Genomic DNA, 57,671 nt, shown 5'->3' on the forward strand with positions numbered 1-57,671 from the left:
TCCGGCGCAGATTCTGGAGCGTGGACGGACGCGTGTCTGATTTGCTTGCGGGGCCTCGCGAAGAGAGTTCGGGCGAGGCCTGCACCAGATGGAGATTGATCCGCTCGATCGGCCTCAAGGCGCCTGGCGGGCTCGGGCTTTCGCGAAGCGCTTCCTGCAGCTCCGTCAACGCCTTCAGATCTCTCAACAGACAGGCATTGAACCCGATGTCACTGATCCGTGCTACGGTGGCGGAGAGTGAATGGTGGACCTTGTCGACATCGAAGGGCGTGATCTGCAGAATGAGAATATCGGTCGCATCCTCGGCCAGAAGCAGCGGTTCCAGCGCGGGATTGGCAGAGTATCCGCCGTCCCAGAATTCCTCCCCGTCGATGCGCACCGCCGCGAAGACTTCGGGCAGGCACGCAGATGCCATCAGCGCGTCGAGATCAATCTCCTCGTTGCCGAACAGCCGCGCGCTGCCATTGGCCACTCGGGTCGCGGAGATGTGCAGGGGGATCGCTCCCCCGCGCCGCAATCCGCTCAGATCGATCGTTTCCGACACGATGCGGCGCAGGACGGACATGTCGCGGACGCCGGGCATCAGCGGGGACAAAAGAGGGGACAACAATTTGCCCCATTGCAGCGACAAGCGGATCCAGGGCTCCATGAGCGAGCCTGGCAGCCAACCGCCGTCCAGCGTGCGCAACGGCGACAGTCGCGCCACGGTTGTCCAAAGCCGCTCGAGACCTTCGAGCGCGCCCTTCCTGCCATTCGCGGACATTCCCGCGACGACCGCCGCTCCGTTCAGCGCTCCGGCACTCGCGCCGCTGATAGCGACGATTTCGACATCCTCTTGCAGGAAGCGCTCGATCGCGCCCCAACCATAGGCACCGTGCGAACCGCCACCCTGCAGGGCCAGGGCGACCCGCGGTCGCAAACAGTCGACTGCCATCAAGCCTGCCCCCTGCAAATAACTCTACCAGCCAGTGTACAAACCGCCGTTGGCATCTTTGTTGCAGCGCATCAAAAATATTTAGCGAGGGGGGCTCTCGCGTCCGAGCCGATTGTGGACGAGGGGAAGCGGATTTCGCCCGCGACTGGCGCTCTGCGTCGAGCTACCCCGCAGCAAAGATCCAGTGGCCTGTGAGCGGGCAAGGCGCCGCAAGCTTGCGGCACGCGGCTCGGTGATCGAGCTTGATCCCTCCGCGCGAGCCTATGTGGATTGCATGCGCACGCTGCCGCTCATCCAAGAGCTGATTACCGGAACGCTGGAGCTCACCTGCGCGCAGGTGCGTATGATCAGCGACGATCTGGCCAAGGCGCTGGGCGGTGCCGCGGCCGGCATGCTGTGGCGGGGAAGCTGGCGCAAGCGACAGGGCTCCCAACAGGCGAACTCGTCGCAATCGCCGCATACTTCGTGCCGGGCGACAATGCCATTGAACAGCATCGCCACGACCACGTTGCCTTCGTCCATGCCGACTACGCACCAGCGCGTCTGCCGCTGCTGAAAGCCAGTCTGCGGCGGTTCGATCTGTGCGGCACGATTGGTGAGCGGCGCAATCACCAGCAGCGTCGCCGCGGCAGCCGAATTGGCATCGGCAGCACGCTACGGGGCAGCGGCACGGGATCGACGACCCTTCCACGCCAAGACCTTTGCCGCCGATCGCGGACGGCTATTCATCGGCTCCTCCAACCCCGACCCGCGCTCGATGGAACTTGATACGGAACTCGGCTCCGCGATAGAGAGCGCCGATTTGGCGACACAGATGGCCGATCCGTTCACGGAAGCCGTGCCGGCGATGGTGCTTTTGCACAACTGCAGGCCGGATTTAACATAAGACTTATGCCGAACGTGGAGACCGTAGGCGCCAAGTAGAAACAACGCTCCTCCGCCAGATAGACAAGGCACACAGTGCCAGCGGATCGCCGGTGTCATGGCCATCCTCGATGAGCGAAGAGGGTCATGTGTGAGGAGGCGCTCAGGTCCGCACACGGGAGAGCACCCGCGCCGCGACACCACTCTGCGCCTGCAGCCGGCGGCCGTAGCGAAGCGCGGTCGACGGCGACGACCACCGCAGCGTCAGCGCGATCCCCGCGCCGTCCTCGCCGGCGGCGAACAGGTCTTGGGTTAGCCCGACGCGCAGCGAGTGGGTGGAGAGCGCCGCGATCGCCGCCTCCAGTTCGCCGGCCGGCAGCTCGACCAGCCCTGCGCCGAAGGCGGCCAGCGCGATCCGCCGGTAAATGCCGGTCACCCCCTGGCGGGTGAGCGGGGCGTCGCCGATCGTGTACGTCACCAGCATCGCCGCGCCTTCCACGTCCTCGTCGCCCCAGCGCGCATCGGCGAGTTCCTTCGACCGCTGTCGACGCCGATCAACGCCGACGCGTCGAAACAGCACGCCATCGGTGACCGCGGCCTCGCCGCGCCAGGCGGCGACGCGGCGCATGGTGTCGGCGGACAGCCACGCCCAGGCGCCGATCCCTTCCTGATCGGTCTTCGAACGCGGCAGGTGCAGGAGCCCGGTGCCGTCCGGCTGCGGGCGCAAGTCGGCGACCGCGACCGCGGTCAGTTCGCTGACCCGCAGGCCGGCGTCGTAGCCGAGCGACAGCAGCGCGGCGTCGCGCAGACCCTGCACGTCGCCGGTGCAGGCCGACAGCAGCGCCGACAGCGTAAAGCCGCCCGCCTCACCGAGCCCGCCGCCGAAGCGGAGCGGCGCCGCCTGGCGCTGCGCCGCGCCTTGGCGCCGACGATTGCCGCGCAGCGCGTTGCGGACCATCGGTGCCGCCGTCGGCAGCGTGTCACGGTCGAGCCCGAGCAGGCGGTGCACCGTCGCAAGGCTGGCGATCCGGCGGGCCAGCGTCGCGGGCTTCTTGCCGTCGGCTTCGAGCGCGCGCAGGTAGCGCACCAAGTCCTCGGGATCGGCGGGGCACGGGCGACGATGATCGCCGGCGCACCAGTCGAGCCAGCAGTCGAGGTCGGCCGCGACCGCGAGCTTGGAGGCGTCAGCCATCGCCTCGAGCGCGGTCTCGACGCCGAGCGCGCTGACCGGCGGCAGGTCGGCGGGCGCGGCGCGGCCGAGCACGGTCAGCAACCGCGCGTCGGGGGTGACGGCATCGTCGTCGCCGGCGGCGCGCCGCGAGCGGCGCTTGGGCAGTACAGCGTCGGTCCGGACGACCAGCAGCGTGGTCGACGCGGCTTGGCTGCTGACAGCTGACACAATGGCGTCATCTATGTCATCGACAGCCGATTGTGGCACGGCGTCAAGGGCGAGACCGATCGGATCCAGTTTGTCCTGATCCGGCGCGCTCGGCGCCGGTGTATTGCTCTCGTGCTGCACCACCCTACCTTTCGATCCTGTTCTGAACAATAATCGTCCTGTCCTTACCATAATGTCCGATTATGGAAAGTGCCTTCGCGCGGCGCGGCAGAGGGCAGGGGGCGTGCCACTCACCGGCTGCATGTGACACGCTTGCCATGCCGTTGAACCATGCCATCTCATCGGCTACAAGCCGACGATAGGTGCCATGATGGATGCGCTGAGAACGATGACCGTACAAGTGAACATCACGCCAAATGGGCGCATGAGCCTGCCGGCGGACATCCGCAAGCGCCTGGGCCTCAACGGCGGTGGCGCGGTCTACCTTGACGAAACCGATGACGGTGTCGTGCTGCGCACCGCAGCCCAGGCCGTGGCACGGGCGCAGGCGCTGGCCAAGCGCTACACCGGCGACAAGCCCGAGGCCTCGGTGGAGGCGTTCCTGGTCAGGCGCCGTGAGGACAGCGGCGAGTGAGCGAGATTGTTCTCGACGCCTCGGCCCTGCTCGCGATGATCAAGGGGGAACGCGGCGCCGCCAAGGTCGCCGCCGCGATCGCCACCGCGCGCATCAGCGTGGTGAACTATGCCGAGGTGGTCACCCATTTTGTTCATGCCGGGATGCCGGAACGCGAAGTGGACGCGATGCTCGATCCGCTGCCGATGACCATCGTGCCCGTCGACAAGGCGCAGGCGCAATTGGCCGGGCGCCTGCGCGCGGTCACCGCCGAAGCAGGCTTGTCGCTGGGCGATCGCTTCTGCCTGGCGCTGGCACGCCGCGACGGGCTGCCCGCCTGGACAAGTGATCTGGAGTGGAAAAAGGTCGCGGCAGCGGCAGATGTGAAGGTTGTTGCCATCCGCTGATACGGGCAACGTTATTCTGCCAATCGCAGCACCGCTTGCTTCCGTACGTTGCCCGAAAGGCGGCGAGAGGCTACGGCGCTGAAGCCTAGATAACACGGCTTGAGATCACGCCGTCATAGTTAGCTTTAGCCTCTTGCGATCCTACCGCCGTTTGGTTGCAAACAGATCGGATACTTGCTCAAATTATCTGACAGCGGAGAAAGCGCGTTACTCGCGCTAAGTGACAATGCGCTCGCAATCACATTCCCCTGCCTGCAATTTCAAATCGACTGCTCGCATTATTGTCGCTGCGCATGATGACGATCGAGGGGCTGAGACCAGCGCCTGTTTGATCGAGGCGACAGTAGCTGCTTTTCACTTTAGATGAAAAGGCGCAGCAGCTCAACCGTGCCTGCTCCCAGCAGGCCGGAACCAGGTACCAAGAGTGCTAAATTACGTGCTTGCCTGCGACGTGACGAGCTTTCTTGTTCCGCCCACGCGACCTGCTGGGCAGCGGCGGTCTCGCGCGCGAGGCGCACTTCCTCCCGCAAAGCATTCTGCTCGCCTGCCAAGGTGGCCATGCTGTTGAGCACTGCAGCAAACTCGCGTTGCAGCGCCTTCAGGTGCTGTGTGGCCCGGTTCTCGTCGACTGCCACAGCGTCCGCAGCCTGGGCCGAAAGCTGAACGAGCCCTGTCGCGACCCCATCCAGCTTGCTACGCAAGCGCCTTGCTTCGGTCGTGGTAACGTCCTGTACCTCAACAATCTGGGCGGCAAAGCGTTTGCGCTGGCGCTCAAAGCAGTTCTCTACCTCTTCGAAATGGGCAGCCAGTTCATGCTTCACCGGCCTCGCGATGAGTTCCTCCAGCAGGTCAGAAAGATCAGCAGTTTCCGGTTCGATATCAGTCTGGGTCATGCTGTCCCTGTGCAATACCTACGGTGAATGTCGCGGCTCAGCCGCATCTGGCACATCCGCGCGAGGGCGAGCGCCGGCCGCCGGGTACGCACCGCATCGTGCACCATGCCGGTTAGCCGCTTTGTTTCGTGGCCATAAGCGTTTGCCATATGAGTCTCGAACTTCGCGACCCGCTCAAGGTCATGCCTGATGGGGCCCATCCTGCGCAAGTGTAGTGCCCATGACTGCTTCCGCTCTTCACGGATCTGTGCCTGCTGCGCTCTGAGCTTTGCTATATCCGCTTCGCATTGATCACGCTGCTGGACCGCAATCCTGCGGCGTGCGCGCGGTGTGTCCCGTGCATCCTGCAGCCGTTCTAGAAGCTGGTTTGGCAGATGATCCTGCATTGCCTTCCGGTGTGCAGCGGCGGCCTCCGCCAGGGCAGCACTATCGGCTTCGAACTGATCGGTAATCCACGTCCAGTACGCATCCATGCCATATCCGTTCAGCAACTTGCGAATACCTGCCACTTGGGCACAGGGCGGCGGAACCAAAGGTTCGGTTTGCAGGCCCGTCTCTTTGTTGAACCATTCGGTGATGCGGTCGGATGCACCGACGAGCTTCGCTTGGTCCGCCGCCAGCCATTCTTGCATGGCGCTGACCGTCGCCTTGATAGGCTTGCGACCCTCTAGCAACTGCGCCTGCGAGACGCCGGGCGATGGCGAAACAGTCTGTGAGGCGACACCCGCATAAAGCAGCCACCTGCGTACATTGTCTGCAACTAGAGGTTCGACAGCATCTAACCTGCGCAGCCTTCCGTCGTATCGCAAAAACCACTTGTGCCATTTGTCTTTGCGGGCCTCCGCCGCTGTGATTGCCTCCTGGCACTTGCTGGCCTCCATACGCGATGCACCTCGACTAATCCTCCACTGGCACCACAGATCATCCTGTCGCCAGTAGGCCTGTTCACGCACTTCCTTGCTGATCCGTAGCCGCCGTTCTCCTTCACAGGACTGACGAATGTCTACCATCAGCGCCTGCCGCGCAGTCGCTTGCACGTGTGCGGACCAGCGGTGATGGTCGTCGCCCTTTTGACCCATGCCTGTCCAGCTGTCGCCAAGCTCCAGCGGGTAGATCCGATTGGGCAGATCATCAGGCATCTTCAGTTCGAAATGAGCGATTTCCCGGGTAAAAAGGTCGCGCAATGCCGCGAGATCGCATGCACGTCCGGCGTCAGCCTCATCCTTGCGCCAGCGGCGGACCGAATCTTGTGAATAAACCAAGGCCGCCCTGCCGGCCCAAGGCGTCTAGGATTGAAGTACGGACTGCCTCCTCGTACTCCCAATCACCGATACCGGTGCAGACGACTCCGCTCGATGGCACCTGGAAGCGTTCCGCTGCGGTCGCACGCAATTGCTCGAGCCGGTCCGCCAGCATCGTCTCAGTGCCGGTGATCGCAATGACCGGCTGCACCCCGGCAAGCTGGTTCTTTTGCAGGTCCGTCCTGATCGCGTCCTGCTGTTGGGCTAGCAGTCCGCTATTGGTCACCAAGACGCAGGCGGTAGAGGCGACGAGGGCAAGACGCATGAAATCCTGCCAAGGCCGGTTTCTGGCGGTGATCCTCTCGTAACCGGGAAGCAGCAAGAATCCGTGGTTCTTCTGCCCGCCGAAGTACCTGGTGGGTACGCGTAGAACCGGCAGTTCCAGCAAGTCTCCCGTCCAGTTCCGCACCGCTTGCTGGAACCTCTCGGCAGAGACCGCCTCACCGCGCGGCTCTCCTGGGTCGGAGTCATCGTTCCACCGATAGATGCAGCCATGTACCTCGCCGATGCGCGGATCCTCTAATATCAAGACCGGCAGGTACTCACCGCGCCCAGCGTTATCACCCAGCCATGCCGTATCGAGATCATAGAGCAGCCGCATCAGCCGGGTCTTGCCAGCACCTTGGTCACCGGCGATTGCGACCACCGTATAATCGTACAAAAGGCCGGTCATCTGGCAATCGCGTACCGCCCGGCGAAGATCATCTCTGAAGCCGCTGCGTGTATCTTCTTCGAGGTAGGTGGTGGCAGCATCGACTGCCTTGAGACGGCGAACCAAGGTAGCCAAATAGGCCTCAGGCGCTCCAGTTTGCATCGACATACCCCACATCTATCTGGCTGATCTAGCAGCCCACCCCCAACCGGAGGCAAACGTTTCTTCCAGCCCTTGAACCGCCCCGCCTAGTGGCAGCTCCGGACCCTTGTTAATGTGAGCCGGCTCAGAGCTCTAGACATCATGTTGCCTACGAAACCCGGCTGACGAGAGGCTGCTCAAAGCGTCGGCGATCTGTATCCTAGTCACAGCGCCTCTCGCAGCCTTAGATATGTCACTTCGAAGCTTTTCACCTGACGATATGCCTGCAGGCGGTTCGGAAGGCTGAAAGCATTGTTCGTCTCGAACTTCTGAAAAATGTCGAGACCCCGATCGAGGCTGATCTTCCACCCCGTGTCGCTGTTAATATGCCGCGCATGAATGGTGTTGGTCCCGTCGAACTCCCACGAAAAGCTGATGCCGGCTGCTGCGCCAGCGGACTCTACGGCGATCAGATTGGACTGTTGCTTTTCGGGATAGTTGTCGTCGAGGCAGGTAACGAGGTGAACCGCGACCTCGTCCTCGGGCGCCTTGCGCACCGCGATCATTTCAACGAATTCCATCACATTCCTGATCTGATGGAACATGCGAATGTAGGGATCAGTAATGACGATTTTCTTCGCGCCCGCGACCCATGGCCAGAAAAGGTCAGCGAACGTCACCCCCTTCTGGTTCTCGCTGAACACCCGGTGTCCTTCTCGAGGCGCGGCGGGCTCAGCCTTACCGCCGGTCGTGGTTGGCGCGATCGATGTGGCAGGCTCGGGAGTGACCGAGGAAGTGCCCTGTGACGTATTTGACTCCTCATGGCCCGGAGCGCGCTTGTGATAGTGGTCGGGGTACTCCGTCTCCTCCAGCGTGGTGACGATGACCTTGCGGCCGTCGCGCGCGGTGAACGAGAAATCTGTCTCCGGGTAGGTGCTGTCGATCCTCAGGAGCTGGTCTTTGACGCGCTTTCGCCCTTCCATGGCGAGGTGCAGGATCTCTTCGACCTCGGCTTCGGTCCCGTCGTCCGCCGGAAACAGCAGCTTCATCATGCCCGAAAAGGTCTTGTTCACGCCGTCGCGGTCGCGCGTTGAGATATCCGACGAAAGGCTGAACAAGTCTCGGTAGCGGTTGGAGTAATCGTCGCTGCGCATGTGCCGCAGGATCTCGGCCAAGTAATCGACGACGAAGCCGTAGCCGGTCGAGAACATTTCGCCGCGGATGACATCGATCTCCCAGCCGGGCACGTAGCTATGGAGACGATCGATGAACGCTGAATCGTAATACTTCTCCGGCAGCTCCTCGAACAGGTCGCTATGCTTCAGCATGTAGGGAACGGTGTGCTTAGTGTTCCCTACAAAAACCATTGACGCCTCGGCTCCGAGCGTCTCAACGCCCCGGGAGAAGCTCTTGTTGGCCATGTAGTTCTTCATGATGTCGACAAGCGCCTTGTCGACCCGCTTCTGGCGTCCCGCAAACTCATCGAAGGCGACGACATCCCAGTAGCCGACTAGGCCGATCTTGCCCGAGCTGTTGTTGACGAACAGCTTGGGCACCGTCACCTCGCCGCCGGAAATCAGGATGCCGTGCGGAGAGAATTCCGAGAAGATGTGCGACTTGCCCGTCCCCTTGGGGCCAAGTTCGATCAGGTTGTAGTTGCGCTCGACGAAGGGCACGAGGCGCATCAGCTGCAGCAGCTTGCTACGGCGCCCGAACATTTCGGGATCGAATCCCACCGTCTGAAAGAGCAGGTCGATCCATTCGTCCGTCGTGAACCCAGCCCGCGCCTGGAGATAGGCATCGTAATCGAACTTGGAGAGTTGGATCGGCTTGATGCTGCCGAGAACCCAAGGCGCGACGTTCTTATCCTCGCTGTGCTCGTACTCGATGTCGGCGATGCACCAGACGCCGCTGACAAGAAGCTTGGGATGAGTCTTCACCGTGCCGGAATCGATGATCACCTTCTTGATGCCGAGGTTGGAGAAGGTGGCCTCGTACACATCCCTATCGGTGTTCAGATCGACGCTGATCTTGTCGATCACCTTCCACCGGCCCTTTTCCCGGATGTTCGACCGGATCAGGCCCGCCTCGTTGCGATGAACGTAGTGCTTGCGCAGGATTTCCTTGACGGTCTCGATCCCAGACTGAATCGAGGCCTCGTCATTGGTGGCGCAATATTGGCCGAGCAGGAATTCCAGCACATAGGAAGGGACGATGGCGTTGCCCTTCACGGCCTTGACCAGGTCCTTGCGCACCACAAGGCCGGGGAAGCGTTCGTTGATTTTGTCGTCCAGCGCAGTCATCGCTCCCCCCTTCAGAAGTCAAAATCGTTCGAGAAGCTACGCTTCAGCCGATAGCGAGCCGTGCGGTACTCCCGGAAGTGGGACGTCTCGCCATGTCGCTCTTCGAGTTTCAGGATCACCTCCTGATCATTGAACGCGTCGGCCTGCCGCGACAGCAGGAACCGGACCGGAATTTCGCGCTCGCGGGGATTGTCGGAGCGGAAGTCGAAGACCAGGTCATGGCAGTCGGAAATCAGCTCGCCCGATTGGGCGTAGATGCCGGCCCGCAACTGGCGTGACTGGGCTTTCTCGGTCACCGCGGTAGCCTGATAGAAGCGCACCGAGATCTGGCTCGATGTGATCATCTGGTTCGAGCTGCCGATGATTTCGACCTCTACCGCCGAAGTGTCGCTCTGACGCTTCTTGTTGATTTTGACGACGGGGACGACGATCTCCTGCAGCGTCGCCCCACCATGGACGAACCGGCTCCCCGAGCCCTGCCTGCGCAACCGGTTGATCGATTTCGGGATCAGCACTTCCACCGAGCCCTGAAGATTGGCCTGCGCAGGCGTGAAGCGCCGTAGGCCATGGTTGGCCTTCAAACCATGCCCGAGGATGAACCGGCGATCCCGGTAGAGGATCGTGTCGCCCTCCACCTGGGCGGAGGAGAAGTCGCTCTCCTCGATCGGGCGGTGCTGATAGATAAAGCCATGGTCGGCGGTGACGATCATGTTGGCGGCATTGGCGCCGTTGAGCTTTTTCACCAGCCGCACGATCTCCTCGATCGTGTCCTCCGCGGCCTCGAAAACCCGCTCCTCGGAAACCTGCTTGTCGCCGATCGCGTCGATCAGGTTGTGATAGACATAGATGACGTCGTGGTCCCGGACGAGTGCTCGCGCCTGATCCTTGTCCAAGCCCATGAGCTCCTCGGCTTTCAAGGCCGTGGTCCTGTCGCCTGGGCGACCTTTCGCCAGGATCTTCTTGCGGTTCTCCAGCCCCTGTGAACTCTGGCCGTCTACCAGGACGGTGGCCGTGTCGTTATCGGCGATCTGCAGGTCGCCGTTGGGCAGGAGCGAAGCCATGCCGAGCTGGGTGTAGCTCGGCAGGCTGCCAAACACTGGTTCGATAGCCGCTTCGTAGCGGTCAAGGCTCCGGATTCGCCCGAGGAGCTCCTCGGCAATTTCGTAGCGGAGTGCGTCGGAGATGATGACGCAAATCTTCTGATCACGACGCCGGAACTCACCGACATGCTCGCGATAGAAGCCCCGCTGCGCCAATACGGGCGCAGCCGACCAAGATTCGGCCCCGTCCACATGGACCTGCCACGCCTCGTTGAGGCGCAGCAGATAGCTGTTCACGTAATGGTTCTCGACCTGCTCCGAGAGCTCGCGCATCAATGTCGCTTGCCCGGACTTTTGCATGTGCCAGATGAATTTCCGGTAGAGCTGGTCGATCCTGAACCAGCTCTTCGCATAGCGCTGCACGCCCTCGGCCAGGCTGTTCATGCCAAGCGCTACCTGCGCCATCGCCTGCTGGAATTCGGCGGCGAAACCGATCGCCTCATAGAGATCGCGATAGTCGCCGTACCAGTGGCTTTGCCGTCGCTGACGAACCCAGCTCAGCACGTCAGCCTGGGCGACCGTCTGGGCGCTGACCTCATGAACCAGCGCACGGATAATCGCCCGATCGACCTCCTCGAAATAGTCGATCTCAATCAACGTGCGGAAATCGCGTTTGGCCAGATCCTCGGCGATGCCCAGGGCCTCGGCATGGTCGGCCGCCAGCTTGGCAAAGACCTCCCCAGCATTCCGGTTGTTTTTCCACCGCCGGAAGAACACCAGGGCGTCGGACGTTAGGATCGGATCCCCACCAACGGCGCTCTGGTAACAGGATTTGAACAGCGTGATCGCGAAGTCACCGATACTGGGCCGCTCGGCGCGATAGCCGAAGATCCGCGCCATCTGTTCCCAGAGGAAGACGTCCAGTCCGATCCGGCCGATCACCCTGAGGCTGTCCTCGCGCCCCTCCGCAAGCTCCGTCAGCAGTGCTTCGACGACGGTGTCGAAGCCGCCGTCGGCGCCCGCGCAGATGGCTAGCATCTTCAAATGCAGGGCGAGTTTGGTGTCATCCCCGCGGATCGCCCTTTTCAATTTTTCCATACGGCGGCTGGAACGGAAAAACTCCTGATGCTCGCGCACCAGATCCTCGAAGCCGATCGGCAAGCCAAGATCGCTCAACCAGAGCGCCACCTGGTCGGTCTTGAACACCACGTTCGCCAGCTCGACGTCGAGCAGCCAATTGTCGATGTCCGTTGGCCGCGGCCCCTCCCAGTAGAGCAGGAATTGATCTTTCGGGAATTCCCGAAGGATCCGGTGCTTCACAGCGAACTCGGTGTTGACCACCTCGATCTTCGTCACGCGGCTCAGCGTTAGCCCATCGAATGCGGGGCGGAACTCGCGCGCGGGGTCGTACCAGAAGACGATGCGGTGCTTGTCGAAATGGCCTTCAAGGCCCTTGGTGATGCGGTCGAGCATGGTCAGTCGACGGCGTCGTTCAGGCCCTTGATGGGCTTCAGGGCTGTACCGAACTTGGGGTAGTTGGCCTTCACACCCTCATCGAGATCGATCTCGATCTTCTGCGTGGCCAGTGGGAACAGGACGTCGCGTTCCCACACATCAATTTCCTCGATCTGCTTGCCAGTCGCCTCGATCTCCTTCAGCGCCTTCGTCTTCTGTGCAGGGGAGGCCTCGCCACTGATGCTCAACGCCTCCTGCGCGCGGCGGTGCCCCTCTAGCTTGTTACGAAACTCACGCAGATAGTCGTTCAGCACCACACTCACGGTGTCGGGGCGATAGCGGTGCATGTAGATCAGCGCGTTGAAGGTTCCCCTCGGGCTAGAGAAAAGCCAATAAATTGGCCGTTTTTTGAATCGCTGGACGTGATCGGCATAAAAGTCGCGGGTGAAATAGGCTCGCAGTTTCTTTCCCAGAGCCTCCTCGATGAACGTGAGGTTTTCTTGGAAGTTGACATCGCCGAAGAGAACGCGAAGGAACTTGCGAAAGCGTTCGGTGATGTCGTCGGCGAACCAGTCGCCATCAAGGATGGGAATCACGTTGTCGGCGTCGGGCGCGAAAGTCGGTTCGGGCACCTTGACCAGATACTCCGCAACGCCAGCGCCTTGGTTGGCGAGGATTAGGCCGGGCGCGTCCAGGCTGTAGCGGCCGAACATGCAGCCCACGGCATAGCTGAGGAACTCGGCCATGGTATCGGCGAGGAGGCGCTTCTCGCGATCTTCTTCGGAACCCTTCACCCCATAGCGATAGGCGGGGTTGCAGGTAAGCGTGATCTCCTCCAGCGGCACCTCGGGCACAATTTCATCCTGCAGGCCATAGGCGTCGATGAAGGCGCGGTTGTTCTTCTCCTCCAGCTGTTGCATCTCTGCCGTCATGTCCGCCCAGTGAGCACGCAGGCGCGCGTATGTAGCCCCCACCGTATCGGCACGGTGGTCAGGCGAGAGCAGCGGAAGAGACTTGAAATTCCAAGAGGTTTCGTAGGCATCCCAGTCAGCCTTGGCCAATGCTACAGCGGAAGTATGTGTAGTTTCGGTGTGGGCGCTTGAAACTCGGACCAATGGGGCATCCATAAAGTTCGCTGAATGGAAATGCACCGTCGGGTTGATTACGGTTGCGATCACCTCGAAAGCCCGTGAATTTCCAAAGCAAAGTGCCCCTGATAGATCACTGGCATTTTCGGAAAACGCCGAATGGGCGCTGGTATCGAAAACGAATCCAGGACCATAAGATCGGAAAGAGTTTCGAGATACCGTATAACTTAGCCAGCTTACGCTTTCTCGAAAATAGTGCGTCTGGCTTCGCATGACCGACTTTGGCTTAAGATCGGAAAGCGTTTTCCCATCATTTTTCCACCAGAGGACGTGTTCGATGTTGCCGTACCAACGGCGAAATTCCCCGCCTTTGTTGTAAGGCGCCCAATGAAGCGACCCATCTTTGTAGTCATCAGGCTCCAGGCCTTCATCGCCGCGCTTTGAATTCTCGACCTCCCACCATTGACGGATAAATCTCGGGTTATCCGATGTAGATAGACCCTGCCGAGCATCAATTATCGTTCCCAACTTCGGACATGTCTTGAAGACATTCCTCAGGCTAGAAGAAATCCAGTATGCAATTGGAATGCCTGGAATCGAAAGAAAATCATTCTGGTCGGCTACGTACCAGTTATAGTCTCGGTCGAGGAAAAGTGACTCGATCACTTCTGGTGCTCGCACGTCAACCTGCTTCTCAAATAGCCGCCGGTAAACCGCCTTGAGTGATGACGAGGGCTTTGATTTTCTTACTACGAATGCAACGGCACCGAAGTCGGGGCCGAACAACCCGCGACCTGCATGTACTAGGCTCGCAATGCACTGGTCTGACAGGATGCCGTGACGAAGATTTTCGAATGTTGAAAGAAACATCCAAGTTGGGATGTTTATCATCGCCCACAGGCCGTTCTGCAGCGTGAGCTTTTCAGATCTCTCCATAAAGCAGGTCATCAGATCTGCTTTGCTATTCGGAAAGCGGACTTTCACATAATCAGACAGCTGCCCATTCATCCCGGTCCCGCCCATGTAGGGCGGGTTAGCTACCAGCACATGGTATTTGGGAGAGAGGGCCTCGGCCATACGCAACACGGCCACTACGCGGTCCCGCAGCTCCTTCAGCAACAGATCGCTACTGAAATCTCGCGCCTCCAGCACCCTTAGCGTTTCGGCCGGGTCGCTCAGCGTTGGCACGATCAATGAGCCGAAATTCTTCGCCTGCTCGAACTGCAACAGCGTTTCGCGCAACTCGGCCGTGAACAGGTCGCGCCCCATGACGGCAGCTACGTCCGTCATCTCGGCTGCGGTGAAGGCAACATTCTGCAGAACGACGATGTTGGGCGTCGCCTCCATACGCAGGAAGCGCCGCCGCCCCAGCTTTGCCGCCGCCTTCATCGCCAGAGCAAAGGCCGCCAGCGCGCCAGCGCGGTCGTCGATCTCCACGCCTGTCAGATTGTGCTTCAGAATAAGGCCCGGAATCTCGGTCGCCTCGTAACCCTCTTCCTCGTAGATCGCGTATAGCAGGTCGAAGGCGTAGGTTAGCATATGCCCCGACCCGCAGGCCGGATCGCAGATGCGAATCTCTTCGGGACGGGAGATCCGGAGGAAGTCCGTCTCTGGCTCTTCGGGCGCGATATAGTAGTCCATCCGCTCGGCGAGGCAGCTCGTCGGCCGATTAAGCAGCCAGAGCCGCCCGAGCGAGTTCTCGACTAGATAGCGAACGATCCAGTGTGGGGTGAAAAGCTGCGTCGCGGCTGGAATATTATCAGCCGTGATCTTCTGGTTCTTCTTCAGACCTGCAAAGACCTGATCCTTCTTCTCCGAAATATAAAACTGATAGAGCCAGCCAATGATCTCAACATCTTGGCAGGCATCATCAGTCATCACTTCGCGGAGGCGGGCGAGGACGGAGGACTGACTGAGCAAATCCTTTGGCATCAACAGTTCGGAATAGTCGTCGATCTTCTCAAACAGGAACGGCATCGCCGTGTGCCAATGATTGCAGGTGGCCACCAGCAACCGGCGATAGGCCTCACTCTGTGGATCGGGTGACGGCGTCCGGTTGTCGAGCAACGCTCGGATCTGCGCAGCAGCAGCTTCCGGAACTTCATTACCGATGACACCGGCCATCGCCTCAGACAGAATCTCGGGTCGCGTCTGTCCATCAGCCGGAGTCACCACCCGAACGGCCGTATAGGCATTGGCGTCCATGAAGCGCAGCGCGGTGAAGCGGTTGAACCAGGTGTAGGCTACGCGTTCGATGACCTGATCGCGCGACGTGCGCCCGATCTCGCTCTCGAGCTGCTGCACGGCCTTCCGCGCTTCGCGCCGCGCAGCGCTGTTCTCTGCCAGAACCAGGACGAGCTTCGCCGACACCTGGTCGCGCAGCGTTCGGCGGGCTTCCTGCGCGAATTTCTTAAGCGCACCTGTATCCATCGTTTTGCGCTGCGGGACACTCATCGGGGTAATCGCATCCATCAGATCGTGATCCTTTTGCCCGCGCGGATTTCCGCGATCAGTGTCTCGCGCAGGGTATCGAGGTAGGCATCCACGTCCTGCTCGTCGGCAAGGAAGGGCTTGGCGTAGGCGACGCGCAGCCCAGTAGCTGCCACGTATTGGGTAGGCGGCAGAGGTGGTGGCGCGACGGGCCTTTCATCACCGGGCGCGCCCTGCTGCTCAGAGCTGGCGCCGACCTCCTCGTCGGCAGGCTGGGGGGGCGGCGTGGTGACTCGGCCAAGCAGCGCCGGAAATACGGTCGACTTGAAGCCCGTCACCCGCTCGCGGATCACAGCGATCAAGCTGCTGCTCCCGATTGTCTCAAGGACGCCCGCAAACCCCGCCTCGATTTCCCGGCGCACAGGTTCGGCCAGGGTGGAATATTCCGGAAGCACCCGGAGCTTTTCTCTCAACTCTTCAACTTCAAACAGCGCCGCCTTGCGCTCCGCGACGATCCGCGCATCGACCTCGGCCTTGAGCGCATCAAGGGAGCCCTTCATCTGCTGAATGGCATTGCCCTTGAAGCAGGTTGGATTGTCCAGAACGGCTCGGATGGCGCCGGCTCGATCGTCACCGCCATAGCCGAAGTTGGCGCCCTGATCGGCAAGGTAGGTGCGCGCTTCGTCGTAGATCGCCTTCTGCGACCCGCCCATGAAGCGGCGAACCGGATCGAGGACGCTCTCCTTAAGATCGAGCAGGTGCTCCTCGTGGCGACCGAGGTCCTGCACGTACCATGCATAAGGTTTGCCGGTAACCTCACGCACCGCCTCCTGCACCTCGGTGAGGGCGGCGAGGAACGGATAGCGCGACGACTGGGCCTCCAGCACCGCAAGCTCATTCTTCAGCGCGCCGAACGCCTCGGCTGTCTCGATCCCCAGCGCCTTGGCTTCCGATCCGGCCGGCTGCGAGTCGAAGAACTCGCCGTAGAATTCCTTGAGCTTGCGCGTCTGCGCAGCCGTGAATTCCACCTGCAGCTCCACCACGATGTTGCCGTGCGCGTGCGAGTTCTGAAGCCCGCGTTGCAGGGGCTCGCCTTCCAGCGGGCTGCCGTCCTGACGCGCCTCGATCTTGCCGCGCCCGATCAGGCTCGCGGTCGTGGACAGGATCGCGGCGTAGGACCACCCGTAGGGCTTGCGCTCGAACCGTTCGAGAATGGCCTTGATCGTGGTGCGAATGCCGGTTCGAGCATTAGCCTGGGCGTAGTTCAGGATCTCTTGCTCGGCCTCGGTCAGGTTGGCCCCATCGCCGCCGAACATGCCGTCGTTGCCATGCGTCAGGGACTTGCCGATATCGCTCTCGAAATAGGCCACGCCGCGCAACATGCCCAGATTGACATGGACCTTGTCGACGAGCGTCTGGAATGCGCGCTCGATCCTGGCTTGCGGGTCCTCCGACCGAACCTCGATCTCCTCGCCGCGCACGAACAGCCGCGCGTCCGCCAACAGTCGTTGAGCCCGCAGCGTCAAATCGCGCTGGCGGCTGCTGTTCTGCTCGCCTTTCTCGCGGACGATCCGCTCGATGGCCGGCTGCTGAGCCACCGCACGGGCTTGGCGCACATATTTGTCCGTTCGCTTGAACATCATCAGGTCGCTGACGAAGCGGACATCAGCGTTCAGGACGACGGCCAGCTCGTCGCGCGACATGGTGCGCATGGCGATCGCCTCCGCGTTCCCGCTCTGCTCGTGGAACGGCGTGACGATGTTGACGGCCAGCTCATAATCTCGGCCCAGCAGCCGATCATCCAGATAGCGGGCGAAGCTATATTCCTGTGACGACGCTTCGTGCCGAAGCTTCCGGCTCTTGATGACCCCATCAAAAATCAGGACTTCGAGTTCCTTGGCGATCTCGGCGGTATCGACTTCGATCGCCTTGATCTCCTGTTCGACATCCTTTTCCTCGTCGGTCAGGAATTCGAACAGGTCGCCGTTGCGCTGGATGTAGGTGTTCTGTTCGAGAAGGCTGAGCGCCTCCTCCACATGCCGCTTGTGCTTGGCGAGATCGGCGTCGAACCGATCGAGCATCAAGATCGAAATGTTGCGCGCGGTCGGTTTGAAGCCCTTCACGTATTTGACGAGGAACAGCGCCTTCAGAACCCGCGTGGCGAACTCGTCGCCAAGATTCTTCTCGGCGATCAGGATCGATTGCTGGACGTTGGATTTGAGCGCGGTCCGGATGCCTTCGAACATCTGATCGAAGGTTGCGACGCCGCCGACCGGAATGTCCGCGAGTCTGACCGCGACCTCCTGGAAGACGCCGAGCATGGACCGCTCACCGACCGAGCTGTGCTTACCCTCGAAGGCATTGTGCTGCGACAGGTTCTGGATCGCCTGCTGGAAGAGCGGATACTGATAAGGGACGAAGGGGTAGCTGTGGATGAAGTGGTCGCGGTCCCGGAAATTCTCCAGGCGCATCGAGCCGTCCGAGAAGTCGAACAGCGTCTTCAGATTGTTGGCTTCGCGGTGGTAGAGGTCCGTGAGGGACAGGATCCCGGGTTCGGTCTTCTTCAGCAGCCGTTTTTGAATCACCTCCGCCACGTCCGCGCTGTTAAGCGGCATCCGGTTCGCAAAGCGCGCCTGGATCTTGGAGAAATCGTTCTCTTGCCGCTGCGTCATGTCCCCAATGACCGAGCCCATGTCCTGCTGGGCGGTCACAATGATCCACGCTCGCCCGCGGCACTTGGTGTTCAGGCTCTCCGCAATGGTCTGCAGGTTGGTCATGAGCTTGACGTTATCGGCGATGTACTGGCCGACCTCGTCGACGAAGAAGTTGAGCCTGAACCCCGGCTCCTGGGCATCGACGTAGGCCTTCACCTTGTCGGCGAAGTCCTCGATCGATGACCGGAAATCCTGCCGGTACTGGGTCAGGATTCCCTGGGCCGCTGACGGATCGGCTCCTGTCGCCTCCGCATAGGCCTTGGCGACGTTCGCACTTTCCAGCAGGGCCTGTTCGCGCCCCCGCTCCCAGGGCTTGCCTGCGACGGCTTGGTAGGCCGTTTGGAATTTTTCGAAGACGCCGCGGCTGTCGAGATCGCGCTCGAACTGGGCGATATGCGGCTGCTTTCCATAATAGCCGCACATCTCGTCGAAGACTTTCTGGAACACTGAAAGCAGGGCGTCGATCTGTTCCTTCGAGATTACATCGGCCTTCTGGTCGATGTTGAACAGGATGCTCCGCGAAGGAATCGAGACCGCCTTGCGCAGATCGGCTGCCAGGATCTCGTTATCGGCGCACTTCTGCTTGAAAAGCTCATATGCGGGCGTTCCGCCGACGTTCCGGTTCTCCAGGAGGAGCGCCAGCATCTTCAGCAGGTGCGATTTGCCCGATCCGAAGAAGCCTGAGATCCAGACCCCGTTTGCCTTCTCGTAGTTGTTGTAGGCGTCGAGAAATTTCTCGAGCTGGCGCTCGATCTCGTTGGTGATCACATATTCTTCGAGCTCGACCCGGAGGCTAGCCTCATCGTCGGCCTTGATGACCCCTTCGATCGCGCGATCGACAGGTTTCTCGAAAATGTCGCGAAGTTTGGTCATGTCCCCCCTCAAATCTCGTAGTGCATTATATTGAATGCACGGTAGTATTTGTCGTCGTGCAGAGTGCCGAACAGGTCGAGCGACGCGCCCGTGGCCAAGCCATGCGTGTAGGTCCCCGGGAAGAACATCACCGTCGGCTTTTCCTTGGCGGTGCTCTGGAGGTTGTTCAGCACATTGTGCGACCGGATGTAGGGGTAGACCTCTCCTACCCCGGACAGGAACAGGACATCGAATTCCTGCCGCGAAAGGCGCGCCCCAATTTCCGGAACCAAGTGCGTTTCGGGATCGAGAACCCCTTGGAGTAGCTCCTTGAGCTCGGCCTTGCTGATGTCGGGCTCGGCCGCGAGCACCTCATCCCAGATGCCCCGCTCGCGCAAAAGTGCGACGCTTAGGTCATATAGGTTGATCTCGAAGGCGCGAACCCCTCGGCTTTCGAGCTGGTTGATCAGGCTTGCCCGCATCGCCTCCATGGCGACGGCTTCATCGGCCGGATAGGGGCAGATGAAGAACGGCACCTCATTGCCCAGCCCCTGCTTTTTCAGGAAGCGCTCGCTGGCAATCACCTTCAGGAGATGATCGAACCGCTCCCTCGGGGGCATGGCTCTTCCCGTTCGCGGCATCATCGATCTCCCCCCATCTGCCGTTCGGCCCCCGGGAAGAACCGAAGCTCGTCGGGATCGCCGGCATGAATCAAAGCTAAGACCCGGCGCGACAATATCGACCCGAGAATCCGGTCGTCCGGGGATAGGATCTCCGCCTCCCGCATGAGGCGGAAGAGAACCGCGCGGAGCTTGGCGTGGGTCGTACTCGATAGGGTCGCCAACTTCGGAGACCATTCCGCCTTCGCCGCCAGGAATGTGTCGAAGTCGTCATAGGTGAGGTCGGTGCGGAGCGAGAGGAAGCGCTCGTTCAGCACCTCCACCGCGAACTCGCGGATGAATCGATATGCACGGCAAGCCGCGAGCCACAGCAGCGCCGCCTGCTCGCTCCGCTCGCCCTCGACAAACATCTCGAGTTCGTCGTCAGTCAGCCATCTCAGTCGGTTGACGATCTCGCGAATCGAACGCTGCGCCGAACTCGCCTTCCGCACTGGGAACGCGCCGACCTCCCTGGCCAGGGCGGCCGTGGCGTCCCAGTCGGCTCCGGGACGGTGAAGCCGCGCGACCGCCACGCTCTCGTTCACGTACAGCCCGCCCGTTCCGAAAGACATGAGGTAGGAGTCGTCTTTACGCTTACTCATCGGTTAGGCCGTCCGCGCGAAAAGCCGCGCCTTTGATTTCGATACCCAGCTGACAGGTAAAAAAGCCCCATCCAAGCCATTGCGGCCTGTGCCGCTTTCCCCTTGCCACACATCAGGCCGCAAATTCAGCCTTCTCCAGGGCCGCCTCGGTCTCATTCCGGTTGACGACCACGATGTGCTGGCTGCGCGCGGGCTGCTTCGCCGCATCGCCCAGCAGGCCCAGGCGCTTCAATACATAAAACAGCATGGCATAGCGCACGGTGAGGACGGCGGAGCCGCCCTCCATCCCGAAATCCTTGGCGACGACCGCCTTCTGGCTTGCGGTCAGGTCAGGATGCGGGCCGATCTCGACCCCGAACCGCTCCTGCCACAGCGCGTCCTGCAGCGAGTCCGCGCCTCCGTCACCCATCTCACCGACGCCGAGGATGCGCGGCAGGAGGAAGTCCTTGAACTTGTCGGTGACGTGGCAATAGGCGCGCACGTGCCAGCGAAAGCCGTCATAGCCGAAGGCATGGGGCGTGATCCGCCGCCAGATCGGGTCCGGGCGGTCCTTGCTCATCGACTGATACTGAACATCGATCGATCGGTGATCGCGCACCGCGCTCAGCACGGTCCGCAGCACCCTCGAATCGATATCTCTACGCGGCGTCAGCGCGATATCGGTGTCGGGAACCTCGGTGATCCACGAGTCCGACAGGTCGATCAGGCCCTCGGCCACCGAACGCAGGCGGGATAGATAGCCATAAGGGTCGGGCTTCAGAAAATGGGGTTCAAACTGCGCGCTGGCGACGTAGCGCTTGGCGCTCTTGTCGTAGAGCGCGTTGTGGGGCGCACGCTCTTGATAGAGCGTCAAATCCTTCGAGGCCTGCGGCACCGACACGTCGAACATGTCGATGATGTCAGAGCGATTGACCCCGCCTTCCCAGAACAAGCGAAACTCGATGAACTCGAGTCGACGCTCCACGCCCCACTTCAATGTGGTCAGGCCATCCATCCGAAATTGTCCTCCAGCGGATGCAGATAAAAACTATATGGACATATCTGCAAGACGCATTTAGTTTCTATTCTCATTGCGGAGTCGCGTCAAGCGGAACCGTGCCGGGCAACAGGCGGAGATACGGGAACGATGACCAGCATGACCGACCGGCGGACCATCGTCGCCCACGGGCGCATGGCGATGCGGGAGCTTCGCCTCGATGCCGCGCGCCACCGCCGTCACTGCCTGCAGATCATGTCGTTCGAACAGCTCGCGGTCCGCCTTGCCGGTGGCTTTGCGAGGCCGATCGACGACGAAAGCCTGCGCACCGCGATCCAGGCCATCCTGCCGGACACCCCGCTCGGCGAGCTCGAAAGCATCAAGCTCCTGCCGGGCATGGTCGACGCCTCGGCCGATACCCTGCACAAGGCCTGGCGCGCCGGCATTGACCTGGCCTCCCGCGCCCACGAGCATCCGCGTCTCGATTCCATTGCGCGTCTCGAGGCGGCCGTGCTGGCGCAGCTGCCGCCGGGCATGATGCGGCCCTGCGACCTGGTCGCGGCCGCCTGTCAGCGCCTCGATCACGCCAAGGCCGTTCTCGGACCGGTCGAGATTGTCGGCATCACCGAGCTGTCGCCGTGCTGGCGCCCGCTGCTTGCGGCGCTGACCGGCTACACTCCGGTGACCTGGACGGCGGGCCCTCGACCGACGCCGCCTTGGCTCGAGGCGACCGGCGTCACCATCGCGCGCGAAGCGCCGCAGGCCCCGGCCGTTAGGTCGGAAAGCGCCGCCACGGCGTATCATGAGACCATCGAGGCGATCCGATGGGCGCGGGCGCTGTTGGCGTCGGGCGAGGCCGAGCCGGCGGACATCGCCATCGCCGCCGCCTCGACCGCGGACTATGACGACCATTTCCTGTCGCTTCGCGCCGACGCGAACCTCGACCTCCACTTCATCCACGGGATCAAGGTCACCACCACCCGCGAGGGTCAGGCAGCCGCAGCCCTCGCCGACATCCTCGTTCGCGGCTTGTCGCAGACCCGGATGCGCCGTCTCACGGCGCTGTGCGGGTCCGAGGCCGGTCCATTCCAGACGCTGCCAGCGGGCTGGCTGCGCATTTTGCCGACCGACGCGCCGCTCGCCTCGGTCTCGGCCTGGACGCGCCTGCTCGGACGGCTGACCGCGGCGGACTGGCCCGACGAGCAAGACCACACTCCGACCTTGCGCGGCATCGTCGAGCTGCTGGGCAAGGGCCACGGCGCCGCCGAGGAAATCGGCGCGGCGCTGCTCAGCGGCCGCGCCCTGGCAATCTGGCGCAAGGCGCTGCTGGCGGGACCGACCGGCTCGCTCGACACGACGCTGGAGAATCTCAAGCAGGACGACGGCCTCGAGGCCTGCGTCTCGGTCGCCTGGATGCCCGCCAGCGCCTTGGCGGCCTCGCCGCGCCGGTTCGTCCGCTTGATCGGGCTGAACTCGTCGCGCTGGCCGCGGAGCATCTCCGAAGACCGCCTGATCTCCGATCACGTCATTCCCACCGCCGAACTCGATCCCCTGCCGGTCGCGGCGGCCGATCGCCGGGACTTCGAGACGATCCTCGCCACGACCGAACGCCAGGTGGTGCTGTCGCGCGCGCGCCGCGACAGTGAAGGGCGGCTCCTCGGCCGCAGCTCGCTGCTCGGCGCCTATGGCGAGGAGACCTACGTCCGCCGCAACGCGGTCCCGGCTCATGCCTTCAGCGAGACCGATCGGTTGATGGCGCGCCCGCAGGAGTTTGCCGGCGAGCCCCAGGCGGTCGCCGCCACGGCCTGCTGGCGCAACTGGCACCGCAAGGAGATCACGCCGCACGATGGCCTGGTGCGCGCCGACCACCCGCTCTTGCTGGCCATCCTCGACCGCACCCAGTCGGCAAGCTCGCTTCGCCTCCTCCTGCGCAGCCCGCTCGGCTTCGTCTGGCGCTACGCGATGCGGCTGCGGATGCCAGAGAGCGGCGCCGATCCGCTGGTTCTCGACGCCCTGGGCATGGGCGACCTCGTCCACATGACGCTCGATCTTGCGCTCCAGAAGTTGGAGGCCGCCGGCGGTCTGGCCAAGGCCGACGAGGCGCAGATCGCAGCCACCGTGCAGGAGGCCGCGCGCGAGGTCGCCGGGGTCTGGGAGAGCGAACGCGCTGTGCCGCCGGAGGTGATCTGGCGCCGGACGCTCGACGACGCCCGCATCCTGACGAGCCGCGCGCTCACCTATGGCGATGAGCGGCTGCCGGACGCCCGTTCCTATGGGGAAGTGGCCTTTGGCGGCTTGGAGCCCAAGTCGGACGCCGACAGCCCCTGGGATTCCAAGATCCCGGTCGAAATCCCCGGCGCGGGCTTCCGCATCAACGGCTACATCGACCGTCTCGACCTGTCGGGCGACGGCAAGCGCGCCCTGGTCCGGGACTACAAGACCGGCCGCCCGCCTAGGGAGGACATCAGCCTCGACGGCGGCCGCGAGTTGCAGCGCTGCCTCTACGCCTTCGCCGTCAAGGCGCTGCTCGGATCCGAGGTCTCGATCAGCGCCTCTTTGCTCTTCCCGCGCGAGCAGGTCGATCTCCGGCTCGCCGATCCGGAAGCCACCCTGGTCGAGATCACCGGCTATCTGCAGGCGGCGCGCGCCAACCTGACAGCCGGGCACGCCCTCATCGGGCCCGACACCGGCGGAACCTATGACGACCTCGCCTTCGCCCTGCCGGCGAACGCAGCCGCCACCTACTGCAAACGCAAACTGCCCGCCGCGACCGAGATGTTCGGCGACGCCGCGCAGGTCTGGGAGGCCCAGTGATGACCGCCGCAAGCAAAGCCCTGCGCGACGACAATGCCCGCCGCGCTGCGATCAGCGTCCATGACCGGTCCATCCTGGTGGAGGCCGGCGCGGGTTCGGGCAAGACCGCCGTTATGGCCGGCCGCATCGCCGCCATGCTGGCCGAAGGGGTCTCGCCCAAATCGATCGCGGCCGTCACCTTCACCGAACTGGCCGCGAGCGAACTTTTGATCCGCGTCCGCGACTTCGTCGCCGACCTAGTAGCGGGCACTATCCCGGCCGAACTGCGGATCGCCTTTCCGGACGGTCTGTCGGAAATCCACAAGGCCAACCTCGCGGCGGCTTCGGCAGCGATCGACGAGATCACCTGCTCGACGATCCACGGCTTCTGCCAGCGCCTGATCAAGCCCTATCCGGTCGAAGCCGACATCGACCCGGGCGCCGGCGTGATGGACCGCAACCAGGCCGACCTCGCCTTCATCGAGATCGTCGACGCCTGGCTGCGCGAGCAGCTTTCCGGCGGCCAGGGCGGCATCATCGCCGAAATGGTGCTGCAAAGCCCCGGCGAGACCGTCGGGCTGATCCACAAAATCGTCGCCAATCTGCGCAAGCGGCGCACGGTGTCGGCGCCGCCCGTGACGCCGCTCGCGCCGCATCTGCGCGCCTTCCATGACGCAACCGAGGCCTTCTCGGACTTCATCCAGACCGCGCCCGCGGTCGAGGAAGAAACCGCGATGTTCGCCGAGCGCCTCACCGGGATGGCCCAGGCGATGGAGGATGCGGCGACCGCCGAAACGCCGGCCGGGCTCATCCGGCTGCTGGTGACGCCGCCGCACCCCGAACTTTGCACCAAGAGCGGCTCGTTTCTGGCCTTCAAGAAGAAAGGCAAATGGGCGGAGGCCGCCAAGCGCGAGGGCCTGGCCAAGGCCGATGGCGAGCGCCTCAACGCGGCGGCCGAGGACCACTACGCGGCGTGCTGCCAGGCGTGGCAGGTCCTGCTCCAGAATGTCGCCAGCCGCGTCCTGGCCGATCTGATCGCGCAGGTGCAGCCGGTGTTGGAGCGGTTCCGGGACTACAAGCGTTCGGCCGCCTTGCTCGATTTCGACGACCTGATCTTCGCCGCGCGCGATCTGCTGCGCGATCACGACGAGGTCCGCCGCGCGCTGGGCGCGCGCTTCACGCGGGTTCTCGTCGACGAGTTCCAGGACACCGACCCGCTGCAGACCGAAATCTTCTGGCGGCTGTGTGGGGAGCCGCCCGCCGAGGGCGCGACCGCCGATTGGACGGAGTTCCAGATCCGTCCCGGCGCGCTGTTCCTGGTCGGCGACCCGAAGCAGGCGATCTACCGCTTCCGCGGCGCCGACGTCAGCGCCTATGTCCGGGCGCGCGACGCCTTCATCGCCCAGGACGCCGAGAGCGTCCTGTCCATCTCCACCAATTTCCGCTCCTGCGCGCCGATCCTCACCTATGTGAACGACCGCTTCGAGACGCTGCTGTCGAGCGACGGTCAGCCGGGCTTCACCGCGCTCGATCCGTTCCATGCCGACCGGGGCGAGGCCCCCTGCGTCGCCGCGCTGGACGTCGCCGTCGCCGACGAGAACGGCAAGGCGAGCGCCGAGCAGCAGCGCGACGCAGAAGCCGAAGCCGTCGCCGAGCTGTGCGCCCGCCTGATCGGCAGCGAAATGATCCTCGATCGTCGCTCCGGCGCCAGCCGGGTCTGCCGGCCCGGCGACATCGCCCTGCTCGCGCCGACCGGAAGCGACCTGTGGCGCTACGAAGAGGCCCTTGAGCGGCACGGCATCCCGGTCGCGACCCAAGCCGGCAAGGGCCTGTTCCGGCGGCAGGAGATCCAGGATCTCATCGCGCTGACCCGCGTCCTCGCCGATCGCCGCGATACGCTGGCCCTGGGCGCGCTCCTGCGCGGTCCCCTCGTCGGCCTGACCGAGGAAGAGTTGCTCGACATCATCTGGGCGCTGCCCCGGTCCGAGGAATATCCCGACGCCCTGCCGCGCCTCGACCTCGGCGTGGAGGCCAGTACGATCTCCCACCCGCTGGCGCGCTTGGTGATCGAAAGGCTGCAAGCCCTCAATCGCCGGACCAACAGCACCACGCCGCACGACCTGCTGTCGCAAGCGGTCGACGTGATGCGGGTGCGGCCGATCCTGCTCGCCCGCCATCGCGGCCAGGCCGAGCGGGCGCTCGCCAATGTCGATCTCTATCTCAGCCTGACCTCCGCTTTCGCGGTTCGCGGACTGCGCGCCTTCGCCGAGACGATGACCGCGGCGTGGACCGACGAAGCCCGCGCCGTCGAGGGGCGGCCCGACGCGCAGGAAGAAGCCGTCGCGCTCTACACCATGCACGCTGCCAAGGGCCTCGAGTGGCCGATCGTCGTGCCAGTCAACACGATGACCGGCATCATGCCGGCCGAGAACGCGGTGACGGATCGCGACAGCGACACCTTCTATTGCCCGGTCTTCGGGGTGAAGCCGGCCGGCTATGACGAAGTGCGCGACGCGGAAAAGGCGGAACTCGATCGCGAGCGCGTCCGCCTCTGGTACGTCGCCGCCACCCGGGCGCGCGAGCTGCTGGTCCTGCCCCGCCTCGACGCCGCGCCGTCGAAGTCGGCCTGGATCTCGCTGCTCGACCTGTCGCTCGCCAACCTCCCGGCGCTCGATGTGGCTCATCTCCCGCTGGAGATGGGTGCAGCGGCGGCTGGCGAAGGCAACCAGCAGACCCGCGAAAGCTTCGTGGCGGAAGCCGCCGCCATCGCCGAGCGCCACCGCCGCCTGACCTGGCTGGCGCCCAGCCGTGACGAAAGCAGCGCCGGCCCGGTGCTCACCCCGGAGGCGGTGGAGATCTGGGCGGCGCGCGACGAGCGCCAGCCCGATGACGAGGCCGAACGCCCCAACATCCAGGGCGGACGCGAGCGCGGCCTGATCCTGCACAAGCTTCTCGAAGAAGTGCTGACCGGCGAGACCGCGCAAGACAGCGCCGCGCTGACCGATCGGGCGCGCTCGCTCGTCGCGGCGCTCGGCCGGCCGGCGGTCGAAGACCCGTCGCAGGGCCTTTCGCCCGGTGAAATTGCCGGGTGCGTGACCCGCACGCTCGCCTTGCCCGAGATCGCCGAGCTTCGTCCGGTCCTGACCCCCGAGCTCCCGGTCTATGCCTCGGCGCTCCTCGATGAGGTTGAGCAGGCGACCGCCGGCGTCGCCGACGCCATCGCCCGGGGACCCGACGGGACGCCGCAGGTGGTCATCGACTGGAAGAGCGACGTCCTGCCCACCCCTGAGACGATCGATCACTACCGCGCTCAGGTGCGGGCCTATCTCGACATGACCGGCGCCGCGCGCGGACTGATCGTGCTGGTGACGACCGGCGAGATCATCGCCGTCACGCCGTCGCCGCTCGCGGCGGTCGCAGCCTAGTCGCCGGCGGCAGGGGGGAACCATGCTGACCCGCGCGAACGCCACCGCCGCCAGCCAGGACGACCTCTTCAGCGAAGAGGTGTCGCTGCGGCTCCCTGCCCGGCTGGCGGTCGACGGCAAGGTTCTGGGCAGCTCGACGCGTCAGCAGGCCGTGCCGGCCACCGAGGCCGTTTGCCGGCTCAAGCCCTTTACGGTTCGGCGCGTCGGCGGTTTTGAGACGATCCTGAAAACCGGCGAAACGCTGAAGATCCTCAGCGCCAAGACGGCGACCCAGCTCGAGGCCGACCTTGTGCTGCTTGTTCCTGACGCCCTGCATCCCAAGGACATCAGCGCGGCGCTGGAGCGAGGCGAGGGCCGCTGGATCCGGCCGACGCCTCTCAATCCCGCATCGTTGAGCGGTCCCGAAATGGCGAGCCGCCTCGAACGCGTGACCGCGTCCTGGGAAGACGCCTTCCACCTGCGCGAGGCGCGCGCGGCCACCGACGTCAAACCCGCCGCGCCGGGGCTCAGGCGGCCGCAGATCGGCGCGCTCCACGCCGCCCTCGCTCACGCCACGCGCTCGACCGAGCCGGCGACCATCGTCATGCCGACCGGGACCGGCAAGACCGAAACGATGCTGGCCCTGAACGCCCGCCAGCGCTTCGACCGGTTGCTGGTTGTGGTCCCGACCGACGCCCTTCGCGACCAGATCGCCGGCAAGTTCGAGACCTTCGGCGTCCTCAAGGGTCAGGCCTGTCTCGACGCTGCGGCGGAATATCCCGTGGTGACCCGCCTGTCGCACATCCCCTCGAGCGTGGCCGAGGTCGACCAGCTCTTCGACAGCGCCAACGTCATCGTCACAACCATGCATATCGCCGGCCGCGCCGATCCGCAGGTTCAAGAGCAAATGGCCGCCCGGGCCGCGGCCCTGTTCATCGACGAGGCCCATCACATCGGCGCGCGGACCTGGACCGAGTTTCGCGGGCTGTTCGTCGATCGCACGCCGCCGATCCCGATCGTCCAATTCACCGCCACGCCCTTTCGCGAGGACGGCCGGCGGGTGGATGGCGAGTTCATCTACACCTATCCGCTCAAGAAGGCGCAGGAAGAGGGCTATTTCAAACCGATCCGCTTCGAGGCGGTGTTCGGCCTGGACCGCCCCGACGCCGACATGGCGATCATCGAAAAGCTGGGCGAGGTCCTCGCCGCGGACCTCGGCGCCGGCCTCAACCATCTCGCCATGGCGCGGTGCAGCACCATCGAGCGCGCCAAGCACCTCCATCAGCTCTACACCGCGATCCACCCGGAATATCGCCCGGTCATCGTCCACAGCCAGCAGCCGCTGCGGGAACGGCGCGAAAACCTCGCGGCGCTGCGCCGGTTCGAGAGCCGGATCATCGTCTGCGTCGACATGCTGGGCGAGGGGTTCGACCTCCCCGAGCTGAAGATCGCCGCCCTGCACGACCACCACAAGAGCATTGCGGTGACGATCCAGTTCGTCGGCCGCTTCACCCGGCAGGACCCGACCCTGGGCGACGCGACGGTCATCGCCAACACCGGCGTCGACGACGTCGACCGCTCGCTGGCCAAGCTCTATGCCGAGGACGCGGACTGGAACGCGCTGGTCGAGGCCCTGAGCTCTGCCAAGATCGAACGCCAGATCCGCCGCGCCGAGATGTTCAAGGGTTTCACCGGCGACCTCAACGACATCCCCTTGCAGACCCTCGAACCGAAGATGAACGCGGTCGCCTACCGGACCTCGTGCGACAGCTGGGATCCGTTCCAGGCCGAGGAGCTCTACGATCCCGGCTCCTATCTCGGCATGAAGATCAATCCGCACCAGCGCGTGGCGATCTTCGTCACCCGCGCGGAGGAACAGGCCCGCTGGACGACGGCGCAGCACGCCATCAACGTCACCTGGGATCTGCACATGCTGCATTGGGACCAGGCCAGCGGCCTGCTCTACATCAGCAGCTCGGCAAAAGGCCCGTTCGATCGCCTGGCCAAGGCGGTGTGCGGCGATACCGCGCGCCGGATCGAAGGCGAGGATGTCTTCCGCAGCCTGCACGGCTTCAAGCGCCTGATCCTGCGCAACCTCGGCCTGACCCACCACCAGGGACGAGGGGTGCGCTACTCCATGTATATGGGCGTCGACGTCGCCGACGGCCTGGACAGCGCCAAGTCGCAGTCGCGGATCAAGAACAACGTCTTCGCCACCGGCTTTCTCGACGGCGCGCCGGCGTCGCGGGGCTGCTCGGCCAAGGGCAAGTTCTGGTCGATGTCGCCGGTGCGCGACCTCACCGACTGGGTCGACTGGTGTCAGGATATCGGCCGCGCGGTCAACGACCCCGGCATCACCACGGACGGGGTGTTCAAGAGCGCGATGCGGCCGCGCCAGATCAGCGACCGCCCCGCCGTCCGGCCGGTGGCGATCCACTGGCCGGAATCGCTCCTGATGCAGATCGAGGAGCGCGTCGAGATCACCTTTGGCGAGCACGCCGTGCCGTTCGCCGAATGCGACTTCGAGCTACTCGACAATGCGCGCACCGGTCCTTTGCGCTTCGCCGTGGTGAGCGACGACCACTCGGCCGAGTTCGAGATCGTCTTTGCCGATGGCGGCGCGCGCTATCCGCAGCGGGCTGGGCCCAAGGCCACGATCAAGATCGGCGGCAAGGTGCAGACGCTCTCGGAGTGCTTCGCCGACGACTCGCCGCAGATCGATTTCGGCGACGGTTCGCTGCTGATCTACAGCCACCTCTATGCGCTGCCCGACGGCGAGACGGTCCCGCCCTACCCGCCGGAGAAGCTCGAGGTCTGGGACTGGTCCAAGACCAACATCCGCGCCGAAGCGCAAGGCGTCGAGAAGCGGGCCGATTCGGTCCAGCGGCTGGTGATCGAAACCTTGCTCGCGGACCCCGAGCCCTATGACGTGATCTTCGACGACGATGGCAAGGGCGAGATCGCCGACGTGGTGGCGCTCCGCATCACCGACAGCGTCGTGTCGGTGACCCTGTTTCACTGCAAATATTCAGGCGCCGACACGCCCGGCGCTCGGCTCGGCGACCTCTACGAGGTGTGCGGCCAGGCTCAGAAATCGGCCCGCTGGCGCGATCGGCCGAACCGGATGCTGCAGCACATGCTGAAGCGCGAGCAGATCCGGCGCGACAAGGGCCTCAGCTCCCGCGTCGAGCGCGGGTCGGCCGCCATGATCAAGAAGCTCAAGGCCGGCTGGCAGGATCATCGTTTCGAATATGACGTGCGGATTGTGCAGCCGGGGCTTTCCCGCCAAGCCTTTGGCGAGGAGGGGCTTCACCTGATCGCAGGGGTCGAGACCTATCTGCTGGAGACCCGCGCCATGCGCCTGCGGGTCATCGGCAGCGGGTGAGGCGCGCCTTGGTTCAACATCGGCGCGGGGCGCCCGAAGAGAGAATCGCGGGGGCCGATGTCGTCACTTGCCTGGATTGATTTCGACGAGGCCGAGCGCCAGCGCGCGCAGCGGATCATGTCGCTGTTTCAGGAACGGGAGAGCCGGGACGAACTCGGCCTGGGCGGCATCCGCGATTCCATCGCCGACCACCTGTTCCCGGGGACCAGCACGATCCAGACGCGCCTGCGCTACATGCTCTTCATCCCCTGGCTGTTCCAGATGCTGGAAGGGTCGGCGGCCGGGGCGGACCAGCTCAACGCCGAGGCGCGCGCGCTCGAGAACCGGCTCGCCAATGCGCTCAAGGCCGGCGGAGAATCGAACGGCATCATCGGCCGCGACGCCGGCGCGGCGGTCCAGCGACTGCCCAGCTCGGTCTATTGGGCCGGGCTCTCGACATGGGGCATTCGCCTCTTTCCGGGCTCGATCGACAGCCTCTTCTCCTCGCTGCGCCACTTTCAGCGCAGCCGGCCGCGGGTCCGCGAAAGCGAGGACGCCGCGTCGGAAGCCCAGGCCTTCCAAATCTGGACGCCGTCGCTGCCGGCCCGACCGGCAGACCTCTTGGAGGCGGTGAGCTTTCGCCTCGCGCCCGAGGAAGCCCAGTTCATCATCGACCAGCTGGTGGCGAAACGGCCCCGCAGCCTTTTGACGTTCCTCGCCCGCACCGGCGGCGGCGCGGCCGATTGCCACTACATCTGGGAGCACCCGCAGCTCGCGGATTTCCCCGACGATACGCGGGCATTGGTCGCTCATGGCGAACTGTTTTCGAGCGTGATGCACGGCGCCTCGCTCCTCTACAATCTGCTGCTGAGCGAGCTGCGGGCCAACCCCGATTGGGTCGAGTTCTATCAATCGCGCCTACAGGACTGGCACGCGAGCCTGGACATGCCCGCAATCCGCGCCTGGTCACTCGACGCCTTCTGGCAGGTCATCGATCACCCGGCCCACCGCATCCGTCCGGCGGCCAAGCGCTTTGTCAGCCAATGGCTCGAGCTGGTCCGATCCGGCGAGATCGACGGCGGCCGCCTGACTCCCGCAGCCCGCGTCGTCGAGGAGCGTGAGCGACGGCTGAAGACCAGCCAGTCGCGCTTCGCCAACCGGACCGTGCGCGACCGCTGGACGGGCGCGTCTGGCGTCGACCGGCTTTCGTTCCGATGGGCGCAGGCCCGGTCGCACCTGCGGGATCTCGCTGATGCTGAATAGGACCACCCTCGATCCCGAAACGCGTGTGCTCTACGGCGACAGCCTGCAGCCGCCGCCCGGCTATGTCTTCGACGCTGCTGTGGCGACGACCTTCTCGCTCGATTTCGAAACGGCGCTGGCGGCGCCCGTCAGCCTGGCCTTGTTCGCCGCCGAGAACCGCGACGACATCCTCTCGCATCCCTTGGCGCTGCTCGAGGGCGCCGAACGGATCGCCGGCCGGCTGGTGGTCTTTGCCGACGCCGGACATCTCCACGCCCAGGGCCGGCCCCATTCGCGGCTTTGCTCGCTGCTCGAACGGATCATCGTCGAGGTGGCCGCGCCGCGCGGCGGCGCTTTTCACCCGAAGATGTGGGCCCTGCGATATCGGCCGACCCGGGCCGGCGATCCGACCTTACTGCGGCTTCTCGTCCTCTCGCGGAACCTCACGCGGGACCGTTGCTGGGACATCTCGCTGCGCCTTGACGGCGAGCTGACGCGCCGCCCCGACGCCGGCAACCGACCGTTGTTCGACCTGCTCAGCCGCCTGCCCGACCTCGCCGTGAGCGGCATTACCGATGAGGCGCGGGCGCTGACCAACGAGATCGCACACGACGTTCGCCGCGCCCGGTGGACGGCGCCCGAGCGCTTCGACGAGGTCTCCTTCGCGCTCAACGGCTTTGGCGGGAGCATCTGGCAGCCGCCCCGCTGCGCCCGGCTCGGCGTCATCTCGCCGTTCTGCGATACCGACGCACTCGACCTCCTGGCGGATCTGCCAACCGCGGAAAAGCCGATCCTCATCAGCCGGCCCGATCAACTGGTTTGCGTCGACGCCGAGACGCTCGGCGCCTTCGAGCGCGTCTCCGTTCTCGACGAGATGGCCGCCAGCGAAGACGGCGAGGACGTCTCCGCCACCGCGTTGCAGGGGCTCCATGCCAAGGCCTTCATCGCCGAGATCGGCTGGGATACCGTCCTGACCATCGGCTCGGGCAACGCGACCCGGCCCGCCTTGCTCTCCGGCAACAATGTCGAGCTGTTTGCGTCGCTCAAAGGCAAGCGCTCGCGGGTCGGCACCGTCGAGCAGATCATGGGCGAGAAAGGGTTCGGGCGCCTGACCCGGACCTTCGTCCCCAGCGAGCTGGAGCCGGTCGATCCGGCGGTGATCTCCGCCGAGAAGCGGCTCGATGAGGCCCGCCGCGCCCTGTGCCGCGGTGCGCTGCGGCTGCGCTGTGAGCGGGTCGCGGACGAGGACGCTGCGGAGCACCCGTGGCGCGTCTGGCTGACGACATCGGAGCCGCTACCGCTTGAAGGCGTTGGCGCGCTGACCGTCTGGCCGATCACCCGCGGCGATGGTCATGCCTGCGACGTCCTTTCGGCGCTGCGCTCCGGCGAGCCCGTCGATCTGGGCGCGATGCCGATGGTGGACCTGACCCGCTTCCTCGCCTTTCGCCTGGGCGAAGAGACCGAGAAGGCGTCCGCGCTGTTCAGCACCGGCCTCATCATGGATGGGCTTCCTGCCGAGCGCCACGCCGCGATCCTGCGCTGGGCGATCGACAGCCGCGACGCCTTCTTCCGCTATTTGCGGCTCCTGCTCTCCGAGCTCGGCGAACCCTTCAGCGCGGCGCTGGCTGCGCAGGAAGGCGCGGGGGCCGGCTCCTGGGCGACAGCGGCCGACGACGCGCCGCTGCTCGAAGACATGGTCCGCGCCTTGTGCCGCGGCGGCGAACGGCTCCGCGCGATCGAACGGCTGATGACCCGCCTGGAAGCTGGCAACGACACCGGCGCCGATCCCATCCCCGACGATTTCCGCACCTTGTGGGATGCCTTCCGCATCGCGCTCCAGGACCAGGACGCCGCTCATGGCGGATAGCCGTTTCGAGGCCGCTGCGGCCCTCGCGCCGCTCAAGGCGTTCCAGCGTCGCACTGTCGACTATGTGTTTGATCGGCTTTACGCCGATCAGGATCCGGTGCGGCAGTTCCTGGTCGCCGATGAGGTCGGCCTTGGGAAAACCATGGTCGCGCGCGGCGTGATCGCGCGGACGATCGAGAAGCTCTGGGACACGAGCGAGCGGATCGACATCCTCTACATCTGCTCCAATCAGGCGATCGCCGCGCAGAACCTGAACCGCCTGAACGTCCTCAATCGGCGCGAGTTGGCGCTGCCGACGCGCATGACGCTGATCCCGCTTCAGGTCCGCGGCGACCAGGGCCTCGACGCCAACAAGGTGAACTTCATCAGCCTGACGCCGGGCACCACCTTCGACCTGCGGTCCACGACCGGCGTCACCCGCGAGCGCGCGCTGCTCCTGCGGCTGCTGGAAGACCGGGTCTCGCGGCCGCGCGGGCTGCACAACCTGCTCCAGGTCAGCGCCGGGGTCGACGGCTGGAACTATGCGGTTCGCGACCTGACGCTGGACGGCGTCGACCAGCGGATCATCGACCGTTTCCGCCGCGACGTCGAAGCCGACGCCGCGCTGTTCGAAGAACTCGAAGCAGTCTGCGACCTCTTTCCGCGCCGGCGGGACTCCTACCCTTACGAACTGGGTCACCGCCGGAACGCGCTTGTCGGCCGGTTGCGGGCCAAGCTCTCGCACGCCTGCATCGATGCGCTGAAACCCGACCTCATCATCATGGACGAGTTTCAGCGCTTCCGCGATCTTCTCCACGGCGAGACGCCGGCGGCCGATCTCGCGCGCGAACTGTTCGACTACACCGACGGTAACGGCCATGCGGCCCGCACGCTGCTGCTGTCGGCCACACCCTACCGGATGCTGACCCTGTCAGGCGACGAGCCGGACGACGGCGAACACTATCGCGACTTTCTGGAGACCCTGTCCTTCCTTTACGGCCGCAACAACGGCCCCCAGGTCGCCGCCACGCTCGAAGGCGAGATGCGGCGGTTCCGGGCCTTTCTCCACGCGCTTCCGGGATCCAGACCAGAGGCGATCGAGGCGCGGCGCGGCATCGAATACCATTTGCGCAAGGTCATGTCGCGCACCGAGCGCGTGGCCAGCACGATTGAGCGCGACTCGATGGTCGGCGAGCCGCCGATGGCGATCTCGATTCAGCCCGCTGATCTGCGCCAGGCGGCCGCCGTCTCAGAGGTCGCCCGGGCGCTCGAAGCGCCCGAGATCACCGAATACTGGAAGTCAGCGCCCTATCTGCTCAACTTCATGCGGGACTACGCCCTCAAGCGCCTCTTGCGGGACAATCTCGACCGCCCGCCCGCGCATCTGCGCGAAGCGCTCGCGCGCGCCCGTCCGGCGATGCTCGATCACGACCGCCTTGACGCCTATGAGCCGCTCGAACCGGCCAACGGCCGGATGCGGGGCGTGATGGACGACCTATTCCGTGATGGACTGGACCAGCATCTCTGGATCCCGCCGTCGCTGCCCTATTACGGTCCCGAGCGGCAAGGCCCGCCGCTGACCAAGGCGCTGATCTTCTCCTCCTGGTCGATGGTCCCTGACGCGATCGCGGCGATCCTCTCCTACGAAGCCGAGCGTCGCATGGGAGTCGGGGCGGCCGGCCAGCGCTATTTCGGCCATGTCCGACCGCGCCCCATCCAGTTCCGCCAGAACCAGGGCCGACTGGTCGGCCTGCGCGCCATGCACCTGGTCTATCCGTCGCCGACGCTGGCGCGGCTTGCCGATCCGCTGGCGATCTTCGCGGCGCACCCCGAGCCGCTCTCCGCCGACGCAATGCGAAAAGCCGTCGCCGAGCGCCTGCGGGCCAGCGTCGAGGCGCTTTCGCAGCGATCCGGAGATGCGGCCGACGGCCGCGAGTGGGAATGGGCGGCTCCGGCCGCCATCGACGCGATGGCGGGCGCGCGATCCGTCGCCTGGGTGGACTCGCCCTACGGCTTCGCCCTGCTCGGCGACGAGGAGGGCTTCAAGGAGCATGTCGCCGAGCTGCGCACGGCCGCGACCGAGCGCCAGTTCGGTCCGGTCAGCGAGACGCTGGTGGACCTGCTGGTCGACATATCGCTTGGCAGCCCGGCGGTGTGCGCGCTGCGCGCGCTGCACCGCGTCGCACCCGATCTCGACCGGGATGATCCGCGGCTCTTGAAGGCGGCCAACCAGGTCGCCTGGGGATTTCGGACCCTGTTCAACCAGCATGACGCCGTCGCGCTGCTGCGCAAGGACGACGACGATCGCTATTGGCACCGGGTGCTCACCTATGGCGTCGAGCACAACCTTCAGGCCGTCCTCGACGAATATGTCCACTATCTGGTCGACGCCGAAGGCCTCGGGGCGCGGCCGTCGGCCGATCGCGTCGCCGGCGTCAGCAAGGCCATCTTCGACGCCCTGTCCATCCGACCCTCGCAGATCGATGTCGACGACCCGATCGTCGAAGGCAAGAAGCTGGTCATCAACAAGTTCCAGATGCGTGGCCGCTTCGCCATGCGGCTGGCCGACTATAAGGACGAGGAAGGCGGGGCGGCGCGCCTCGGCAGCGTCCGCGAAGCCTTCAACTCACCGTTCCGGCCTTTCGCGCTGGCGACGACGTCGGTCGGCCAGGAGGGGCTCGATTTTCACCCCTATTGCTACCGCATCTACCACTGGAATCTGCCCGGCAACCCGGTCGATCTGGAGCAGCGCGAGGGGCGCGTTCATCGCTTCAAGGGCCACGCCATTCGCCTGAACCTGGCGCATCGGCAGGGCCGCGTGCTCCAGGGGGCCGACGCGATCCCCGATGATCCGTGGCAGGCGATGTTCGACGCCGCGAGGGCGGAAACCGAGATCGATTCCGACCTCATCCCCTATTGGATTTACGAGGGTCCGGTCAAAGTCGAGCGCCGCGTTCCCTCGCTGCCGTTCAGCCGGGAGGTCCGCCGGCTCGAATGGCTCAAGCGCAGCCTGACCGTCTATCGGCTGGCCTTCGGTCAGCCTCGCCAGGAGGACCTGCTGGAGTATCTGCACAGCCTGCTCGGAACGGACATGGCAGCTGAGGATCTCGCCGAGTTGCAAATCCGACTGCAGCCCTAAGCCTCCGCTTCCGACAAGCCTTCATCCGGTTGGTACCATTGGATACGCTACCATCTGGTACCATGTGGTACATTGTCCTCAGCTCCGGGGGGCAAAGTTGTAGGGTCGAGAGGACGGCTAGACCTGAACTGACCCGTGCTATCGTCCGAGTTGCAACGCCCGCTTCGCCTCTTCGGTGATCGTGTAGACAGCCTGGCGCTGCGCGCCGCGGTTGTGGTGGTCGACCCTGTAGCCCTGATAGTGCCGACGCACGAAACCGGCACGAACGAGCTCCGAGACGGCTCGGCTGACGTTCGTCCGGCCGGACTGGCGGACTCGCTTGCGCACTTGCGCGTCCACTATTCTCTCGGCCGCTTCCGGATCGAGCGGAAGCACTCGCTTGGCCTCAAGCTCCTGACGGACCTTGTCCGTAAGCGCGCGGCGACGCGGATCGCGCTGAGCGACGGGCACCAACGCGTCGCATAGCCAATCGCGAACCGGGATGCGCCGACTACCGTCGCGGATGTACGGCCCGGCCGATCCGGTTTGAGCGCTCGCCTGTGCGATCAGGTTCAGCACCATGAAGCTATAGCGTGGCCGCTCGCAGACGATGGTTAGCCGTTCGAGGATCGCCGGCAGGTCGAGTTGCCGTTCCGGCTCCTCCGCCTTGACCGGCCGAGCGCGCTCCTTGGGGGAGAAGAGGTCGGGCTGAAACATGGAACATTACAAGCACAGAGTGCCCGCGAAGTGAATCCCGCATGGAGCGGGAGAGTAAGTTTGACCGCTCGCGGCACTTCACCGGGAAGGTAAAGTGCCGCGAGCGGATATCGCGAAATGCTCTGCCGAGAAGCGGCATCTTGTTTCCGCAGAAAGCTCCTTCCGCCCGTCAGAAAAGAGTGATCTCTTCGTATCGACCAGCGCGCCGCAGTTGGCGCACGATCCCGTTGAATGCGGCCGTCACACCTTGAGAGCGTCCGATGTCGTTGGTCTGCTGAGCCGCGTCCCAGAAGCTCTCTAAGGGCCAGCGCTCCGGGCAATGCTGCAAGAGGCATCGCAGGGCGAGACGAACCTCGACCACGTCGACCCGCGCACTCGACGATCGAGCAGCAGCGGAGCGGAGGATGTGGACCGAGAGGGCGATGACGACGCGCTGATGACGCGGAAGACCTTCCATGGTTCAGCGGAAGTCGTGGGATTTGAACCGCACGACCGCTTCCGGGTCCATGCCCTCTGCGTGCGGCGGCCAATAGGAGTTTCGCGGCTCGGGCCGCCACCCCTTGTCGCCGCGGTCCGGCGCGCCAGCATGTCGGGCACCGTCCCCACGCCCGGTTCGATGCGGGAAAGAGAGTTCGCCGACCCTGTGAAGCAGGTCCCCATGATCGATGATCCGGTCACAGATGACGTGGATCACTTCGCCTTCCTTCTGGACCCTTCCTTTCATGCCGATCATTGAGGCCGACATCACGGTTCTGCGCTGAGCTTCGAAACGGTCTGGCCATAAGATGCCGTTGGCGATGCCTGTCTCGTCCTCGATGGTGATGAACAGCACGCCTTTGGCGCTGCCTGGCTTTTGCCGGACGAGGATGATGCCGGCGACTTCGACGTGTCGGCCGTCGCGAATGCTCGCGAGATCCGCGCAGCGCGTCACGCCGCGTCGGGCCAGCTCGTCTCGCAGGAAGGTGAGCGGGTGGGCGCGAAGCGATAGCTGGAGCGAACGATAGTCCTCGATAACCTCCCGGCCATCGGTGAGCGGTCGCAAGCTCACCGCCGGCTCGACGCCTTCGGGGCTGACTGTCCGCGCCGTGCGATCCGCCGCAGCGAAGAGCGGCAATGGTGCCTCTCCCAGGCCCCTCACCTTCCATAAGCCTTGCCGACGATCGGCGCCGAGCGTGTGGAACGCATCTGCGTCAGCCAGCTTCTCGATGGCGGCTCGCTGTACGCCCGACCGCCGCCAGACGTCCTCGACCGAATCGAACAAAGCGGTGGAACGCGCGCCGACGACCGCGGCGCCGTCGGCGTTCGAAAGGCCACGCACCTGACGCAAGCCGAGCCGGACGGCGAGGTACTGTCCGCCCGTCGGCTCGAGCGTGCAGTCCCACCGGCTTGCGTTGATGCAGGGTGGCCGGACCTCGACACCGTGGTCGCGCGCGTCTCGGACAATCTGCGCGGGCGCATAGAAGCCCATTGGCTGAGCGTTCATCAGGCTGGCGCAGAAGACGTCCGGGTGATGATGTTTCATCCAGGCCGACGCGTAGGCGATCTTGGCGAAGCTCGCCGCGTGGCTTTCAGGAAAGCCATAGGAGCCGAAGCCCTCTAGCTGCCGGAACGTGCGCTCGGCGAAATCACGCGGGTAGCCCCGAGCGACCATTCCCTCGATCAGCTTCTCCGAAAAATGCGAGACGCCGCCGGTGAACTTAAACGTCGCCATCGCGCGTCTGAGCGCATCGGCCTCGGCAGCCGAGAACCCCGCACCGACGATCGCGACCTTCATCGCCTGCTCCTGGAAGAGCGGCACACCGAGCGTCTTCTCCAGCACCGCACGAAGTTCCGGCCGAGGGTAATCCGGCTTTTCCAAGCCTTCGCGTCGGCGCAGGTAGGGATGGACCATGTCCCCCTGGATGGGGCCGGGACGCACAATCGCGACCTGGATGACGAGGTCGTAAAACCGCTGCGGCTTCATGCGCGGCAGCATGGACATCTGCGCGCGGCTTTCGATCTGGAACGTCCCGAGAGTATCGGCTTTCTGGATCATGGCGAACACGGCAGGGTCGTCGTCCTGCAGGTCGGAAAGGCCGATCCGGATTCCTTTCGCCTCCTCCAGGAGGTTGAATGCTCGGTTCATGCAGCCGAGCATGCCAAGCCCGAGAACGTCGACCTTCATGAACTTCAGAGCGTCGATGTCATCCTTGTCCCATTCGATGATCTGGCGGTCTTCCATGGCGGCAGGCTCGATCGGCACCAGATCGTCCAGGCGGTCGTGAGTGAGCACAAATCCCCCAGGATGCTGCGACATGTGCCGCGGGGTACCGATGAGCTTGCGCGCTAGGTCGAGCGTCAACCGCAGCCGTCGGTCCGCTAGGTCGAGGTTCAGCTCCTCAACCTGCTTCTCGCCGACGCCCTCTGCTGACCATCCCCACACCAGGCCGGCAAGCGAGGCGGTGAGGTCTTCGGGCAGTCCCATCGCCTTGCCGACGTCTCGAACCGCGCCTCGTGCCCGGTACCGAGTGACGACAGCCGTCAGAGCGGCACGATCGCGCCCATAAGTCTCGTAAATCCACTGGATGATCTCCTCGCGGCGCTCGTGCTCGAAATCGACGTCGATATCGGGCGGCTCGCGGCGTTCACCGGACACAAACCGTTCAAAGAGCAGCTCATGCTTGATGGGATCAATCGACGTGATGCCGAGCACGAAGCACACGCAGCTGTTTGCGGCCGACCCGCGGCCCTGACACAGGATCCCGCGTCGCCGCGCCTCGCGTACGATCGAGTGAACCGTCAGGAAGTATGGCGCGTAGCCCAGGTCCGCTATCAACCGCAGCTCGTGGTCGATCTGATCACGATAGGCTTGCGGCACCGGGCCGTCGAACATCCGCGCGACCGCGTCGTTCGCCAGTTCCACGAGCGCCTGTTGCGCCGTCAGACCTTCGATCACGCGCTCGTGGGGATATTGATATGCAAGCTCCCCAAGGTCGAACGTGCAGGCCCCTGCGATATCAACGCTCGCCCGCAACGCGTCGGGATAAGCCCGGAAGCGCCGGACCATCTCTTCGGGCGATTTGAGCGCTCGATCTGCATTGACCTCACGGCGAAAGCCGAGTTCGTCGACGGTACATTTCTCGCGAACGGCGGTGACGACGTCCTGCAGGAGGCGAGCGTCAGGCGTGTGGTAGAGAACGTCGCCCGTCGCGACCGCGCGAACACCGACCCCGCCGGCCTGTCGTGCCAACGCATCGATCCGCACTGCGTCGTTCGGCCGTCGCCGCTGGAACAGTGCCATGTAACCTCGGCGACCGTAGACGGCCTTCAAGTCGGCGAGCGCCGCCAGATTCTCCGCGTCAGCCTCATGGGGGAGGAGGATGGCGATGACGCCTTCTGACCAAGGCTGCAGGTCGTGCCAGTGCAGCAGGCACCCGCCCTTTCCCGCCCGCCTTTTTCCAACGGTCAGGAGCCTGGTGATCCGTGACCATGCTGATCGATCCGTCGGGTAGAGGATCAGACGACGCCCGCAGGAGAGATCAACACGCGTGCCGGCGATCGACCGAACTCCCGTCGCCTTTTGCGCCTCCCAGGCGCGCACGACCCCTCCTACGGTCCCCATGTCGGCTATTCCCAACGACGGATAGCCAAGCAGAGCCGCCGCCGAGAACAGTTCCTCGGGGCTCGACGCGCCGCGCAGCAGCGAAAAGTGCGTCAGCACCTGCAGCTCGACATAGGCGGTCATGCGAAAACACCATGGATCCACCAGCTAAGATCGCCGGTGTCGTCGTCCATTCCGTCGCCGCGCCGGAACAGCCAATACCGGCCGCCATCCCCGTCCTCGACCCGGAAATAGTCCCGCACAGCCCAGACTTCGGCATCGCGCCGCCACCACTCGCCGTGGATGCGTTCCGGCCCATCGCCAGCAACGACACGGTGAGGCTTACCCCGCCACTCGAAACGGCGGGGCGGTTGGTCTGGCAGGAGCGCGATGACGCCCCAGAGCGGCTCCGGGCGAACCAGTAGCCTGACCGGACGTTGCCATGCCGGCCAATCCCCCGGGAGGTCGATCGGACTGCTGCGCGTCACCGCCCGCTCTGGTACGTGGCTCTCAACCGGGGCAATCCGGTAGACGGCTCCGCTGCCGATCCGTCCCGCAACCACGTCGACGAGGCGGGCTGGGTCTCGCGTGACTGTATCGCCGGCAAGGACGGCGCCCAGATCGACTGCATCCATCGGTTCTGTGTGAGGCGCTGCCAGCCGGAATTGTTCGACACCCACGCCCGGGTCGATGCGCTCGATCCGGAGCTTCAGCAGGCGCAGAAGGTGGGGTACATCGCGGGTAGGCCGGGAAGTGCCGATGCCCACGATCTGCTCACTGCCGTCGATACGCAGACCGGCAAGCCGGAGCGATCGAACGCCAAGCCCTCTTGTCTGCAACACCTGGGCAAGATCGCCAAGGAGATCGACCATCACTTGCTCGATCGCGTCCGCGGTGCCGATCGGCTCGAGCAGCCGGCGCTCGACCATCGGGGTACTGGGGTCCACACGCGGGGTGATCGGCTCTGCAACGCTTCCGAGCGCTTGATCGAGGCGGGTGATGGCGGGTAGGCCGAGCCGTCGCGCCAGCGGTCCCCGCGCGACCGGGAGGAGATCGGCCACCGTATCGAAGCCGAACCGCCGTGCCGCACTCAGCGCTGTCGAAGTCAGTCGAAGGGACGCGATCGGAAGCGGGGAGAGCGCGGCGGTGATCGAGCCGGGCGCCACGCAAGCGAGGTCTGCACCACCGAACCGAGCCAGCGCATGGGCAGCGCCAGGAGTCTCGGCGACCGCGATGCGCGCCGTAAATCCTGCGCGTCTGCAGAAGGCGAGCAGCCTCTGACAGAAGCGGCGCTCGCCGCCATGGAGGTGTGCGCAGCCGGTCAGGTCGATCCACAGCCCATCGGGATCAGACACGGCTGCGGTCGGAGACCAGCGCCGGACCGCAAGTAGGGCCAAACGATCGAGCAGCGCCGCATCCGCTTCGGGTTCGGCGGGGCGCAGGTCGAGGTCCGAGACGAGCGCACGCGCATGTGTAGCCGCCATGCCAACATGGATGCCCAGCGTCTGCGCTCCCGGGCAGGCGGCGACGATCTCTTCTCGGCGCCCTACCTTGCCGAACAGAGCGAGTGGGGCATCCGCAGCCATGGCGGCTGCGTTGCCTTGCAAGGGTACTGTCGCCGGCTTTGCTTTGAACGGATGCTGCGCCGCCTCCGAACGTCGGCCGAGTTCGCGTGCCGGTGGTTGCGAGTGCTTTGGCAGGCTTGCGATCTGCGCCTCAACTTCGGCGCGCGACGGCAAGCCTTCGCGGGCCCAGCGCGCGCCCGGTCGCCAACCGCCGCCGCGCGGAACCGAGCAAGCACCGGGATCATCGTCGACGGGGAATTGAAGCGCCGGCCGGCTAGGCGGCGGCGTGGCGGACCGTTCCTGCCGTCTCAGCCGCTCGATGGCCAAGTGCGGCAGGAACGCGGAGACGACCCGTCTCATCGCTGCCCTCCACGATCAGGGAGAAAGACACGCCACTACGTTGGCGGGCCAGTTCGACCGTCCAGCGCGGCCGTCCCACGCCGCTGACCTCGAGCCGCTCGGACGGTGCGCTGGCGATCCGCCAACGTGTCCAGGCAGCGGACGGTTCGGCCAGTGGATCCTGACCGAGACGACGCCTTCGCCGCAGGAGCAGGACGGGAAGGTCCGCATCCGCCGCGGCAAGCTGCAGACGACGTGACGCCACCATCGAGATCCTTTCGGCCTCTGCCACGATCACGGCCGGCGTCCCGTCGCGGATCGCGTCCTCAACAACGGCGAGGAGCTCGGTGTCGTCGCGTGGTTGGGCGTGGATGACCGCAGCCGAGGCAAGGCCCGCTTGCGCCAGCGCGGGTGCGTACAGGTCGCTGCGGCAGCTGACCCACAGGACGGGACCATTGCTGCTCGCCGCCTCCCGTGCGGCAATACCACAGAGGAAAAGCGTCGTGGCTGCATCGTCGACAAGCGAGCAGGTCTGCGCTGTCGCCTCGTGCAGTGCTCCGGCCCTCAGACCGCCGCTCGCGAGCCGTTGGTCGAGCTCCGGCACGCCGAATGGCATCGTTCGATACTCTGCGAGCGGGGTCGCGATCGAGCGAAGGCGGGCTATGTGGGCGGGGCGAGAATCGACGGCAGGCATGATCAACTAGACTCGGAGTGTTCCCTCTATGTTCCGCCAAGAGGCGTCACGGGTCAAGCCGTTCAATTCCGATGGATCCTCTTTAGGTTCGCTTACGGGTCAACCGTCAGCAGCTCTTCTACGCTGCGGGCGAGCAACCGATGTGAGCAAGTTGGTGGCAGTCAGGCGTCGATCTCGATGAGGTCGTCGGCCGGGGTCTCGACCTGGCGGATCATCTCGCCGGCGTAAGGCTGGACGAGCGCCAGAGCGTCGGCCGCACTGCCGTCGAGCCATTGCAGCAGGTCGCAGGGTCGCAGGATCACCGGCATAGCCTTTGGATGCCACGGCTTCACGAACTCGTTAGGGTTCGTCGTGGCGAAGGCATAGGCCTCGCCCCGCTCGGTCGGGCGCCACAGGCCGGCGAAGAAGCCGATCGGCTGATCCGGAAGGGCAAACCACATCTGCCGCGGCTTGCCATCGTCGCCGGTGCCACCTTCAGGATGCGGCTCGGCGAACCAGGTGAACGGCACGATGCAGCGGCGCTCAGCGCTCGCGATGGATGGCTTCCACATGGACGAGGCGAGGTTCCGCGCGTTCGTGACGTATTTGTCGAGCTTGATTTCCGGGTTGCGCTTGCTCGGCACCTTGGTCGGAAAGCCCCATTCGAGCAGCACCATCTCCAGGGGCCGGTTGCCGGCCGCGCTCCGGCGCACGATCGGGCCATGTCTGGCCGTCTTCTTGCCGGTCGGGAAGATCTCGCGCGCTGGCGGGAACACCTCGTCGGGCGCATAGGGCGGCTCGAACCCGCACGCGCGCATGACGGCGGCCTGTTTCGCGGAGATGCGGTAGCGGTTACACATGCGCGCGGTTCTGCCACGTTCAGGCGGGACTGTCAGGCGATCGGCGGTAGGGAGAACGATGAAGCTGACCAGTGACGCCGTCGAGGTGGTGAACCGCAACGCGCTCGTCACCGTGGCGCTCAATCAAGGCTACAACGTGTATCTGCCGGTGTACGACAACGGCATCGATCTTATCCTCCTCAACGAGGCGACCGGCGACACCAGGCTCGTGCAGCTCAAGGGGCGGTGGACCATCGACAGGAAGTATATCGGGAGAAATATCTGGGTGGCGTTTCCGGATCGTGGTGTCTGGTATGTCGCTCCGCATGACGAGATGCTCCGCTTGGGCGAGCGGCACACCGGCACCGATAGCTGGGCCAGAGGCACCTACAGCAAGAGTCCTCTGAGCAAGACCGACCGAGAGGAATTGGCGGCCTATCGGTTTGGCGAGCCGGACAGCGTTATGGAGGATGCGGCGAAGCTCGGCGGATGAGGGTGAACGTCAGCCTCTTGGCATCCTTAGAGAGCGAGCCCGATACATAGCAGGATGATGGCGGCCGAGCCGGCGACGAGTTTGCCTCCAGCGAGAACGCGCGCTGGTCGACCGGAACGTAACCGCTTGCCTGTCCTGTCCAGGCCCGTCCGGAGCCCGAGCACGCCATCGGCCGCGAGCACACTGCCGATGATGAACAGCAGAACCGAGAATCCCTTGGCGAAGGCGTGCGGCGTCAGGCCGGTGATGATGAAGGCGGCGACCAGCGCTATCGTGAGGAGCCCGTAGAGGGCGAAACCCACGTCCAGCAGGCCGCGTAGCCGCTTCGGGCCGTTCCAGTCTGTCGGCCAGCGCAGAAGGATCATGGGGCGGAGACAGAGCCGGCAGCTCTGGACGTGAGCCTCTTTGGGCCAGTGGTCGATCGTGTGTCCGCAGTAGGGGCACCCTGGCCGACGGTACGGGAACGCGGTCGCCGGGCTCAGCATGGTGGTGTCTCCGTTCGCGGGGCGAGGTAATAGGCCGCAATCGCCGCGCCGCTGATCGTCCCCTCGACCGTCACCTGGCTCCCGATCAGGTGGCCCAATGGCACGTCGCCTGTGAGGCGCCAGCGCATCCCGTCAGGCTCGAGGAGCATCGGCCCGCGCGGTGTCATCTCGACGACGCCGGCGAGCCGTGTTGAACCGGGTGTGGTCATTCCGCCGCTTCCGCGAGGTTGTCTATCTCTTCGGCCGCCGCGCCATTGAAGCACGCGATAGGGCAGTGAAGCAGGAGCCGCCCGTGTGAGCGCAGCTTCTTGCCGCCGAGCCTGATCGGATCGCGCGCGAGCCGCTGGCAGGGCTTGTTCGAACGATTGCGGAACGCGCAGGGTGCGGCGAGTGGAGGCAGGGGCAGCTCGACCACCGGCTTTGGTTCGGGAGCGGGCAGCGGTTCGCCGAAGAGATCGCACTGGTCCATGACGTGCTCCGATCAGCCACCAAGCGGGGCCGCGTTGCCGAAGCGGTTGGCTCGGCGGGCGCCAGGCTCGATGCAGAGCCATAGCTGGGTGAAGACCGAGACCGCAGCCGTACCCATCAGGAGCGGAGCGCTCGTGTCGAGCGGGTCGCCGAGAAGGGCCAGGAGCGCGATCCAGATCGTGTTGAGGCCTGACCATCCGACGTCGTGGAGCCGCTTCACCATCACCGCGGACGCGATCCAGGCGGCCATCCCAATGGAACCGAGCAGCGCGGGTTGAGACAGCCCGGCGAGGAAGTGGACGAAGCGGATGTCGTACCGGCTCGCGAACAGCAGCACCCAGCTGGCGGCGATCGTCGCGACGAACGGCAACCGCCCCACCCTGCCCCTATAGGCGAACAAGACCTCGCCAACATCCACCCCCCTCTCCTTTACCTGGGCGTCCCTGACGCGAGCGGCGGGCTGGCGGCCGGAGGAGTCGCGTCGACAGGCGGAGAGATCCTTGTCTGCGCGTCCACGGTGAGCTTCCTGAAGCTGTCGAGCAGGGCAAGCGAGGTGATGTTACCGATGTCCGTCGACGTGTAGGCACCCCCGAGAGCCCCGACCCCGAGGCTCAGGAGAAGGCCGCCGCCTACCACCGTGACGTCGCGCTTGCGCGCTGCGCCCGTGGCTACGGCCGTCTGGACGCCCGTTTTCACGTTGACCAGCGTGAGCATGGTCTGGCTCTCGAGCGTCTTGGTCTTGAGCCCGACGGCCGATCCAAACGTGCCGCCCACCCCGCCGCCCCCGCCGCGGGCATTGCTGTCGGAGTAGAGGACCTGGGCGGTAAGGAGGTAATCGGCCGCGCGTAGCGTGGCCTGGTTGAGGGCGGCACCATTGGCAACCGAACCGCCGGCGGCGAGCTGGCGTTCACGCTGCAGGGCGTCGAACGCGCCACCACGCTCGACCACCTCGAAACAGCCCGAACGGGCCGTCAGGAGCTTCAGGAGGGGCAAGGGATCAACCTTGGCGGTGGACCCGCCGTTCTGCCGTTCGGCGAGTTGCACGAGCGCGCGCATGCCCGGAGGAAGCTGATCCTCGACGTCGGCGACGCTGCTGCGATCCTCGACCAGCGCGATCGTGCCGAGCGGCTGAGAGCAGCGCGGCAGTTCGGACGTCTCGTCGACGCCGGTGCCGCCCTTCCCCAGCTTTTGCGCGAAGGCGGTTGAGGGTGTGACGGCCGCGAGAGCGGCCGTCACGGCGAGGAGAATAGCCCGGTTAGGCACGCTTCTTGGCCGCATGCTTGGCCGGGTCGCAGATGCCGGCACGCTCCTCCGCCTCGGCGACCTTCTTCGCCTCGTCGCAGTCCTTGCAATCGGCGCAGTCGGCACATTCGGGGCAATCCTTGCAGTCGCCCTTCGCATGGGCGCCGGCGTGCTCCTTCCAGTGCGCCTTCTTGAGGCTGACCTTCGCGGCGGCATCCTCCCCGGCCTTCTCGCCGGCGAAGCTCGCCATCGCGAGGAGAACGGGGCTGGCCGGCGTTGCGCTCGCGGCTGCGGGCATGCCTACGGCGAGAGCGATTGCCCCCCACGCGGCGAAACGTAGTAGCATCATGGTGTTTGATCCTTTCTAGCATCGTGAAGGCGGCTGCGACGTCGCAGCGCCGTTGGTGGCAAGGCCACCACTCCCGGCGGCCGGAAGGCCGGCGAGGTCTTCGCCGCCGCGTAGATGAGCGGGACGATCGTTTGGGGGGAAAACTCCATCCCGGAATGCTGCAGGATAAGTGGACCCGGGGTCATCGCAGTGGCTCTGGCCGGGTGACGTTGAGGCGCGTGTGTAGGTTGCCGTCGGGCCGACGTCGTAAATCGATGATATGTGTTGCCGTCCGCTCGAACGTCATAGGCTTGACGACGGTCTCATAAGACGTGTTCGGGCCGAAAAACCGTATCGGGCCGTGCCACTTCTGCCCTCCAATGAGGCGCATCTGATAAGTGCCGCGGGGTACGGGCACGCGGACTCGATCGTCGCCGGCAACGTAGATCGAGAGGACGTGCTCTCGTGTGACCGGGTCGATGAGCTGAACGACTGCGTTAGCGTTGCTCGTCTGCACCTCGAGCCAGCTCGTAAGCCGCTTAGTGCTGAGCGATGTCGCGACCGTGACGCTACCGGACTCCGGGAAAGACTGCGCGGCCGCAAGGTCCGGGATCCAGCCACTTTGCTTGGCAGCGCCATACATCGGGATCAGCGTCAGCAGAGCTGAAAGGCCGAGGATCCAACCCTGCAGCGGGTGGGCCTTGAACCTGGGCGACGGTCTATATCGACCCTTCTGGTAGTCGTGGCCCCGGTTCTTGGTGCTGAACCATGGCTCTGTGAACTCAACCCGCGACTTGGCGTCGATCCACGATGCGCTGCCGAGCGGCACCGATTTGGCATCGCGGACCTTCGCAGCCCGCGCATCGCGCGCGGCCTTGCCGAATCCCCAGCGAACCTTTCCGTCGTCGAGTCCCTGCCGCTTTCGATACCGCTCGCGCATGTAGTCGCGATCATCGAGGCCCATGTGTTCCCCCCTGAGTTGGCTGGCTTGCTGCAGACGTGAGGAATGTGCCGCCGCCTGTTTGGAGGCTTCCCATGCGGTCGTAGAGCCCCTGATCGCGGTGCATCGCGATCTTCAGGAACACGAGCGTTTCGACCAGGACGGCCATCCACACGGCGCACTCGCGCCATCCGATTGCCGACGGCGTGTCCGTGAGCGCGACCCACGCGAGCCCGGCGAGTCCTATTGCCGTGGCGATCCTGACGCTCGATCGGAGGCCTGCGGGAAGCGGTGGCGCGCCCGAGCGCCGCATCCAGCCCGGACCGGCGAGATTACCGGCCAGGTAGAGCAGCACGGTTGCGTAGATCGCCGAGAGCAGCTGGGCCTCAAGCATGGCTGGCCTGCCGTTCGGCTATGGCGACCGCGCCAGGCGATCCCTCAGGGTGGAGCAGCGGAGCGAGCGCCTGCCGGACGTTCGACAGGGTGGGCTTGGTCCGGCCGGAGATGCGGATCGTGGTGTAGCCCGCCCGAGCGGTCATCGCGTCGCGCTTCGCGTCGCGGACCGCGTTGTGCGAATAGTCGTCCACCTCGATCAGGGCGACGATCGCGCCGCTCGTCCGGTCCTGCACGACGAAGTCGACGATCTTCTGCGAGAAGCTGTTGCGGTCGGCGTGCGAGACCTTGCGGCCTAAGCGACGTGGAACCTGCAGGAGCGCGCCCATCGCGACCTGGGCATGGACCCGGTGCGCGGGCAGGATGCGCTCGATCGCGACCAGCATCGCCAGTTCGCGGTCGGTGAGGAACCGCTTCGCGACCGGCGCGGGCGGTCCACCGAGCCCGAGCGTGTTCTTCAATAAGCCTAGCAGCGCGAGCGCGCAGACGATGAAAACGAGCAGCGCCACGGGGGAGCCGGTGATCTGGCTCATGGGTTGCGATCTCCGCTGGCCGCGGCCGGCGAGGAAGTGTCGGCAGGCGTCGACACCGCCATCCACTCGCGCTGCGGGATCATGTCCGCGGTGGTGATCGGATGATCGCGGCGGTACGAATCTGGGCCGAGAAGGGTCGTGAAGGCGACAAAGGCAGCGAGGCCGATCGCGCCGAGACCCAGCGTCCTCCAGAAGCGCCGCTCTCCCTGGCGGCGGCGCGCGCGGTCCTGCTCATACTCGCGGTCCCGGGCCGCGCGCTCGGTCGCCTCTCCCATGGCGAGAAGCTCGGTCGCCGCGGCCTCACGCCGGTTGCAGAGGTCGCGCAGAGCCAGCGACACCCGATAAACGGGATCCTCTGCTCGGTAGCGGCCCTGCTCGGCGAGCGCGATCGCCAGCCCGCCGAGATCTTCGGCTTGAAGGCGCAGCATGGCGGCGCGCTGCCGCCAGTCGATTGAGCTCTCCGTGTGCATGCTCATGTCCCCCGATCGGACGGCGCGGCCGGCGGACCCGAACCGCGCCGGCCTGCCCGTCACCAACCGTCCCGACGGCCCTCGCCGCTGTCCTTCAGCCCGCAGCGGTCCAGGTTGGAGCGCCGGATCTCCAGCTCGATCCCGTCCCCCTTGTCGCGCGTGCGGATGTCCCTCGGGTCCACACCGTTGCGCTTGGCGAAGTCCTCGGCGGCTTTCTCGCTTCCGAACTTGCCGACGTCGTCGAAATCCCATCCACTCATGTCGTCGTCTCCATCATCCGGCGGTCCGGCCGGTCGGTCGTCACAGGTCGAGCCCCAGGCTGCGTTCCGGCAGCGGCGGCAGGATGTCGCCGCGCTCGGGCTTGAGGTCGGGCGGTGATTTCAGGTCATCGACCTTGGGCAGCGGCGGCTTGCCGTTGCCGTCCGCGGGCGCCGGTGGGTCGCCGGGCAGCGGCGGCAGGTCCTTGAGGTCGATCGGGCCGGGGTCGAACTTCTCGCGCGGGCCGGGGCCGGGGGTGCGCTCGCGATCGACGTCGAGGCGGCCGATCGTCTCCAGCGCGGAGGTCTTGTTGCCGGCGTTGTGGTCGAGCTGGCGCTCCAGCTTCTCCTTGTCGTCGACCACCATCGTCAGCTCGTCGCGGACGCGGGTGACGCCGACGTTGAACAGGCGCTGGTTGGAGAGGTTGCGCTCCTGGCTCGACATGACGGTGATCGCCTTGTCGGTCGTGATGCCCTGCGCCATGTGCATGTTGAGCGAGTAGGCAAGGTCGAGGCGCGACAGCATCGGGTCGCCGAGATCGAGCGTCAGGCGCTCCTTGCCCGCCGTCTCGACGGTGACGCCGTTCGCATCGATCGTGAGCACGCACGCGAGCGCCGAACGGTGGAGGCCGCGGTCCTTGTCGGTGGCGGTCCAGCGGATGCGGTCGCCCTCGCGAAGGTGGAGATCCTTCTTCTCGCTGAGCTGCAGGCGGTCTCGCTTCTCGGTCGGCGACAGCTTCTGCGGGTCGAACCGGATACGTTTGTTGCCGAGTTTGAGGTCGACCTTGCCATTGGGGTGGACCTTGTCGACGTCGTAGCGACCGGCGACGAGGCCGACGTCCTGCCCGCCTCCCCTGCCCACCTCGAGCGTCTGCCCGGGCTGGTAGGTCGAGGCGTAGCGCAGCTCCTCGCGCGTCGTGTTGACGCGCTCATAGACGGTGAGGTGGATGCCTTCGCCGCGCACGCTGCCCTCGCCGGCGAGACCGTCCTGGATCGCCAAGTTGATGATCGCGCGCGACGCCCGCCCCGAAGCGAACACGGCGGTCGCCTCCCGTTCTTCCGGCGAGAGCCCCAGCCACATATCGGCCGCGTGGTGGGCCGGGCTCTGGTGTTCGACCACGTTGTCGCCCAGCACCTTCATCGCCTTGCCGGCCTCCCCGACGTTGGCGAGCGCGGCGACGGTGCGCAGCTGGTCGGTGCGCTGGCGGATGTTCTCGTCCATCCGCGCCATCGTCCCGCCACCCGCCTGAATGAGGGCGAAGGACTTGCCGGCGTCGATCGAGGAGAGCTGCTGCCGGTCGCCCACGAGGACGAGCTTCTCGACGCCGAGCGCGGCCGAGATCTGGTGCAGCTTCAGCATGTCGTCGCTCGACACCATCGAGGTCTCGTCGACGATGAGCATTTGGCCCGCGAAGGTGGCGCGCGCCTGGTCGTAGGCGTCAGTGTCGCGATTGGAAACGTGGCGCTCGTTGGCCATGATGAAGGAGGCGATCGTTTGCGACTTGATCCCCGCCCCCTCGGCCAGGTCCGCGACCATCTTGTTCTGGAAGGCTAGTCCGGTGACGGTGCGCCCCTCGGCTTCCGCGACGCGCGCGACGGCCTGCAGCATGGTCGATTTGCCGGCGCCGGCGATGCCCTGCACTACGACGGTCCGGTCCTCGGACGACACGATCAGCGTCGCGGCCGCGAGCTGGCCGGCGTTGAGCTCGCGATCCGCGGCGGCCTGTAGCCGCTCGGGAGCCTCGCTGGCGGCGATCATGGGGGTGGACTGGCCCTTCCCCTGCTCGACTGCCTTGAGGATGCTCTCCTCGGTCCTGAGCGCCTCCTGCGTCGTGACCATGCGCGGACGGGTATCGGTCTCCCGCGCCTCTCCGGCGATCAGCCGCCCGCGCTCGACCAGTTGCTCTATGCGACGCTCGACATGGTCGATCGTCACGCCCTTGAGCCCAAGGTCGAGCGCCGTCTTGCCGAGCATGGTGGTGCTGAACGCCGCCTCCCGCTCCGACAGCATCCGGACGGCCGAGGCGACCGCCAGTTGCGCGCGCGCCTCCGCGGGCGAGTGGGTGATGCGGCCAAGGCCACGGTCGACCAGCGGGTCGCGCGGCCTGAGCACGCTGCCCAGCTTCTCCCATGCGCTCGTCACTGCGTCGGTGACGGCGCGATAGCCCCGCTCGACGGCCCTGGCGGGCGTGCGCTGATCAGAGCGGGACTGTGCGGCTTCGAGCAGCGCCTTTCCGTCGAAGCCAAGCGCCGCGGCCTTCTCGATCCAGTCGCGTTGCAGGCCTTCGCGGTCTTCGACGTTCAGCTTCGGATCGCGGGTATTGGTCGTAACCCCATCGCGACCCTTCGGGGAGGTGATCCCAAGTTCGGCCGCCTTCGCTAGGATGGCCTCGCGTCGCTGGCTGAACGCCTCGAGCACCGCTTTGGGAACGCCGGCGATTTCGAAGGTGCCGTGCTTGCCCTTGAGCTCCACCTGATAGCCGAGCTTCTCCATCTCCTCGCGCAGGAAGGCGTGGTAGACCGAGCCGATCGCCGTGTTGTTGCTCCAGATCTTCGAGGCATGGAGCGCCTGCCATTTCCCGTCAGGCAACTTGGTCATGTTGGCGATGACCGCGTGTATGTGGGCCTGCGGATCGAGCGCCCTGCTCGTGTCGTGCTGGAACAGCGCATAGACGAGTTTGCCGGTATGGACGGGAAGGACTCGCCCGTCCGAGTCGATCTTCCGGCCCTCGGCGAACTTCGCCTCGACCCACTTCATCGTGCGTGTGACCGCATTTGAATTGGCGCCTCCCTCCCCCAGGATGCGCTTGTCGCCAGTGACGTAGGCGAGGACCGAAACCGACTTCGGTGCCGAGAAGGTCAAATCCATCCCAGGTCGGCGGTTCTCGACCTCCTCGCCGTTCGGTAGATTACCTTGGAGGACGCTCTCGAAGGCATCCTTGTCGACCTCGCCGACGAGGCCAAGCTCAGCCGCGCCCTCGCCGCCCCAGACGCTCAGTTCGGAGCTGCCCTCGGCGGTGTAGTAGTCGTCCTTGGCAAAATAGTTCGCGGCGCCAGAGGCCGAACCGACGGAGGCGACGGAGAGCATCAGTCGACCCCTCGCGAGAACGACAGGCGCTGCGACGATCGGTCGGTATCGCCGGCCCGCTCCTCGTCACCACGGGCGGCGCGCGCGGCGAGCATCGTCGCCCACATCCGGCCGAGCCGGAGCCGCTCGAAGTGGCTGGCGATCCGGACGAGGCAGGCGGTCGCGACATAGGCACCGCACGATGCCGACCAGGCGGCGACCAGCTTGAGCGCGAAGGCCAAGGGTACGATCGGCGCCGCCCGGCCCAATGCCATGGTCCAGATGACCACGGCGACGATCGCCGGCACGATCAGAGGCCCGAACATCACTGCCGGCCGGACCCACGGCGCGCGCTGGGTGATCCGCATGAAGGCGAAGAAGCCGACGGCGGCACCGTGCGAGCCGGCGATCATGGCGGCGACCCCGAGATGGCTCGCGTCAGCGATCATCGGACCGCCCTCCCCGCGCGCTGATGGGGCGTTGCAGCCCGGCCGGATGGGTGCGGCCCGAAGCGGAAACGGGAGCGGGGCCGATGCGACGGATCGAGGGAACGAGCAGCACCGGCCTAGATCCCCATTCCCATGTCGCCGTCGTCGCGGCCGATGGAGAAATCCTGCCGCAGCTCGACGATGGTCTGATCCTCGACCTGGGCCGTGGTCTGGTGACTGCGGCCGTCGCGCCGATCGTCACGATCGCGGGATTGAGCGGTCTCCTGTTCGGGACCGGACCGGGCAGCCTGCGCCTTGTCGGCGGCATGCTCGCGCGGGGTGTCGCCCTCGTTGCGATCGCTGTTGTTGTCGCGGGTACGGGCGACCGTGCCTTCCTTCTCTTCCTCGACGTCCGAGGTCAGGATGCGGGCGGCCATGTCCTTCGCGATGTTGGGATCGGCGGCCTCCTCGATCACTTGGCTAGCGCCATCCCGCCCGCCGGCTTCTTGCCCCTCCTCCTCGTCGAACACCCCTTCTCCGCGCTTAGACCGAACCGGGGCCATGTCGGGCCGCGCGAGGAAGCCCTCGGCGATCTGAGGATAGTCTTTCCAGACGAGCTTGATGCGGGTAGCGGGGAAGCCGTCGGGGAACTTCACGAAGCCGTTCATCGACGGGAGGTTCGTGATGTCGTCGGCGATCACGAGCGGTTCGACCTGCTTGCGTGGGGTCAGCGTCGAGGCGTCGCGGGTGTTGTTGTAGCCGTAGCTGTAGGCCTCATCCATCTGTCGCACTTCGCGGTTTCCGATGTAGCGGGCGCACTGCTCGGCGGTGTCGAGATCGGCGGTGGCGAGGATGAGCTTGGAGCGGGCGAGCGAGGCGAGATTGCGGGCGCCCTGCTCGCCGTAAACCTCGACCAGCTTCTCGAAGCTATGGATGCCGAGGATCATCGCGCCGCCGAAGGCGCGGGCGGTCTGAAGGCCGTTCTCGATCGCGGGCAGGCGGTGCAACGCGCCGAGCTCGTCGAACATGAACCAGGTCCGCAGTGAGCGGGTGCGGGGCATGGTCATCAGCCGGTTGATGGCGAGGTCCATCCAGAGCGTCAGGAGCGCTCGGTTCATCGGCAGGTCGACGTAATTTGACGTGATGAACAGGATCGAACCGGGCTTCTTTTCGCCGGTGATCCATTCACGGATGGAGAAGCGGGGACCCTCGTCGGGAAGGAAGCGGAGGACCTGTGCGTTGGTGTTGAAGACGGCTCGGATCGACTCCGCCATGCGGGCCGCTTCCGGAGCCGTCAGGGGGTCGGCGATGGTGTTCTGCAGGTAGCGGTGGACGCGCTTCAGATCGGCGGTCATCAGGTGTTCGGAGAGCGCGAGATTGGTGGTCTCGCCCTTCTCGATCAGCTTGACGCACATCTCGATGAAGAGGGTGCGGGCGGCTAGCGCCCAGAAGGGTTCGGAGGAGCCGCCGTCAGACGGGATCAGGGCAGCGGCGGCGGCGGTGAACTCGCTGTGGGTCTGGCAATCGGCGAAGATCGACCAGGCCGGGCAGCGGCGGTCCATCGGGTTCAGGATCGTATCGCGTTTCGGGTCGAAGAACGCCTCGACGTAGGCGCCGGTCAGGTCAAAGATCACGGCGCTGTCCTGGCGCTCGCGCATCTGCTTCACGAGCGCGCGCAGCTCGGTCGTCTTGCCCGAGCCGGTTGTGCCGATCAGCATCGTATGGGACTGCTCCATTCGATGCGGAAACGGGATGCCGGCCAGCGTGTAGGGATGGTGGATTCCGGCGGCCTTCCGCTCGGCGAACGGGAGCTGCAGCACCCGCTTGGGCGACACGTCGGGGAAGCACTCGCGGGCTTCCTTCTCGAACGCCGCGTAGTTGTGCTGGGACACCTCGGCGAGGAGCACGTCGCGCTCGACCAGCATGGCTCCGCGTTCGTGCCGCTCCTGCAGGATCGACTTGCCGCGGCGGCGTGAAATATCGACGAACCAGATCGTGAGCGGGATGGTCAGGAAGATGCTGACCAGGAAGGCTCCGAGGAGCCCGCGCATCGCCACGCTCCATGCTCGCTGGACGTCGGGAATCTCCTGCACGACCGCCATGATGGTGTGGCGGATCTCGCCGGTCGGTAGGGTGACGTTGACCTTCTTGGTCGGGTCGAAGCCGACCCAGTCCCAGAGCATCGCGTAGAGCTTCATGCAGATGAGCTGGAAGCCGTGTTCGTCCAGCTTCAGCGACATGATGATGAACCATGCTGCGGCGAAGGCGAAGAACCACAGGACGACGGGCATTTTCGCGCCCGAGAACCACATGAGAAGTTCGTGGGTGAGCAGCTGACTGCCGCGGGTGAAGTTGCCCGCGTTGCGGTGGACCTTGCCCCTGGCGGAATGGTGATGGAGGGGTATCGCCCGCCCGTCAGTGCGGATGTCGCTACGCGCCATGGTACTGCTCCAGGCGCTTGTCCGTGTTGGCGATGATCCGCTCGCGATATTCGGGATATTGCTCGCTGATCATCACGTCGACGGCGAGCTGTAGAAACTCGCTGATCCGGGCGAGCCGGCGGTGACTGGTGGCGTCGAGTGCGGAGTCCGCCACGTAGGCGACGACGGCCGCTCGGATCACGTCCGAGGGCTTGCAGTTCCGCTTGTCAGCGAGGGCTTCGATGCGGTCGAACAGGCCCTGCTCGAAGCGGACCATGAAACGACGTTTGGTGTCTGACAAACCAACCTCCTAGCAGGGAGGCTGGTGGGGACTTAAGAAAGCGACACGACGTATACCGGATCGCGTGGATTGTCGCAAAGGAAATCGCTACACGCCGGAAGCCGTCAGACGCTGTCAGACGCCTAAGCTGTTGTAACCAAACGGTTTTTGACCCGGCGCCAAGTCGTCAGACGTTGTCAGACGCCCCCCAGCCTTACTATCGTGCTGTAATCATTGGGGAAACTAGCACCGTCAGGTGCAAGGGTGTGCATTCTATCTAGGACTGATCAGTTGGTCCTGGGTCGTGTCGGTCGTCCATTCATGGGGGTCGTTTTGGAGTCCGGCTGGGCATCGTCCGCCCTGCGGGCGGAAGGGTCTCGGCCGTGATTCCGGCCGCGGCTACGGGGACGGAGTGATCCCGTCCGGCGCGCCTGGTCGACAGACCAAGCGCGCTCATCAAGCCCGGAGCCTAAGCGACGGGATCGGCACGGCAGGGATCGTTACCCGGAGGGCGAAGACGGCGCAAAGCGACGGCTTCGTGAGCGGGCCATAGGCCCGCGAGTAGAGCCCGGTCGGCGGACCCGGAGGGACCGCCGAGCCGCCCGCAATCGCCTTCTTCCGAACCTGCTCCCGAACCGCTACAACGGCATGGTTCGCAGCCCGATCAGCTATGAACAGCGAGGCCATCATGGCGCGTACAATTGAAGAGGAAATGGAGTCCCTCCGGGAGGAGGAGCGGCGTCTTGCAAGCAAGAAGGCGCAGCTCGTCAAACGGGCTCGGGACGAGGCGATCAAGTCGGTCGAGAAGACCGGGTTGTTGAAGCTGGAGAGCAGGCGTCTCGAGGCTCTGGCCGGGCGGATCAAGTCGCTCGGAATCGAGGAAGTCGAGAAGCGGCTCGCGGCGTGACGCCGGTCTGCCGCGACTTCAGTCGCGGCACGGGCATGGGGGGCTCGATGCCCCTCATGCCCGTGTGGCTCGACAGAAAAATAGGGAGAGGCGTTGCCGCCCCTCCCTGTCGTTCAGAACTCGTCGGACATGCCGCCCGGGACCGTGTGAACCACGCGGTCGATAACCCCCATCGGGAGGGCGTCGTAGTCCCCCTCGTCGATGGCGATGAACCCGT

Annotated in this window: 46 protein-coding genes (2 of these 46 running past the window's edge); 12 read left to right on the forward strand and 34 right to left on the reverse strand. The window is 65.0% G+C overall.

Going from position 1 to position 57,671, the window contains the following annotated elements:
• Positions 1-934 carry the 5' portion of a patatin-like phospholipase family protein gene (locus tag ACUCV3_RS15745; RefSeq protein WP_294443970.1) on the reverse strand. 95 nt of this gene lie to the left of the window's left edge, so only the first 934 of its 1,029 coding nucleotides appear in the window; the start codon lies at positions 932-934; its stop codon lies beyond the left edge, outside the window.
• 232 nt (positions 935-1,166) lie between these two features.
• Here ACUCV3_RS15745 and ACUCV3_RS15750 point away from each other — a divergent pair, with 232 nt between their 5' ends.
• Together ACUCV3_RS15750 and ACUCV3_RS15755 are read left to right on the forward strand one after the other, a co-directional pair.
• Positions 1,167-1,490, forward strand: coding sequence for a hypothetical protein (locus tag ACUCV3_RS15750; protein ID WP_294443943.1), 324 nt, complete (start codon positions 1,167-1,169; stop codon positions 1,488-1,490).
• 39 nt (positions 1,491-1,529) lie between these two features.
• The gene (locus tag ACUCV3_RS15755) at positions 1,530-1,820 is read left to right on the forward strand and encodes a phospholipase D-like domain-containing protein (RefSeq protein ID WP_482240819.1); all 291 of its coding nucleotides are present in this window, start codon (positions 1,530-1,532) and stop codon (positions 1,818-1,820) included.
• A 141-nt stretch (positions 1,821-1,961) separates the two neighbouring features.
• On the opposite strand, the gene ACUCV3_RS15760 is transcribed toward ACUCV3_RS15755, so the two are convergent.
• A complete protein-coding gene (locus ACUCV3_RS15760; RefSeq protein ID WP_482240878.1) occupies positions 1,962-3,134 on the reverse strand; it encodes a tyrosine-type recombinase/integrase in 1,173 nt (390 codons plus the stop codon).
• A 391-nt stretch (positions 3,135-3,525) separates the two neighbouring features.
• Between ACUCV3_RS15760 and ACUCV3_RS15765 the strand changes: the two genes are divergently transcribed.
• A complete protein-coding gene (locus ACUCV3_RS15765) occupies positions 3,526-3,771 on the forward strand; it encodes an AbrB/MazE/SpoVT family DNA-binding domain-containing protein (RefSeq protein ID WP_294443969.1) in 246 nt (81 codons plus the stop codon).
• Positions 3,768-4,157 (forward strand): type II toxin-antitoxin system VapC family toxin, encoded by a 390-nt coding sequence (locus ACUCV3_RS15770; RefSeq protein WP_294443940.1) that lies wholly within the window; start codon positions 3,768-3,770, stop codon positions 4,155-4,157. Before ACUCV3_RS15765 ends, ACUCV3_RS15770 begins: the two co-directional genes overlap by 4 nt.
• Before the next feature lie 359 nt (positions 4,158-4,516).
• Here the strand turns inward: ACUCV3_RS15770 and ACUCV3_RS15775 are convergent, their stop codons facing one another.
• The 10 genes from ACUCV3_RS15775 to ACUCV3_RS15820 all read right to left on the reverse strand — a co-directional run bounded on the left by ACUCV3_RS15775 (position 4,517) and on the right by ACUCV3_RS15820 (position 21,281).
• Positions 4,517-5,050 carry a hypothetical protein gene (locus ACUCV3_RS15775; RefSeq protein ID WP_482240820.1) on the reverse strand — a complete coding sequence of 178 codons (534 nt, stop codon included), beginning with the start codon at positions 5,048-5,050 and terminating at the stop codon, positions 4,517-4,519.
• Positions 5,047-6,312 carry a hypothetical protein gene (locus tag ACUCV3_RS15780; RefSeq protein WP_482240821.1) on the reverse strand — a complete coding sequence of 422 codons (1,266 nt, stop codon included), beginning with the start codon at positions 6,310-6,312 and terminating at the stop codon, positions 5,047-5,049. The genes ACUCV3_RS15775 and ACUCV3_RS15780 overlap by 4 nt, the downstream gene beginning before the upstream one ends.
• Positions 6,269-7,171, reverse strand: a complete 903-nt coding sequence (locus ACUCV3_RS15785) for a hypothetical protein (protein ID WP_482240822.1) — start codon at positions 7,169-7,171, stop codon at positions 6,269-6,271. Before ACUCV3_RS15785 ends, ACUCV3_RS15780 begins: the two co-directional genes overlap by 44 nt.
• A 197-nt stretch (positions 7,172-7,368) precedes the next feature.
• Positions 7,369-9,447, reverse strand: coding sequence for a BREX system Lon protease-like protein BrxL (gene brxL, locus ACUCV3_RS15790; RefSeq protein WP_482240823.1), 2,079 nt, complete (start codon positions 9,445-9,447; stop codon positions 7,369-7,371).
• 11 nt (positions 9,448-9,458) lie between these two features.
• Entirely contained in the window at positions 9,459-11,960 is a 2,502-nt protein-coding gene (pglZ, locus tag ACUCV3_RS15795; RefSeq protein WP_482240824.1) for a BREX-1 system phosphatase PglZ type A, read from the reverse strand.
• A gap of 2 nt (positions 11,961-11,962) precedes the next feature.
• The gene (gene pglX, locus ACUCV3_RS15800; RefSeq protein WP_482240825.1) at positions 11,963-15,502 is read right to left on the reverse strand and encodes a BREX-1 system adenine-specific DNA-methyltransferase PglX; all 3,540 of its coding nucleotides are present in this window, start codon (positions 15,500-15,502) and stop codon (positions 11,963-11,965) included.
• A complete protein-coding gene (brxC, locus tag ACUCV3_RS15805; protein ID WP_482240826.1) occupies positions 15,502-19,047 on the reverse strand; it encodes a BREX system P-loop protein BrxC in 3,546 nt (1,181 codons plus the stop codon). The genes pglX and brxC overlap by 1 nt, the downstream gene beginning before the upstream one ends.
• Before the next feature lie 8 nt (positions 19,048-19,055).
• On the reverse strand, positions 19,056-19,670 hold the full coding sequence (locus ACUCV3_RS15810; RefSeq protein ID WP_482240827.1) for a DUF1788 domain-containing protein: 615 nt from the start codon (positions 19,668-19,670) through the stop codon (positions 19,056-19,058).
• Complete coding sequence (locus tag ACUCV3_RS15815) at positions 19,667-20,287, reverse strand: DUF1819 family protein (RefSeq protein WP_482240828.1); 621 nt, start codon at positions 20,285-20,287, stop codon at positions 19,667-19,669. Before ACUCV3_RS15815 ends, ACUCV3_RS15810 begins: the two co-directional genes overlap by 4 nt.
• A 112-nt stretch (positions 20,288-20,399) precedes the next feature.
• Complete coding sequence (locus tag ACUCV3_RS15820; protein ID WP_482240829.1) at positions 20,400-21,281, reverse strand: WYL domain-containing protein; 882 nt, start codon at positions 21,279-21,281, stop codon at positions 20,400-20,402.
• A gap of 132 nt (positions 21,282-21,413) precedes the next feature.
• On the opposite strand from ACUCV3_RS15820, the gene ACUCV3_RS15825 reads away from it, so the two are divergent.
• The 6 genes from ACUCV3_RS15825 to ACUCV3_RS15850 all read left to right on the forward strand — a co-directional run bounded on the left by ACUCV3_RS15825 (position 21,414) and on the right by ACUCV3_RS15850 (position 37,051).
• Positions 21,414-24,077 (forward strand): PD-(D/E)XK nuclease family protein, encoded by a 2,664-nt coding sequence (locus tag ACUCV3_RS15825; protein WP_482240830.1) that lies wholly within the window; start codon positions 21,414-21,416, stop codon positions 24,075-24,077.
• Positions 24,077-27,481: a UvrD-helicase domain-containing protein gene (locus ACUCV3_RS15830; RefSeq protein ID WP_482240831.1), complete on the forward strand. Its 3,405-nt coding sequence runs from the start codon at positions 24,077-24,079 to the stop codon at positions 27,479-27,481. Before ACUCV3_RS15825 ends, ACUCV3_RS15830 begins: the two co-directional genes overlap by 1 nt.
• 22 nt (positions 27,482-27,503) lie before the next feature.
• Positions 27,504-30,845: a DEAD/DEAH box helicase gene (locus ACUCV3_RS15835; RefSeq protein WP_482240832.1), complete on the forward strand. Its 3,342-nt coding sequence runs from the start codon at positions 27,504-27,506 to the stop codon at positions 30,843-30,845.
• Positions 30,846-30,902: 57 nt separating this feature from the next.
• Entirely contained in the window at positions 30,903-32,087 is a 1,185-nt protein-coding gene (locus ACUCV3_RS15840; protein WP_482240833.1) for a DUF6361 family protein, read from the forward strand.
• Entirely contained in the window at positions 32,077-33,933 is a 1,857-nt protein-coding gene (locus ACUCV3_RS15845; RefSeq protein WP_482240834.1) for a phospholipase D family protein, read from the forward strand. Before ACUCV3_RS15840 ends, ACUCV3_RS15845 begins: the two co-directional genes overlap by 11 nt.
• Positions 33,934-34,030: 97 nt before the next feature.
• Positions 34,031-37,051, forward strand: coding sequence for a P-loop NTPase family protein (locus ACUCV3_RS15850; RefSeq protein WP_482240835.1), 3,021 nt, complete (start codon positions 34,031-34,033; stop codon positions 37,049-37,051).
• Positions 37,052-37,189: 138 nt separating this feature from the next.
• Here the strand turns inward: ACUCV3_RS15850 and ACUCV3_RS15855 are convergent, their stop codons facing one another.
• The 6 genes from ACUCV3_RS15855 to ACUCV3_RS15880 form a co-directional block, all read right to left on the reverse strand.
• Positions 37,190-37,747 carry a hypothetical protein gene (locus ACUCV3_RS15855; protein WP_482240836.1) on the reverse strand — a complete coding sequence of 186 codons (558 nt, stop codon included), beginning with the start codon at positions 37,745-37,747 and terminating at the stop codon, positions 37,190-37,192.
• 169 nt (positions 37,748-37,916) lie between these two features.
• Positions 37,917-38,204: a hypothetical protein gene (locus ACUCV3_RS15860; protein WP_482240837.1), complete on the reverse strand. Its 288-nt coding sequence runs from the start codon at positions 38,202-38,204 to the stop codon at positions 37,917-37,919.
• 3 nt (positions 38,205-38,207) lie between these two features.
• Positions 38,208-41,471: an error-prone DNA polymerase gene (locus ACUCV3_RS15865; RefSeq protein WP_482240838.1), complete on the reverse strand. Its 3,264-nt coding sequence runs from the start codon at positions 41,469-41,471 to the stop codon at positions 38,208-38,210.
• Positions 41,468-43,252: a Y-family DNA polymerase gene (locus ACUCV3_RS15870; protein WP_482240839.1), complete on the reverse strand. Its 1,785-nt coding sequence runs from the start codon at positions 43,250-43,252 to the stop codon at positions 41,468-41,470. The genes ACUCV3_RS15865 and ACUCV3_RS15870 overlap by 4 nt, the downstream gene beginning before the upstream one ends.
• Positions 43,167-43,847, reverse strand: a complete 681-nt coding sequence (locus tag ACUCV3_RS15875; RefSeq protein WP_482240840.1) for an ImuA family protein — start codon at positions 43,845-43,847, stop codon at positions 43,167-43,169. The genes ACUCV3_RS15870 and ACUCV3_RS15875 overlap by 86 nt, the downstream gene beginning before the upstream one ends.
• Positions 43,848-44,086: 239 nt before the next feature.
• Positions 44,087-44,764: an SOS response-associated peptidase gene (locus tag ACUCV3_RS15880; RefSeq protein ID WP_482240841.1), complete on the reverse strand. Its 678-nt coding sequence runs from the start codon at positions 44,762-44,764 to the stop codon at positions 44,087-44,089.
• A gap of 58 nt (positions 44,765-44,822) precedes the next feature.
• Here ACUCV3_RS15880 and ACUCV3_RS15885 point away from each other — a divergent pair, with 58 nt between their 5' ends.
• Entirely contained in the window at positions 44,823-45,236 is a 414-nt protein-coding gene (locus ACUCV3_RS15885) for a hypothetical protein (RefSeq protein ID WP_482240842.1), read from the forward strand.
• 26 nt (positions 45,237-45,262) lie between these two features.
• Here the strand turns inward: ACUCV3_RS15885 and ACUCV3_RS15890 are convergent, their stop codons facing one another.
• The 15 genes from ACUCV3_RS15890 to ACUCV3_RS15960 form a co-directional block, all read right to left on the reverse strand.
• Positions 45,263-45,601, reverse strand: a complete 339-nt coding sequence (locus ACUCV3_RS15890; RefSeq protein WP_482240843.1) for a hypothetical protein — start codon at positions 45,599-45,601, stop codon at positions 45,263-45,265.
• A gap of 113 nt (positions 45,602-45,714) precedes the next feature.
• Positions 45,715-45,930: a DUF5818 domain-containing protein gene (locus ACUCV3_RS15895; RefSeq protein WP_482240844.1), complete on the reverse strand. Its 216-nt coding sequence runs from the start codon at positions 45,928-45,930 to the stop codon at positions 45,715-45,717.
• The gene (locus ACUCV3_RS15900) at positions 45,927-46,190 is read right to left on the reverse strand and encodes a hypothetical protein (RefSeq protein WP_482240845.1); all 264 of its coding nucleotides are present in this window, start codon (positions 46,188-46,190) and stop codon (positions 45,927-45,929) included. The genes ACUCV3_RS15895 and ACUCV3_RS15900 overlap by 4 nt, the downstream gene beginning before the upstream one ends.
• A gap of 12 nt (positions 46,191-46,202) precedes the next feature.
• Entirely contained in the window at positions 46,203-46,607 is a 405-nt protein-coding gene (locus ACUCV3_RS15905) for a DUF805 domain-containing protein (protein WP_482240846.1), read from the reverse strand.
• Between the two features lie 11 nt (positions 46,608-46,618).
• On the reverse strand, positions 46,619-47,425 hold the full coding sequence (locus tag ACUCV3_RS15910) for a CsgG/HfaB family protein (protein WP_482240847.1): 807 nt from the start codon (positions 47,423-47,425) through the stop codon (positions 46,619-46,621).
• 19 nt (positions 47,426-47,444) lie between these two features.
• Positions 47,445-47,780: a hypothetical protein gene (locus ACUCV3_RS15915; protein WP_482240848.1), complete on the reverse strand. Its 336-nt coding sequence runs from the start codon at positions 47,778-47,780 to the stop codon at positions 47,445-47,447.
• 181 nt (positions 47,781-47,961) lie between these two features.
• Entirely contained in the window at positions 47,962-48,723 is a 762-nt protein-coding gene (locus ACUCV3_RS15920; RefSeq protein ID WP_482240849.1) for a hypothetical protein, read from the reverse strand.
• Complete coding sequence (locus ACUCV3_RS15925; protein WP_482240850.1) at positions 48,710-49,093, reverse strand: hypothetical protein; 384 nt, start codon at positions 49,091-49,093, stop codon at positions 48,710-48,712. Before ACUCV3_RS15925 ends, ACUCV3_RS15920 begins: the two co-directional genes overlap by 14 nt.
• Positions 49,086-49,625: a DUF2726 domain-containing protein gene (locus ACUCV3_RS15930; RefSeq protein WP_482240851.1), complete on the reverse strand. Its 540-nt coding sequence runs from the start codon at positions 49,623-49,625 to the stop codon at positions 49,086-49,088. Before ACUCV3_RS15930 ends, ACUCV3_RS15925 begins: the two co-directional genes overlap by 8 nt.
• Positions 49,622-50,101, reverse strand: coding sequence for a hypothetical protein (locus tag ACUCV3_RS15935; protein WP_482240852.1), 480 nt, complete (start codon positions 50,099-50,101; stop codon positions 49,622-49,624). Before ACUCV3_RS15935 ends, ACUCV3_RS15930 begins: the two co-directional genes overlap by 4 nt.
• Positions 50,102-50,154: 53 nt before the next feature.
• Positions 50,155-50,355, reverse strand: coding sequence for a hypothetical protein (locus tag ACUCV3_RS15940; RefSeq protein WP_482240853.1), 201 nt, complete (start codon positions 50,353-50,355; stop codon positions 50,155-50,157).
• Positions 50,356-50,395: 40 nt separating this feature from the next.
• Positions 50,396-53,440: a MobF family relaxase gene (mobF, locus tag ACUCV3_RS15945; protein WP_482240854.1), complete on the reverse strand. Its 3,045-nt coding sequence runs from the start codon at positions 53,438-53,440 to the stop codon at positions 50,396-50,398.
• Positions 53,440-53,868 carry a hypothetical protein gene (locus ACUCV3_RS15950; protein WP_482240855.1) on the reverse strand — a complete coding sequence of 143 codons (429 nt, stop codon included), beginning with the start codon at positions 53,866-53,868 and terminating at the stop codon, positions 53,440-53,442. Before ACUCV3_RS15950 ends, mobF begins: the two co-directional genes overlap by 1 nt.
• 116 nt (positions 53,869-53,984) lie before the next feature.
• Positions 53,985-56,288: a type IV secretion system DNA-binding domain-containing protein gene (locus ACUCV3_RS15955; RefSeq protein WP_482240856.1), complete on the reverse strand. Its 2,304-nt coding sequence runs from the start codon at positions 56,286-56,288 to the stop codon at positions 53,985-53,987.
• Positions 56,278-56,568, reverse strand: a complete 291-nt coding sequence (locus ACUCV3_RS15960) for a hypothetical protein (RefSeq protein WP_482240857.1) — start codon at positions 56,566-56,568, stop codon at positions 56,278-56,280. The genes ACUCV3_RS15955 and ACUCV3_RS15960 overlap by 11 nt, the downstream gene beginning before the upstream one ends.
• 649 nt (positions 56,569-57,217) lie before the next feature.
• On the opposite strand from ACUCV3_RS15960, the gene ACUCV3_RS15965 reads away from it, so the two are divergent.
• Positions 57,218-57,454: a hypothetical protein gene (locus ACUCV3_RS15965; protein WP_260591676.1), complete on the forward strand. Its 237-nt coding sequence runs from the start codon at positions 57,218-57,220 to the stop codon at positions 57,452-57,454.
• Positions 57,455-57,567: 113 nt separating this feature from the next.
• Here ACUCV3_RS15965 and ACUCV3_RS15970 read toward each other — a convergent pair whose 3' ends face one another.
• Positions 57,568-57,671, reverse strand: the 3' end of a protein-coding gene (locus ACUCV3_RS15970; protein ID WP_482240858.1) for a hypothetical protein. Its footprint extends 121 nt past the window's final position; the window shows 104 of its 225 coding nt (coding positions 122-225); the start codon falls outside the window, past its right edge — the gene reads right to left on this strand; it ends in the stop codon at positions 57,568-57,570.

It is taken from the genome of Sphingobium sp. VMM (assembly GCF_056790315.1).

What these genes read in the sequence shown, in the direction of transcription:
- ACUCV3_RS15765 (WP_294443969.1), top strand. Translation starts at nt 3,526, where the DNA reads ATGACCGTACAAGTGAACATCACGCCAAATGGGCGCATGAGCCTGCCG.
- ACUCV3_RS15775 (WP_482240820.1), bottom strand. Translation starts at nt 5,050, where the DNA reads ATGACCCAGACTGATATCGAACCGGAAACTGCTGATCTTTCTGACCTG.
- ACUCV3_RS15785 (WP_482240822.1), bottom strand. Translation starts at nt 7,171, where the DNA reads ATGTCGATGCAAACTGGAGCGCCTGAGGCCTATTTGGCTACCTTGGTT.
- brxL (WP_482240823.1), bottom strand. Translation starts at nt 9,447, where the DNA reads ATGACTGCGCTGGACGACAAAATCAACGAACGCTTCCCCGGCCTTGTG.
- pglZ (WP_482240824.1), bottom strand. Translation starts at nt 11,960, where the DNA reads ATGCTCGACCGCATCACCAAGGGCCTTGAAGGCCATTTCGACAAGCAC.
- pglX (WP_482240825.1), bottom strand. Translation starts at nt 15,502, where the DNA reads ATGGATGCGATTACCCCGATGAGTGTCCCGCAGCGCAAAACGATGGAT.
- brxC (WP_482240826.1), bottom strand. Translation starts at nt 19,047, where the DNA reads ATGACCAAACTTCGCGACATTTTCGAGAAACCTGTCGATCGCGCGATC.
- ACUCV3_RS15810 (WP_482240827.1), bottom strand. Translation starts at nt 19,670, where the DNA reads ATGATGCCGCGAACGGGAAGAGCCATGCCCCCGAGGGAGCGGTTCGAT.
- ACUCV3_RS15815 (WP_482240828.1), bottom strand. Translation starts at nt 20,287, where the DNA reads ATGAGTAAGCGTAAAGACGACTCCTACCTCATGTCTTTCGGAACGGGC.
- ACUCV3_RS15820 (WP_482240829.1), bottom strand. Translation starts at nt 21,281, where the DNA reads ATGGATGGCCTGACCACATTGAAGTGGGGCGTGGAGCGTCGACTCGAG.
- ACUCV3_RS15825 (WP_482240830.1), top strand. Translation starts at nt 21,414, where the DNA reads ATGACCAGCATGACCGACCGGCGGACCATCGTCGCCCACGGGCGCATG.
- ACUCV3_RS15830 (WP_482240831.1), top strand. Translation starts at nt 24,077, where the DNA reads ATGACCGCCGCAAGCAAAGCCCTGCGCGACGACAATGCCCGCCGCGCT.
- ACUCV3_RS15835 (WP_482240832.1), top strand. Translation starts at nt 27,504, where the DNA reads ATGCTGACCCGCGCGAACGCCACCGCCGCCAGCCAGGACGACCTCTTC.
- ACUCV3_RS15840 (WP_482240833.1), top strand. Translation starts at nt 30,903, where the DNA reads ATGTCGTCACTTGCCTGGATTGATTTCGACGAGGCCGAGCGCCAGCGC.
- ACUCV3_RS15845 (WP_482240834.1), top strand. Translation starts at nt 32,077, where the DNA reads ATGCTGAATAGGACCACCCTCGATCCCGAAACGCGTGTGCTCTACGGC.
- ACUCV3_RS15855 (WP_482240836.1), bottom strand. Translation starts at nt 37,747, where the DNA reads ATGTTTCAGCCCGACCTCTTCTCCCCCAAGGAGCGCGCTCGGCCGGTC.
- ACUCV3_RS15860 (WP_482240837.1), bottom strand. Translation starts at nt 38,204, where the DNA reads ATGGAAGGTCTTCCGCGTCATCAGCGCGTCGTCATCGCCCTCTCGGTC.
- ACUCV3_RS15865 (WP_482240838.1), bottom strand. Translation starts at nt 41,471, where the DNA reads ATGACCGCCTATGTCGAGCTGCAGGTGCTGACGCACTTTTCGCTGCTG.
- ACUCV3_RS15870 (WP_482240839.1), bottom strand. Translation starts at nt 43,252, where the DNA reads ATGAGACGGGTCGTCTCCGCGTTCCTGCCGCACTTGGCCATCGAGCGG.
- ACUCV3_RS15875 (WP_482240840.1), bottom strand. Translation starts at nt 43,847, where the DNA reads ATGCCATTCGGCGTGCCGGAGCTCGACCAACGGCTCGCGAGCGGCGGT.
- ACUCV3_RS15880 (WP_482240841.1), bottom strand. Translation starts at nt 44,764, where the DNA reads ATGTGTAACCGCTACCGCATCTCCGCGAAACAGGCCGCCGTCATGCGC.
- ACUCV3_RS15885 (WP_482240842.1), top strand. Translation starts at nt 44,823, where the DNA reads ATGAAGCTGACCAGTGACGCCGTCGAGGTGGTGAACCGCAACGCGCTC.
- ACUCV3_RS15890 (WP_482240843.1), bottom strand. Translation starts at nt 45,601, where the DNA reads ATGATCCTTCTGCGCTGGCCGACAGACTGGAACGGCCCGAAGCGGCTA.
- ACUCV3_RS15895 (WP_482240844.1), bottom strand. Translation starts at nt 45,930, where the DNA reads ATGACCACACCCGGTTCAACACGGCTCGCCGGCGTCGTCGAGATGACA.
- ACUCV3_RS15900 (WP_482240845.1), bottom strand. Translation starts at nt 46,190, where the DNA reads ATGGACCAGTGCGATCTCTTCGGCGAACCGCTGCCCGCTCCCGAACCA.
- ACUCV3_RS15915 (WP_482240848.1), bottom strand. Translation starts at nt 47,780, where the DNA reads ATGATGCTACTACGTTTCGCCGCGTGGGGGGCAATCGCTCTCGCCGTA.
- ACUCV3_RS15920 (WP_482240849.1), bottom strand. Translation starts at nt 48,723, where the DNA reads ATGGGCCTCGATGATCGCGACTACATGCGCGAGCGGTATCGAAAGCGG.
- ACUCV3_RS15925 (WP_482240850.1), bottom strand. Translation starts at nt 49,093, where the DNA reads ATGCTTGAGGCCCAGCTGCTCTCGGCGATCTACGCAACCGTGCTGCTC.
- ACUCV3_RS15930 (WP_482240851.1), bottom strand. Translation starts at nt 49,625, where the DNA reads ATGAGCCAGATCACCGGCTCCCCCGTGGCGCTGCTCGTTTTCATCGTC.
- ACUCV3_RS15935 (WP_482240852.1), bottom strand. Translation starts at nt 50,101, where the DNA reads ATGAGCATGCACACGGAGAGCTCAATCGACTGGCGGCAGCGCGCCGCC.
- ACUCV3_RS15940 (WP_482240853.1), bottom strand. Translation starts at nt 50,355, where the DNA reads ATGAGTGGATGGGATTTCGACGACGTCGGCAAGTTCGGAAGCGAGAAA.
- mobF (WP_482240854.1), bottom strand. Translation starts at nt 53,440, where the DNA reads ATGCTCTCCGTCGCCTCCGTCGGTTCGGCCTCTGGCGCCGCGAACTAT.
- ACUCV3_RS15950 (WP_482240855.1), bottom strand. Translation starts at nt 53,868, where the DNA reads ATGATCGCTGACGCGAGCCATCTCGGGGTCGCCGCCATGATCGCCGGC.
- ACUCV3_RS15955 (WP_482240856.1), bottom strand. Translation starts at nt 56,288, where the DNA reads ATGGCGCGTAGCGACATCCGCACTGACGGGCGGGCGATACCCCTCCAT.
- ACUCV3_RS15965 (WP_260591676.1), top strand. Translation starts at nt 57,218, where the DNA reads ATGAACAGCGAGGCCATCATGGCGCGTACAATTGAAGAGGAAATGGAG.